Annotated in this window: 51 protein-coding genes, 2 tRNA genes and 1 riboswitch (2 of these 54 cut by a window edge); of the genes, 16 read left to right on the top strand and 37 right to left on the bottom strand. The window is 65.1% G+C overall.

Features of this window, described 5'->3' with window-relative positions; all coding sequences use genetic code 11:
* From TZ00_RS11250 to TZ00_RS11235, 4 genes are all read right to left on the bottom strand, one after another.
* Positions 1–570 carry the 5' portion of an FUSC family protein gene (locus TZ00_RS11250; RefSeq protein WP_238579663.1) on the bottom strand. 564 nt of this gene lie to the left of the window's left edge, so the window shows 570 of its 1134 coding nt (coding positions 1–570); the start codon lies at positions 568–570; its stop codon lies off the left edge, out of view.
* Between the two features lie 9 nt (positions 571–579).
* Positions 580–2406: a D-apionate lactonase family protein gene (locus TZ00_RS11245; RefSeq protein WP_052521498.1), complete on the bottom strand. Its 1827-nt coding sequence runs from the start codon at positions 2404–2406 to the stop codon at positions 580–582.
* A gap of 27 nt (positions 2407–2433) precedes the next feature.
* A complete protein-coding gene (locus TZ00_RS11240) occupies positions 2434–3186 on the bottom strand; it encodes an SDR family NAD(P)-dependent oxidoreductase (RefSeq protein WP_044441781.1) in 753 nt (250 codons plus the stop codon).
* A gap of 97 nt (positions 3187–3283) precedes the next feature.
* Positions 3284–3814 carry a GtrA family protein gene (locus TZ00_RS11235; protein WP_044441780.1) on the bottom strand — a complete coding sequence of 177 codons (531 nt, stop codon included), beginning with the start codon at positions 3812–3814 and terminating at the stop codon, positions 3284–3286.
* Between the two features lie 279 nt (positions 3815–4093).
* On the opposite strand from TZ00_RS11235, the gene TZ00_RS11230 reads away from it, so the two are divergent.
* The 5 genes from TZ00_RS11230 to ribH all read left to right on the top strand — a co-directional run bounded on the left by TZ00_RS11230 (position 4094) and on the right by ribH (position 8648).
* On the top strand, positions 4094–4867 hold the full coding sequence (locus TZ00_RS11230) for a polyprenol monophosphomannose synthase (protein ID WP_044441779.1): 774 nt from the start codon (positions 4094–4096) through the stop codon (positions 4865–4867).
* A 31-nt stretch (positions 4868–4898) separates the two neighbouring features.
* Positions 4899–5072, top strand: a riboswitch (FMN riboswitch).
* Between the two features lie 88 nt (positions 5073–5160).
* Positions 5161–6216 (top strand): bifunctional diaminohydroxyphosphoribosylaminopyrimidine deaminase/5-amino-6-(5-phosphoribosylamino)uracil reductase RibD, encoded by a 1056-nt coding sequence (gene ribD, locus TZ00_RS11225; RefSeq protein ID WP_044441778.1) that lies wholly within the window; start codon positions 5161–5163, stop codon positions 6214–6216.
* Position 6217: 1 nt separating this feature from the next.
* Positions 6218–6829 carry a riboflavin synthase gene (locus TZ00_RS11220; protein ID WP_044441777.1) on the top strand — a complete coding sequence of 204 codons (612 nt, stop codon included), beginning with the start codon at positions 6218–6220 and terminating at the stop codon, positions 6827–6829.
* Positions 6826–8172: a GTP cyclohydrolase II gene (gene ribA / locus TZ00_RS11215; RefSeq protein ID WP_044441776.1), complete on the top strand. Its 1347-nt coding sequence runs from the start codon at positions 6826–6828 to the stop codon at positions 8170–8172. The genes TZ00_RS11220 and ribA overlap by 4 nt, the downstream gene beginning before the upstream one ends.
* The gene (gene ribH / locus TZ00_RS11210) at positions 8169–8648 is read left to right on the top strand and encodes a 6,7-dimethyl-8-ribityllumazine synthase (RefSeq protein WP_044441775.1); all 480 of its coding nucleotides are present in this window, start codon (positions 8169–8171) and stop codon (positions 8646–8648) included. Before ribA ends, ribH begins: the two co-directional genes overlap by 4 nt.
* A gap of 22 nt (positions 8649–8670) precedes the next feature.
* On the opposite strand, the gene TZ00_RS11205 is transcribed toward ribH, so the two are convergent.
* Entirely contained in the window at positions 8671–9486 is an 816-nt protein-coding gene (locus TZ00_RS11205; RefSeq protein WP_044441774.1) for a ribokinase, read from the bottom strand.
* 275 nt (positions 9487–9761) lie between these two features.
* Between TZ00_RS11205 and TZ00_RS11200 the strand changes: the two genes are divergently transcribed.
* The 3 genes from TZ00_RS11200 to TZ00_RS11190 all read left to right on the top strand — a co-directional run bounded on the left by TZ00_RS11200 (position 9762) and on the right by TZ00_RS11190 (position 13379).
* The gene (locus TZ00_RS11200) at positions 9762–11162 is read left to right on the top strand and encodes an MFS transporter (RefSeq protein WP_044441773.1); all 1401 of its coding nucleotides are present in this window, start codon (positions 9762–9764) and stop codon (positions 11160–11162) included.
* Positions 11163–11244: 82 nt separating this feature from the next.
* Positions 11245–11439: a hypothetical protein gene (locus TZ00_RS11195; RefSeq protein WP_044441771.1), complete on the top strand. Its 195-nt coding sequence runs from the start codon at positions 11245–11247 to the stop codon at positions 11437–11439.
* Positions 11440–11546: 107 nt separating this feature from the next.
* Entirely contained in the window at positions 11547–13379 is a 1833-nt protein-coding gene (locus TZ00_RS11190; protein WP_044441770.1) for an ABC transporter ATP-binding protein, read from the top strand.
* Positions 13380–13687: 308 nt separating this feature from the next.
* Here the strand turns inward: TZ00_RS11190 and TZ00_RS11185 are convergent, their stop codons facing one another.
* From TZ00_RS11185 to topA, 11 genes are all read right to left on the bottom strand, one after another.
* Positions 13688–15154 (bottom strand): NAD-dependent succinate-semialdehyde dehydrogenase, encoded by a 1467-nt coding sequence (locus TZ00_RS11185; protein ID WP_044441768.1) that lies wholly within the window; start codon positions 15152–15154, stop codon positions 13688–13690.
* A 21-nt stretch (positions 15155–15175) separates the two neighbouring features.
* Positions 15176–17404, bottom strand: coding sequence for an MMPL family transporter (locus tag TZ00_RS11180; RefSeq protein WP_044441767.1), 2229 nt, complete (start codon positions 17402–17404; stop codon positions 15176–15178).
* Between the two features lie 2 nt (positions 17405–17406).
* Positions 17407–18000: an isochorismatase family protein gene (locus tag TZ00_RS11175; RefSeq protein ID WP_044441765.1), complete on the bottom strand. Its 594-nt coding sequence runs from the start codon at positions 17998–18000 to the stop codon at positions 17407–17409.
* 100 nt (positions 18001–18100) lie between these two features.
* Complete coding sequence (locus TZ00_RS11170; RefSeq protein ID WP_044441763.1) at positions 18101–19558, bottom strand: D-alanyl-D-alanine carboxypeptidase/D-alanyl-D-alanine-endopeptidase; 1458 nt, start codon at positions 19556–19558, stop codon at positions 18101–18103.
* Positions 19559–19601: 43 nt separating this feature from the next.
* Complete coding sequence (locus TZ00_RS11165) at positions 19602–20588, bottom strand: Gfo/Idh/MocA family protein (RefSeq protein ID WP_084606061.1); 987 nt, start codon at positions 20586–20588, stop codon at positions 19602–19604.
* A gap of 63 nt (positions 20589–20651) precedes the next feature.
* A tRNA-Thr gene (locus TZ00_RS11160) sits at positions 20652–20727 on the bottom strand.
* 75 nt (positions 20728–20802) lie between these two features.
* A complete protein-coding gene (locus TZ00_RS11155; protein WP_044441761.1) occupies positions 20803–21441 on the bottom strand; it encodes a TetR family transcriptional regulator in 639 nt (212 codons plus the stop codon).
* 2 nt (positions 21442–21443) lie between these two features.
* A complete protein-coding gene (locus TZ00_RS11150; RefSeq protein ID WP_044441759.1) occupies positions 21444–23021 on the bottom strand; it encodes an alpha/beta hydrolase in 1578 nt (525 codons plus the stop codon).
* On the bottom strand, positions 23018–24175 hold the full coding sequence (locus tag TZ00_RS11145) for a DNA polymerase III subunit delta' (protein WP_044441758.1): 1158 nt from the start codon (positions 24173–24175) through the stop codon (positions 23018–23020). The genes TZ00_RS11150 and TZ00_RS11145 overlap by 4 nt, the downstream gene beginning before the upstream one ends.
* Positions 24176–24209: 34 nt before the next feature.
* Complete coding sequence (gene tmk / locus TZ00_RS11140) at positions 24210–24863, bottom strand: dTMP kinase (RefSeq protein WP_044441757.1); 654 nt, start codon at positions 24861–24863, stop codon at positions 24210–24212.
* Positions 24860–27784, bottom strand: coding sequence for a type I DNA topoisomerase (gene topA, locus TZ00_RS11135; protein ID WP_044441756.1), 2925 nt, complete (start codon positions 27782–27784; stop codon positions 24860–24862). The genes tmk and topA overlap by 4 nt, the downstream gene beginning before the upstream one ends.
* A 224-nt stretch (positions 27785–28008) precedes the next feature.
* On the opposite strand from topA, the gene TZ00_RS11130 reads away from it, so the two are divergent.
* Positions 28009–28251: a hypothetical protein gene (locus tag TZ00_RS11130; protein ID WP_044441754.1), complete on the top strand. Its 243-nt coding sequence runs from the start codon at positions 28009–28011 to the stop codon at positions 28249–28251.
* An 11-nt stretch (positions 28252–28262) separates the two neighbouring features.
* On the opposite strand, the gene TZ00_RS18920 is transcribed toward TZ00_RS11130, so the two are convergent.
* The 5 genes from TZ00_RS18920 to TZ00_RS11105 form a co-directional block, all read right to left on the bottom strand.
* Positions 28263–29021, bottom strand: a complete 759-nt coding sequence (locus TZ00_RS18920) for a M15 family metallopeptidase (RefSeq protein WP_052521496.1) — start codon at positions 29019–29021, stop codon at positions 28263–28265.
* Entirely contained in the window at positions 29018–29407 is a 390-nt protein-coding gene (locus TZ00_RS11120) for a TadE family type IV pilus minor pilin (RefSeq protein ID WP_052521495.1), read from the bottom strand. The genes TZ00_RS18920 and TZ00_RS11120 overlap by 4 nt, the downstream gene beginning before the upstream one ends.
* A 13-nt stretch (positions 29408–29420) precedes the next feature.
* Positions 29421–29624 (bottom strand): DUF4244 domain-containing protein, encoded by a 204-nt coding sequence (locus tag TZ00_RS11115; protein WP_044441974.1) that lies wholly within the window; start codon positions 29622–29624, stop codon positions 29421–29423.
* Between the two features lie 116 nt (positions 29625–29740).
* Positions 29741–30673, bottom strand: coding sequence for a type II secretion system F family protein (locus tag TZ00_RS11110; RefSeq protein WP_044441753.1), 933 nt, complete (start codon positions 30671–30673; stop codon positions 29741–29743).
* On the bottom strand, positions 30673–31797 hold the full coding sequence (locus TZ00_RS11105) for a TadA family conjugal transfer-associated ATPase (RefSeq protein WP_078714067.1): 1125 nt from the start codon (positions 31795–31797) through the stop codon (positions 30673–30675). Before TZ00_RS11105 ends, TZ00_RS11110 begins: the two co-directional genes overlap by 1 nt.
* A gap of 398 nt (positions 31798–32195) precedes the next feature.
* Between TZ00_RS11105 and acs the strand changes: the two genes are divergently transcribed.
* A complete protein-coding gene (gene acs, locus TZ00_RS11100) occupies positions 32196–34151 on the top strand; it encodes an acetate--CoA ligase (RefSeq protein WP_044441751.1) in 1956 nt (651 codons plus the stop codon).
* Here the strand turns inward: acs and TZ00_RS11095 are convergent.
* Together TZ00_RS11095 and TZ00_RS20100 are read right to left on the bottom strand one after the other, a co-directional pair.
* Positions 34148–34618 (bottom strand): RidA family protein, encoded by a 471-nt coding sequence (locus TZ00_RS11095; protein ID WP_044441749.1) that lies wholly within the window; start codon positions 34616–34618, stop codon positions 34148–34150. The genes acs and TZ00_RS11095 overlap by 4 nt on opposite strands.
* Positions 34618–34788, bottom strand: coding sequence for a Sp36 family protein (locus TZ00_RS20100; RefSeq protein ID WP_166428666.1), 171 nt, complete (start codon positions 34786–34788; stop codon positions 34618–34620). The genes TZ00_RS11095 and TZ00_RS20100 overlap by 1 nt, the downstream gene beginning before the upstream one ends.
* Before the next feature lie 110 nt (positions 34789–34898).
* Here TZ00_RS20100 and TZ00_RS11085 point away from each other — a divergent pair, with 110 nt between their 5' ends.
* From TZ00_RS11085 to TZ00_RS11070, 4 genes are all read left to right on the top strand, one after another.
* Entirely contained in the window at positions 34899–37373 is a 2475-nt protein-coding gene (locus TZ00_RS11085; protein ID WP_161793766.1) for a transglycosylase domain-containing protein, read from the top strand.
* A 13-nt stretch (positions 37374–37386) separates the two neighbouring features.
* A complete protein-coding gene (locus TZ00_RS11080) occupies positions 37387–38325 on the top strand; it encodes a metallophosphoesterase (RefSeq protein WP_044441969.1) in 939 nt (312 codons plus the stop codon).
* Positions 38326–38382: 57 nt separating this feature from the next.
* Positions 38383–38459 (top strand) — tRNA-Pro (locus TZ00_RS11075).
* 111 nt (positions 38460–38570) lie between these two features.
* A complete protein-coding gene (locus TZ00_RS11070; RefSeq protein ID WP_044441737.1) occupies positions 38571–39287 on the top strand; it encodes an SGNH/GDSL hydrolase family protein in 717 nt (238 codons plus the stop codon).
* Here TZ00_RS11070 and TZ00_RS11065 read toward each other — a convergent pair.
* The 4 genes from TZ00_RS11065 to TZ00_RS11050 form a co-directional block, all read right to left on the bottom strand.
* Entirely contained in the window at positions 39284–39898 is a 615-nt protein-coding gene (locus TZ00_RS11065; protein WP_044441734.1) for a thymidine kinase, read from the bottom strand. The genes TZ00_RS11070 and TZ00_RS11065 overlap by 4 nt on opposite strands.
* Before the next feature lie 75 nt (positions 39899–39973).
* Positions 39974–41068, bottom strand: coding sequence for an Rv2578c family radical SAM protein (locus TZ00_RS11060; protein WP_044441731.1), 1095 nt, complete (start codon positions 41066–41068; stop codon positions 39974–39976).
* 58 nt (positions 41069–41126) lie between these two features.
* A complete protein-coding gene (locus tag TZ00_RS11055) occupies positions 41127–42068 on the bottom strand; it encodes a ThiF family adenylyltransferase (protein ID WP_044441729.1) in 942 nt (313 codons plus the stop codon).
* Positions 42065–42841 carry a hypothetical protein gene (locus TZ00_RS11050; RefSeq protein WP_044441727.1) on the bottom strand — a complete coding sequence of 259 codons (777 nt, stop codon included), beginning with the start codon at positions 42839–42841 and terminating at the stop codon, positions 42065–42067. The genes TZ00_RS11055 and TZ00_RS11050 overlap by 4 nt, the downstream gene beginning before the upstream one ends.
* A 355-nt stretch (positions 42842–43196) precedes the next feature.
* On the opposite strand from TZ00_RS11050, the gene TZ00_RS11045 reads away from it, so the two are divergent.
* Complete coding sequence (locus tag TZ00_RS11045) at positions 43197–43907, top strand: hypothetical protein (RefSeq protein ID WP_238579662.1); 711 nt, start codon at positions 43197–43199, stop codon at positions 43905–43907.
* 4 nt (positions 43908–43911) lie between these two features.
* Here the strand turns inward: TZ00_RS11045 and TZ00_RS11040 are convergent, their stop codons facing one another.
* The 8 genes from TZ00_RS11040 to TZ00_RS11005 form a co-directional block, all read right to left on the bottom strand.
* Entirely contained in the window at positions 43912–44553 is a 642-nt protein-coding gene (locus TZ00_RS11040; RefSeq protein WP_044441726.1) for a response regulator, read from the bottom strand.
* Positions 44550–46877, bottom strand: coding sequence for an EAL domain-containing protein (locus TZ00_RS18915; RefSeq protein WP_052521494.1), 2328 nt, complete (start codon positions 46875–46877; stop codon positions 44550–44552). Before TZ00_RS18915 ends, TZ00_RS11040 begins: the two co-directional genes overlap by 4 nt.
* A gap of 34 nt (positions 46878–46911) precedes the next feature.
* Entirely contained in the window at positions 46912–48402 is a 1491-nt protein-coding gene (locus TZ00_RS11030) for a malate:quinone oxidoreductase (RefSeq protein WP_044441724.1), read from the bottom strand.
* Entirely contained in the window at positions 48390–49541 is a 1152-nt protein-coding gene (locus TZ00_RS11025) for a hypothetical protein (RefSeq protein WP_044441723.1), read from the bottom strand. The genes TZ00_RS11030 and TZ00_RS11025 overlap by 13 nt, the downstream gene beginning before the upstream one ends.
* On the bottom strand, positions 49538–50638 hold the full coding sequence (locus TZ00_RS11020) for a sensor histidine kinase (protein ID WP_152631171.1): 1101 nt from the start codon (positions 50636–50638) through the stop codon (positions 49538–49540). The genes TZ00_RS11025 and TZ00_RS11020 overlap by 4 nt, the downstream gene beginning before the upstream one ends.
* Before the next feature lie 113 nt (positions 50639–50751).
* Positions 50752–51357 carry a response regulator transcription factor gene (locus tag TZ00_RS11015; protein ID WP_052521493.1) on the bottom strand — a complete coding sequence of 202 codons (606 nt, stop codon included), beginning with the start codon at positions 51355–51357 and terminating at the stop codon, positions 50752–50754.
* Positions 51358–51465: 108 nt separating this feature from the next.
* Positions 51466–52164 (bottom strand): SGNH/GDSL hydrolase family protein, encoded by a 699-nt coding sequence (locus TZ00_RS11010; RefSeq protein ID WP_044441721.1) that lies wholly within the window; start codon positions 52162–52164, stop codon positions 51466–51468.
* A 5-nt stretch (positions 52165–52169) separates the two neighbouring features.
* On the bottom strand, positions 52170–54512 hold the full coding sequence (locus TZ00_RS11005; protein WP_084606059.1) for a glycosyltransferase family 2 protein: 2343 nt from the start codon (positions 54510–54512) through the stop codon (positions 52170–52172).
* Between the two features lie 97 nt (positions 54513–54609).
* Between TZ00_RS11005 and TZ00_RS11000 the strand changes: the two genes are divergently transcribed.
* Positions 54610–56187: a carbohydrate-binding protein gene (locus TZ00_RS11000; protein ID WP_052521492.1), complete on the top strand. Its 1578-nt coding sequence runs from the start codon at positions 54610–54612 to the stop codon at positions 56185–56187.
* On the opposite strand, the gene TZ00_RS20130 is transcribed toward TZ00_RS11000, so the two are convergent.
* A complete protein-coding gene (locus TZ00_RS20130; protein WP_044441718.1) occupies positions 56184–56783 on the bottom strand; it encodes a DUF1707 SHOCT-like domain-containing protein in 600 nt (199 codons plus the stop codon). The genes TZ00_RS11000 and TZ00_RS20130 overlap by 4 nt on opposite strands.
* Positions 56784–56853: 70 nt before the next feature.
* Positions 56854–57671: the 3' portion of an aspartate-semialdehyde dehydrogenase gene (locus tag TZ00_RS10990; RefSeq protein ID WP_044441717.1), read on the bottom strand. The gene runs 250 nt beyond the window's last position; 818 of the gene's 1068 nt are visible here — the last part of the coding sequence; the start codon falls outside the window, past its right edge — the gene reads right to left on this strand; the stop codon is at positions 56854–56856.

Below are 57671 nucleotides of genomic sequence, written 5' to 3'. Positions count from 1 at the left end.
GTGCGCAGGCTGGAGACGCACTGGCGGAACGATCACGAGATTGATCACGACGGCGACCACAGCCCCCAACGCGGTCTCGACGATGCGACCGGCCGCATAGCCCGGTGTCTGGGCGCCGATCGCGAGAACGAGCATCGCGCTGATCGGCAGCTGCACGGTCGTCGACTGGCTCAGGCGAAGCGCCCAGCCCGTGAGAAGAGCGAGAATGATCGAGAGCAGAATGATCCACGTCGACGGGCCGAACGCCAACCCCACGAGGTAGGCGATGACCACCCCGACGATCACTCCGACCGTGCGCTCGAGGGCTTTGGCGAACGACTGGTTCACACTCGGCTGAACGACGATGATCGCCGCGATGGCTCCAAACACCGGCACCTGCGCCGGCAGGATTGCCAGGCAGACGATCCAGGCGAGGGATGCCGCGACCCCCGTCTTCACGATCTGCAGCAGGGGCGCCCTGTCGTCGGCCTGCAGCACCCGCGCGTAGCGCGCGGGCGCCAGACCCGCCTCGACCATACGACGGGCGAACGCGCCGCGCCTTGGGCTGTCGGCTGCCGGCGAATGCGTCACACGGCCAGCCTATTCCTCGGCCAACCGATCACTGACGTAGGCTCCGGGCGGCAGCTCGAATCGACGGACTTCGCCGGAACCGATCACGATGGGCACCTCGCTGCCAGGCAAGCGAACCTCGCGCGGCTCGGCGTGGAGGTTGCCGACGAGAACGATCGTGGAGGGCCGGCCCACGCCGCGCGCTGCGAACACGGTGAGTCCGGGCGCTCGCACCGATCGAACAGGCCGGCCCTCGAGTTCTGACAGCCAGGAGAGAACCTGGGTCGCCGATTCATGGGCGGGCGATCGTGGACCCCACTCCTCGAGGTACGACACCGAGAGAACCTTCGGGCCCGCCAGTGCCGCGACGCTCGCGAGCAACCAGGCGGCCAATGATGCGGCTTCGCTCCGGGCGTCGGTCGCGCCGGCTACCAGCGCGGCTGCGTAGCCCTCCCCGAGGTCATGCCCCGTAGGCGTCGGTGCAGGCATCGTGGCTACGGCGTTGAACCGGGCGCCCAGCGTGATCGGCCCGATATGCAGCGGCCGGCCGCCTGCGAGACGCCGGGCGTTCTCTGCCACCTCCCGCTGCATGGCGATCGATTCCACCAGTTGGTGACCGGACGTGTCATGCATAGAAGGGGTCATGCTGAACGTCATCGGTCCGCGCCACGAGTCGAACCGATCGATCGAGCGGTTGAGTTCGGTGAAGTGCGCTCTGGTTCCCGCGATCACCTGGATATCGAGCCCACGGTCGTCGAGCGCACCCAGGAGCGACCGTGCCGTCTCGGGGTCGGCAAGGTGGCCTTCTTCTCGGTCGAACAGAGCGATGCGCACGATCTCGAGTGCCGGATGCTCGGCGAGCGCATCGAGAACGGGCCCGGCCTCGTCGACACCGTCGGCGACCAGACGAACGTCGAGGGGGCGACCATCGGCATCCGCAATCGCCCTGGCGAGAGCCGACGGCCAGTTGCTCCACGAGGGATCGAGCTCGACGAGAAGGGCACGGGCCCAGAACGGCCGCCCGCCGCCGCCCGGAGACTCCTCCGAGCCCGCCGTCGACGCGGTCGTCGTAAGCGCAGGCACGACGACCTCTCGCATGATGTCGCCGACGACGAGCTCGACATCGTCAGGGGTAACAGGCATCATCGCCGACGCGGGGCTGCGCGACGCACAACGCAGCACGACCGACTGCTCGATGATGTCTCCCACCCGCACGGGCACAGGGAACGGAACCGAGAGCGGGGTGGAATAGGTCTTATACGACGCGTCGGTCCAGTTGCGCTGATCCTCCATTTCGAACACGTCGCCCACGAAGTCGAGTCGGCAGCTCGTGCTGCGGCCATCGCCAGCCACGACCCAGTCGAGACCACGGATGTCGACGGCCGGCTGATGCGGGGAGATCTGGCCGGGGAAGACGGTCGAGGTCACGGCGCCAGTCGTGTGGCGCACCTCAACGGCCGTGCCGGCCAGTTCGGGCGAATGCAGCACGACCAGACCCAGCCTGTTGCGAAGGAAGTCGCTCTCGGCTTCGGCTCGATAGGCGATGCTCAACTCGTCGCCGTCTGCCGCGATATCGAGGCGCCACGGCAACGCGGCCCGCTCATCTCGCGTTCGCCCCTCGATGACCAGGGAACCGGCATCCAGCTCAGCACCGTGAACACGGTCGACGATCGACGGCACGGTGCGCCAGTTCTCGTCACGCACCACGGAGCGCACACTGCGAAGCACGAGCAGGCCGAGGTGGCGGATGTTCTCGAGCCCGCCGGCGCGCAGCTCGATCGTCCAGGGGCCTCGGCGCACGAGAGACGTCGTCTGCTCGTCGGGGCGGAGCAGATCGCGAGGAGGAGCGCTGGACATCGTCGGCCGCGTCAGTGTGTTCGACGTCTACAGCGTCGTCATGCCGCCGTCGACGCGGAACAAAGCGCCCGTGGCAAAACTCGACTCGTCGCTGGCAAGGTAGATCATGATGCCCTCGACATCGGATGCCTGGCCCGCACGTCCCAGAGGAATGCGCGAGACGATCGCCGCGCGCGCCGACTCGTCACCGGAGATGGCTGTCACCAGCGGCGTCTCCGTGTAGCCGGGTACAACGGTGTTGACTCGGATGCCCTCGGACGCGTACGCGGCGGCGACTGTGCGGCCGAGGCCGTGAATGCCCGCCTTTGAGGCGCTGTAGGCAGTGAAATCCTGCCCTTCTCCGTTGAGGCCCGTCGGGCTTCCGGTGAGGATGATCGAGCCGCCGCGCCCGAGCATCGAGCGCACGGCGTGCTTGACCGTGAGAAACGTGCCGGTCAGGTTGATGTCGATCGTGCGCTTGAATACCTCGAGGTCGAGGTCTGCGATCTTGGCATCCTGCCCGAAGAGCTGCACTCCGGCGTTGGCCACGACCACATCGGGAGCGAAGCCGTCGGCATTGAGCTTGTCGAACGCCGCGGAGACGCTGTGCTCGTCGGAGATATCGAGTTGCATGGCGATCGCAGTGGGCCAGGCTGTGGCAGCGGATTCCGCGGCCGCGAGGTCACGGTCGGAGAAGATCACTCGAGCGCCCTCGCGGGCGAAACTGTCTGCGACGCTACGGCCGATTCCCGATGCGGCACCCGTGACGAGTGCGGTTTTTGCCTCAAGCCGTGCGGTCATGTGTGCCATCTCCTGTGAAAGCATCTGCGGTCGAACGGCTTCACTGTACACGCAAATTGGTCAACCGGTGCGCCGAAAGCGCGGAGATGCGACCGGGTCAGGAGGAGCGAGTTGCGGTCTCGGAGACAACGGCGACGGGAGCGGTGACCGAGACGGTGTCGAGCGAGCGCGAGGCATTGAAGACCCAGAACCGGTACAGGACGAAGCGGAATGCCGCGCCGAGCACCAGGCCGATGACGTTGCCCGAGATATTGTCGGCCAGCACGGTGCGGAACCCGAGCACGTAGTGCGAGAACCAGAGGCATCCGAGGCCGATCATCATGCCGACAACACTGACCGCAAAGAACTCGACGCTCTCGCGCACGATCTTCGTCTGCCGCTTCGAACGGAAAGTCCAGTAGCGGTTGCCGAGCCAGTTGACGACGATGGCGAGCAGTGTCGAGACCAGCATCGCGAAGATCGGCCCAAGGTGGATAACCGTGGGCGAAAACACCGTGGAACGCAGACCATTGAACACAGAGACCTGAACGACGAATCCGAGTCCGCCGACCATGCCGAACTGCACGAGTTCGAGCACGATCTTGCGGTAGCGCGAAGGCACGAAGCCGAGCAGGTCGATCGAAGCCATGGGTGTTCCAAACGCAAAAGGAGAATTGGGGTGGATCAACGGCGCTGTCGAATTCTCTTCGAGGTTAGCAACGGCGGCCCAGTCAATACTGTGAACCAGCCCAGGCTTGACCCTGCGTTCACACAGAGTCCATCTCCGCGACACCTGTTGGGCCATGCACCTCGCCGCACTCAACAGAACACCAGGCAACGCCCAGCTTTCTCGGCGGTACTGCCCCCTAGAGTGACCACTGCTCCAGCCGCGATCGGCTGCCGTACGGTTTTGTCAGAGAGGCACCCCATGTCATCCACCCTTGTCGTCATCCCGACGTACAACGAGCTGCGCGCCCTGCCCGAGGCGATCGATCGCACGCTACGCGCCGTGCCGACCACCCGCATCCTCGTCGTCGATGACAACAGTCCCGACGGCACCGGGCGCCTCGCCGACGAGATCGCCGCACGCGACGACCGCGTGAGCGTGATGCATCGCTCTGAGAAGAACGGTCTCGGAGCCGCGTACATCGCCGGGTTCCGCTGGGCCGAAGATCACGATGTCGACTTCATCATCGAGATGGACGCCGACGGTTCGCACCAACCCGAAGAACTGCCCTTGATGATCGCGCAACTCGAGCGTGGAGCAGACCTGTCGATCGGAGCCCGCTGGATTCCGGGCGGCAAGACCCGCAATTGGCCCCTGTACCGACGCCTCATCTCACGCGGAGGCACCGTGTACGCGCGCATTCTGCTTCGATCGAGACTGCACGACATCACCTCGGGGTTCCGCGGATTCCGAGTCGAGACCCTACGAAAGATCGACTTCGACAGCGTCGCCAGCCAGGGTTACTGCTTTCAGATCGAGATGGCCTGGCTCATCGAGAAGACCGGCGGAGACGTTCGAGAGTTCCCGATCACCTTCGTCGAGCGAGTCGAGGGCGCCTCGAAGATGAGCTCCGCGATCGTCATCGAGGCGCTCCTCAAAGTCACCTCGTGGGGCCTCACCGACCGCTTCGGCTCGTCACGTGGCGACATGGAATATTCGCGACGCCCCGGCGTTGGGGGTATAAGTAGTAAGTGACCTCGCCGCAAGGCAGGTCGAGCTTTTGCACTACGTGCTCCGGGGTCGGTGGAATTCCGAACCGGCGGTTATAGTCCGCGAGCCGCAGACGACGCGTTCTCACCTCGAGAACGAACACCCTGCGGTTGACCTGGTGAAACTCCAGGACCGACGGTAACGAGGCGAGATTCTTCGCCTCCAAAGTCCGGATGAGAGGATGCACGCGCACCTGCAGTTTCTCGCCCTCGCGCGGCTGCATCATGCGAACTCGTCGAATGACGGGCCCCGGAATGCGTCAACTAGACGGAGACCGGATGACCAGCCAGAGACACGAGGCCGACGCGATGCGTCGCGCCATCGAGTTCTCGCGGCGAGGACCCGCCAACGGCGCTAATCCGCGCGTCGGCTGTGTGATTCTGGATGCGTCGGGCCGCGTCATCGCCGAAGGCTGGCACCGCGGCCGGGGCACGGATCACGCCGAGGTCGCAGCGCTCAGCGCCCTCACGGATCGGTCTCTTGCCATCGGCGCCACGGCTGTCGTCACGCTCGAGCCGTGCAACCACACCGGCACCACCGGGCCGTGCAGCGAGGCGCTCATCGACGCCGGCGTCAGCCGCGTCGTCTACTCGGTCGCCGACCCGGGAGCGTCGTCGTCGGGCGGCGCAGAGCGGCTGAGGGAGGCCGGGATCGACGTCGAAGCAGGGCTTCTCGTCAACGAGGGCGAAGAGAACATTCGCCCGTGGCTCACTGCGATGCGCCGCGGCACTCCATTCGTGACGGTCAAGTGGGCATCCAGCCTCGACGGCCGCGTGGCGGCCGCTGACGGCACCAGCCGTTGGATCACCGGGCCGTCCGCTCGGGCCGACGTGCACCGCCGTCGTGCAGAGGCCGGAGCAATCGTCGCCGGCACGGGCACAGTCATTGCAGACGACCCCAGTCTGACGGCGCGGGACGCCGACGGCCGAGAGCTCCCGGAACAGCCGATTCCCGTGATCGTCGGCCGCCGATCCGTGCCGCGCGACTCGCGCGTCCTCGCGCATCCGGCCGGTGTTATCGAGTATCCGAGTCGCGACCTGCCAGGCCTGCTCGAGGTCCTCGCCACGCGCGACGTGCGCCACGTCTTCGTCGAAGGAGGACCGACCGTTGCGAGCGCATTTCTCGCCGCCGGGCTGGCCGACGAGGTACTCGTTTATGTCGCTCCCACCGTGCTGGGCGGGCCGCTGACCGCCATCACCGACATCGGCGTGAGCACCATCTCGGAGCAGGCCCGGATGCGCTTCGACCACGTCGAGCTGCTCGGCGACGACGTTCTGCTCGTCGCCAGACCCCTCACCATGAACCACATGCACACCACGAAAGAAGACGACTGACATGTTCACCGGAATCATCCAAGAGCGCGGAACCGTCATCGACGTCGTTTCTTCGCATGACGCGCTTCGGCTGACCGTTCGCGGCCCCCTGTCGGTGTCGGATGCCCGGCACGGCGACTCCATCTCGGTGAACGGGGTATGCCTCACCGTCGTGGATCGCTCGGAGGACACCTTCACCGCAGATGTGATGGCCCAGACGCTGGCGATGTCGACGATCGGCTCGCTGGTCTCAGGGGCCGAGGTCAACCTCGAGCGTGCCGCGCTGGTCGGCGACAGGCTCGGCGGCCACATCGTGCAGGGGCACATCGACGGCACGGCGACCGTCGTCTCGGTCTCTCCAGGAGAGGCGTGGAGCGTGCTGCGCTTCAGCCTTCCCGACGACCTCGCGCGCCTCGTCGTCGACAAGGGATCGATCGCCATCTCGGGAGTCTCCCTCACCGTGTCGTCGATCGGCCGCGGCGACGAAGGCGAGTGGTTCGAAGTCTCGCTCATTCCCGAAACACTGTCGGCGACGACCCTCGGAACGCTTGCGCCCGGCGATCGGGCGAACATCGAGACCGACATCCTCGCCAGACACGTGGAGCGGCTCCTGGCGTTCGGAGCACGCTCATGAGCGCAGCGCTCTCGGCCGTGGCCACACCCCTCTCTCCGATGCCAGACGTGCTCGACGCCCTGAGGTCGGGGCGCCCCGTAATCGTCGCCGATGCCGAGAATCGCGAAAACGAGGGCGACGCGATCCTCGCGGCCGAGCTCGCAAGCCCTGAGTGGATCGCCTGGATGGTACGGCACACCTCGGGCTTCCTGTGCGCGCCGATGACCCGGGAGACGAGCGACCGTCTCGGGCTGCCGGGCATGGTCGAGCGCAATGAGGACTCGTTGCGCACCGACTACACCGTGACCGTCGATGCGTCGTCGGGCATCACGACAGGAATCAGCGCATCCGACAGGGCCGAGACCTTCCGCCGCCTGGCCGATCCGGAATCGACTCCGCAGAGCTTCATCCGGCCCGGGCACGTTCTGCCGGTGCGCGCCGTCTCCGGCGGTGTGCGCGTGCGCCCGGGTCATACTGAAGCGACCGTCGACCTGCTCACGCTCGCAGGCCTCACGCCGGTGGGGGTCATCGGCGAGATCGTCGCCGACGACGGAGAGATGATGAGGCTCCCCGGTCTCCTCACCCTCGGCGCGGAGGCGGGGCTGCCGGTCACGACGATCGCCGCTCTCATCGAGTATCTCGACGGTGTGGATGCCGCGGCTCGGCTCGTCGGCACGGCGCCCGAAGCCATCGTGGCCGCCCCCGAGGCCTCCGCCAAACCTCTACGCGTCACTTTCGAAGTCGAGACGACAGTTCCCACCGTTCACGGCGATTTCCGTATCAGGGCCTATCACGACACCACCACGGGGTACGAGCATCTCGCCCTGATCTCGGGCGATCCGGCGGCAGAGTCCTCTGTCGTGCGGATCCATTCCGAATGCCTCACCGGAGAGGCGTTCGGTTCGCTGAAATGCGAATGCGGGCCTCAGCTTCAGGAGGCCCTGGATCAGGTGCACGCCACCGGAGGAGCGGTCATCTACCTCCGCGGCCACGAGGGTCGAGGTATCGGCCTGCTCAACAAGCTACGGGCGTACCGGCTTCAGGAAGACGGGCTCGACACGCTCGATGCGAACCTCGCGCTCGGTCTGCCGGCCGATGCACGAGACTACGGGGCGGCCGTTGCGATCCTTGAAGACCTCGGACTGCAATCGATTCGACTGCTGACGAACAATCCCGACAAAGTCAGCCAGCTCGAGCAGCATGGGGTGACCGTCTCGGAACGGGTACCCCTCATCGTCGGCGTCGACGCCGCGAACGCCGGATACCTCTCGGCAAAAGCCGCCCGAATGGGCCATGTCATCCCCGCATGGATTACCGAAACCCGCACGAACCCCACCACCCCCGACGAAAGGCCCTCATCATGAGCGGTGCAGGATCCCCCACTTTGAACATCGACGGCAGCGGCCTCAAGATCACGATCGTGGCCGGTATGTGGCACGAGACGATCACGAATGGCCTGCTGGCCGGCGCGCATCGCGTGCTCGACGCATCCGGAGCCGAGGTCACCGAGATCCGCGTGCCGGGCAGCTTCGAGCTGCCCGTCGTGGCGAAGGCGGCTCTCGAGGCCGGGGCCGACGCGGTCGTGGCGCTCGGCGTGATCATCCGCGGCGGCACGCCGCACTTCGAATACGTGTCGGATGCCGCGACCTCCGGCCTCACGCACGTCAGCATCCAGACGGGAAAGCCCGTCGGATTCGGCGTTCTCACCCTCGACGACGAGCAGCAGGGACTCGACCGAGCCGGGCTGCCCGATTCGAAGGAGGACAAGGGCGCAGAGGCGGCCGAAGCCGCGATCGCCACGGCTCGCGCGATCCAGACGATCATGCAGTTGCGCGCCTGAGACCGCTAGCCGACGCGGCCGATCAGTCGGCCTGGGCGCCGACCCAGGCGACGGCGCGACCCGCCGCGTCGCTCGCGGCCTGCATCGCGGCCCGCGCATCCAGACCCGCTGCCAGGCCGGCGGCGAGCGTGCCGCAGTAGCTGTCTCCTGCACCCGTGGTGTCGACGACGTTCTCGACACGCGCGGCCTCGACGTCGATCGAGCCCCAGCGCGAACCTGCAGAGCCGAGGGTCACCAGCAGCGACTGCGGCGACAGGCCGGAGCGCTCGAGCTGCTGCGCCTCATGCTCGTTGACCACCACGGGGTCTGCCAGCGCGAGAATGTCGGCGGGAAGCTCGGCGAACGGTGCGAGGTTCAGCACGACGCGAGCTCCGCGCGATCGGGCCATTCGAGCGGCCTCGGCGATCACGTCGAGGTCGGATTCCAGCGGCGCGAGCAGCACATCACCCGGCTGCATGCCCTCGAGCGGCCCTAGATCGGCTGTGCCGAGACGCGCGTTCGCCCCGGGCGACACGATGATGGTGTTCTCGGCCCGGGCATCCAGAGCGATCATCGCGTGACCCGTGGACGACCCGGGCGTCACCGTGACCCCGCTGGCATCTATGCCGCGAGCGCGGAGCCGGTCGATGTAGTCGTGGCCGCCAGAGTCGTCGCCGACACGTCCGATGAACAGCACGTCGGCACCGGCAGCGGCCGCCGCGACCGCCTGGTTGGCGCCCTTGCCGCCGAAGAAGGTGGCTACATCGCCGCCCATCAACGTCTCTCCGGGCAGTGGATGCCGCTCCACCTCGACCACCGAGTCGATGTTGAGCGAGCCGACGACGTAGACGCGGGGCATTGTCGATCCATCCTGGGCGGCCTCCGGTGGCGTGCCCGGCACAATCCTAGGCGAGCCGTAGGCCCACTCCGAGAGCGACCGATGGAGGTGCCGCGGCACGAGTCGGCACCCGTTGCTGAGAAACAACCTAAAATAGCCAGGGCTCAGAACCCGGGCCGATCTTGTTCCCACCGCACCGATGACGCCTCGCGAGGCCCGACGAACAACGCCGGTCTATCGAGCAGCGCACCTGTGTCCCCTCTCGTCGACACTCGACACACTCACCGAAAGCCCCCATGTCATCCGCAGCCCCGGCCGCAACCGCGCCCGCTCCCAAGACCAATCCGCGCTCGCGCGTCGTCCTCGCCAGCCTCATCGGCACGTCGATCGAGTTCTACGACTTCTACGTCTACGCGACAGCGGCCGTTCTGGTCTTCCCGAAGCTCTTCTTTCCTAATGCCGACGACACAACCGCGCTGCTGAGTTCCTTCGCCGCGTTCGGCGCCGCATTCGTCGCGCGCCCGATCGGCTCGATCATCTTCGGCCACTTCGGTGACAGGATCGGCCGCAAGGGCACCCTGGTCGCCTCACTGCTCACGATGGGAATCGCCACGGTTCTCATCGGATGTCTGCCGACCGCGAGCGTCGACGGCTGGATCGTGCTCGCCCCGACTTTCCTCGTCATTCTGCGTTTCTGCCAGGGTCTCGGCCTCGGCGGCGAGTGGAGCGGCGCTGCACTGCTGGCGACCGAGAACGCGCCGAAGGGCAAACGCGCCATCTACGGCACGTTCCCCCAGCTGGGTGCGCCCATCGGATTCATCGTCGCCAACGGTGTGTTCCTGTGGCTCTCGCTCGGTCTGAGTCCCGAGGACTTCGCAGCGTGGGGCTGGCGCATCCCGTTCCTCGGCAGCGCACTGCTCGTCGCGGTCGGCCTCTACGTGCGGTTCAAACTCATCGAGACGCCGGCCTTCCAGAAGGTCGTCGAGAAGGGCGAGGTCGCCAAGCTTCCACTGGCACGCGTGTTCAAGACCAGTTGGCGGCCGCTCATTCTCGGCACGTTCATCATGCTCGCCACCTACGTGCTGTTCTACCTGATGACCACCTTCACCCTCACGTTCGGCACCACGCCGTCGACGGTCGAGGCCGGCAAGGCTGCCGCTGAGAAGGCAGGCAAGCCGTTCTCAGCAGACGCGTTCGTCGCCGGACTCGGTTACCCGCGAAACGACTTCCTCGTGATGCTCATCATCGGCGTCGTGTTCTTCGGAGTCTTCACCCTGGTCGCCGGGCCACTCGCCGAGAAGTTCGGACGCCGCAAGACGCTCATCTGGGTGACCATCGGCATCATCGTGTTCGGCCTGCTCTTCGTGCCACTCTTCGGAGGCGGATTCGTGGGCGTGATGGCGCTGCTCATCATCGGCTTCACCCTCATGGGACTCACCTTCGGACCGATGGGTTCCGTGCTGCCCGAGCTCTTCCCGACCAACGTCCGCTACACCGGATCAGCGATCAGCTACAACGTCGCGAGCATCCTCGGTGCCGCTGTCGCGCCATTCATCGCTGTCTACCTATGGACCCTCGCAGGCGGCAGCACATGGCTTGTCGGTCTCTACCTCAGCGCCGCAGCCGTGATCACGCTCATCGCCCTCCTTCTCAGCAAGGAGACGAAAGACGTCGACTACGAGGCGAACGTCTCCTGACCCCGCAACCAAGCGCATCCGCGAGCCTGCGAACCACCGTCACTGTGCGGCAGTTCGCAGGCTCGCGGCGTATGGTTCGACCATGTCGACTCATCCGGGCACGCCGTGGCAGCACGCCGGCCCGTGGCGGGGCGCCGAGCCGCATCGCGCCGTTCTCACCTGGCTCCTCGCATCCGGCCTCGGCGGTCTGATGCTTGCTGCTCTTCTCCTCGCTCCCCCGGTCTCGACTCCGGCCCCGCTAATCGATGATTCGTCGGTCGTCGTCACCGTGCAGTGACCTTGCGCGCACCGAGCGCGGTGCACAATTACTGAAGAACACCGCGACCGATTCCGTCGATGTCGCGCGGATTCGTTTGCCCCGCTTCACGCATCAGAGAGTTTCGAATGAGCACGAGTACACAGCCACGACGCCGACTGGGCCGATCGCCGAAGCCTGACGACGGCCCCCGAGCCCGGTTCAGCCAGCTGCTGCCCTACCTCGCAGAACATCGGCCTATCCTCGCCGTGGTCATCGTGCTCAGTATCCTCGGTGCGGCGGCCAGCCTCGCCCAGCCCCTGCTGGTGAGCCAGGTCATCACCGTGGTTCAGGCGGGAGACCCTCTCGGCACCCTCGTCGCGGCTCTCGTCGCCCTCGTGGTCGTGTCGGGTCTCATCAGCGGATTCCAGCACTATCTGCTGCAGCGCACAGGCACGGCTGTCGTACTGTCGGCCCGCCGCCAACTGGTGCGCCGCATGCTGCGCCTTCCGATCCGCGAGTTCGACGTGCGCAGAACCGGCGACCTCGTGAGCCGCGTCGGCAGCGACACCACGCTTCTCTACGCCGTCATCACCCAGGGTCTCGTCGACGCCATCGGCGGCTCGCTCGTCTTCTTCGGCGCCCTGATCGCCATGCTCATCATCGATCCCGTGCTGCTCGGCCTCACCGTCGCTGTCATCGCCGTCTCCGTCGTCACGGTCGTCCTCATCTCGGGCCGCGTGCGCACCGCGAGCCGCAAGCAGCAGGAGAAGGTCGGCGACCTCGCGGCATCGGTCGAGCGCTCGCTCGGCGCGATCCGCACCGTGCGCGCATCCAATGCCACCGACCGCGAGATCGCGGCCATCGAAACGGATGCGCGGGGCGCGTTCGACATGGGAGTGCGAGTCGCGAAGATCTCGGCCCTGGTCGTGCCCATCGCCGGCATCGCCCTGCAGGTGTCGCTGCTGGTCGTGCTCGGCGTGGGCGGGTTCCGCGTCGCGGACGGCTCGATCACCATCGCCAACCTGATCTCGTTCATCCTCTTTCTCTTCATGATGATCATGCCGCTTGGCCAGGCGTTCGGGGCGCTCAACTCCGTGAACCAGGCGCTTGGCGCCCTCGGCCGCATCCAGGAGATCATCGACCTTCCCGTCGAGACGCAGTTCGACGCCGAGATCGCGCGCACCGCGGCGCCTCCCCTCGCATCCGACGGTGTCGCGCTCGAGTTCGACGACGTGCACTTCGCGTATGCCGGAGCACCTGTCGACGACGCGGACGTGCCCGCGGGCGGACCCATGGCATCCGGCGTTCTGCACGGCGTGAGCTTCGCGGCCCGCCAGGGTCAGCGCACGGCGCTGGTCGGCCCGTCGGGAGCCGGCAAGAGCACCATGCTGGCGCTCATCGAGCGCTTCTACGATCCGACCTCGGGAACCGTGCGCCTCGGCGGAATCGACCTCAAGGCGATCGACCGCGAGACGCTACGGTCGCAGATCGGCTACGTCGAGCAGGACGCGCCGGTGCTCGCCGGAACGATTCGGCAGAACCTGCTGCTCGCCTCCCCCGACGCGACCGATGAGCAGTGCATCGAGGTGCTGCACGCCGTGAACCTCGGCGAGGTGCTCGATCGCAACGACAAGGGCCTCGACGCCGCCGTGGGCGAAGACGGCGTGATGCTGTCGGGGGGAGAACGACAGCGGCTGGCCATCGCCCGGGCCCTGCTCGCGGCCCCGCCCATCCTGCTGCTCGACGAGTCGACGTCGAGCCTCGACGGGCTGAACGAGCAGATGCTGCGCGAGGCCATCGACGCCGTGGCGGAGAACCGCACGCTCATCGTGATCGCGCACCGGCTCTCGACCGTCGTCGACTCCGACCAGATCGTGGTGCTCGAGCACGGCCGCGTGGTCGGCGTGGGTACGCACTCGGAACTCGTCGTGTCGACACCGCTGTACAAAGACCTCGCGAAGCACCAGCTGCTGGTCTGAGCGGGTCTCGAGGAGCACGATGTGGTCGACGAGTCCGACGGCCTACTGAGGACAACTTCGTTCCACCTCGCGCCGAGGCGCGGAAATCCGGGGCTGAATCGCCCGGACTGTTCTGCCCTAGCAGCCTGTCCTCATTTAGCAACGGCTGCGTTCCGCACCTATCGTCACTGGATCAGCGCCCAGGGAGGAACGGGCGGAGAAGGGCACATCCGAGGCGAATATGGCGCCGATTGAACGGATCTCCGCCCATCCCGCCGATGGGAAATCCGCCCATCGGGGTTCCCTTCGACAAGCTCAGGGAACGGGCTCTAGCTGTTCGGGATGAGCGTGTACTTCGTCGACAGGTACTCGTGGATTCCCTCGAGTCCGCCCTCACGACCCAGACCCGACTGCTTCACACCGCCGAACGGTGCCGCCGCGTTTGAGACGACACCGACATTGAGGCCCATCATTCCGGTCTCGAGGCGCTCGATCATGCGCTGACCGCGAGCCAGGTCTGCGGTGAACACATAGCTCACGAGGCCGTACTGGGTGTCGTTGGCGAGCCGCACACCCTCGTCTTCGTCGGCGAACGTCACGATCGACACGACGGGCCCGAAGATCTCCTCGCGCAGGATGTCACTGCCCGCGACGACGCCGGACACGACGGTGGGTTCGTAGAAGCTGCCCGGGCCGTCGATACGCTTTCCTCCGGCGACCAGCTGAGCACCTCGCGACACGGCGTCCTGAACAAGGTCGTCGGCCTTGTCGACGGCCTTGTCGTTGATCAGCGGGCCGATGTCGATGCCCTGCTCAGTGCCGCGACCGATCGCCAGGCTCTTCACGCGCTCGGCGATGCGCCGGGCGAACTCGTCAGCCACCTTCTCGTGCACGATGAAGCGGTTGGCGGCCGTGCATGCCTGGCCGATGTTGCGGAATTTGGCGAGCATGGCGCCGTCGACGGCCTTGTCGAGGTCGGCGTCGTCGAACACAACGAACGGCGCATTGCCGCCCAGCTCCATCGAGGTGCGCAGAACGTTGGTGGCCGACTGGGCGATGAGTTTCTGGCCGACCCCTGTCGAGCCGGTGAAGCTGAGCTTGCGCAGGCGCGGGTCGGAGATGATCGGCTCTGAGACGGCGCCCGACGTCGACGTGGTGATCACGTTGAGCACGCCGGCGGGCAGGCCGGCGTCTTCGAGTAGCTTCGCGAAGAACAGAGTCGTGAGCGGCGTCAGCTCTGCCGGCTTGACGACCACGGTGCAGCCGGCCGCCAGAGCGGGAGCGATCTTGCGAGTGGCCATGGCGAGGGGGAAGTTCCACGGGGTGATCAGGAAGCACGGGCCGACCGGCCGCTGCGACACGACCATCGTTCCCGTTCCTTCGGGGTTCTGGCCGTAGCGACCAGAGATGCGCACGGCCTCCTCACTGAACCAGCGAAGAAACTCCCCTCCGTATGCGACCTCGCCGGCCGCCTCGGCCAGGGGCTTGCCCATCTCGAGCGTCATCAGCAGCGCGAACTCGGCCTTGCGTTCCTGCAGCAAGTCGAAGGCGCGGCGCAGAATCTCACCGCGCACACGGGGTGCCGTGCCCGCCCACTCGGCCTGAGCCGCGACAGCGGCATCCAGAGCTCGAATGCCGTCGGCCGGGCTGGCATCGGCGATCGTACGGATCGACCGACCCGTGGCCGGGTCGTCGACCTCGATGGTGCGGCCGCCCTCCGCGTCGATCCAATGCCCACCGATGTAGAGCTGATTCGGCACCGATTCGAGAAGCGTGGATTCCGACGACGATGTCATGATTCTCCGTACTGCTGAGCGCTAGCGAGATGTGGTTTCGACGCCCTCAGGCGCCTTCGCCAGCTTACTCGGCCACCACACGACTCGGCCCAGATCGTAGGCCAGCGCGGGCACAAGAAGCGACCGCACAAGAAGAGTGTCGAGCAGCACACCGAACGCCACAATGAATGCGATCTGGGCCAGGAAGAGCACCGGAATGACCCCGAGTGCCGAGAATGTCGCCGCCAGCACGATTCCTGCCGATGTGATGACCCCGCCGGTCACGGTCAGACCGCGCAGGATGCCCGCACGCGTGCCGTGCGCGATCGATTCCTCTCGCACGCGTGTCATCAAGAAGATGTTGTAGTCGATGCCGAGGGCCACGAGAAAGACGAAGCCGTAGAGCGGCACGGACGGATCGGCCCCGGGGAACTGGAAGAGGTGGTTGAAGACCAGCGCGGAGACGCCCAGCGCGGCAGCGAACGACACGACGACGCTGAGGATCAGCAGCACCGGAGCGAGGATCGACCGCAGGAGCAGCATCAGAATGAGCAGGATGACGACCAGCACGATCGGGATGATCGTGTTGCGATCGTGCAGGCCGGCCGTATCCGAATCGATGGCAGTGGCGGTCACTCCCCCGACCAGCGCACCTGATGAGCCGTCGGCCAGAGCAGAACGCAACGCGCGCACGGTGTCTTTGGCGGCATCCGAGTCGGCGGCATCCGAGAGCGTGGCCTGAAGGAGCACATCGCCGTCGACGACGGTGGGCTCGACCGCGACGAGCGTCTGCGCACCGCCCGGGGCGGAGAGCACGCCGTCGCTGTCGACGTTCGCCGACCCCGAAGGCGAGTTCGCGCTCGTCACCGTGAGCGAGGTCACGCCGTCGGTCGACAGAATCGTGGATGCGACGTCGCCGAGATCCGCCTCGGGCGCGACGATCAGCGCCGGGCTTCCCGAGCCGCCCGGAAAGTGCTCTCCCAGAGCGACCTGCCCGTCTCTCGCCTCGGACTGACCGAGGATCAGGTCGCTCTGCGGAACGCCGTTGGCCTGCAACTGCAGCACACCCGTGCCTGCAGCGAGAAGCACGACCGTGGTCACGATCCAGATCGCTCTGGGTCGCCACGCGATGAAAGACTCCAGCTTGGGCCAGAACCCCTTCGGCGCGCCATGGACGGTCTTGTGCGCGGCGAAACCGTGACGGGCGGGCTCGGCGTCGACGCGCACGGCCGCCCCATCCGGTGCCATGTACGTGGGCCGCAGCGGCCAGAACGACGCGCGGCCGCAGGCGAGCAGCAGCGCGGGCAGCAGGGTGAGCGACGCGAGCACGCTGAAGGCCACGCCGACCGCCGAGACAGGGCCGAGCGCCTTATTCGAGTTGAGATCGGAGAAGAGCAGGCAGAGAAGTCCCGCGATGACCGTTCCGCCCGAGGCGACGATCGGCTCGAGAGACACGCGCAGGGCCGCCCAGGTCGCCTCCCACCGCTTCTCGTGAGTGCGCAGAGCCTCTTTGTAGCGCGAGACGTAGAGCAGCGAGTAGTCGGTGGCCGCGCCGATGACGAGGATGAACAGAATGCCCTGCACCTGCCCGTTCAGCGTGAAGACTCCGGCCTTCGCGAGCCACCAGACGGTGAGAAGGCTCGTGGTCAGCGCGAAGAGCGACGTACCGAGCACTAGGAAGGGCAGCAGCGGCGAGCGGTAGACGATGAACAGAATCACAAAGACGGCGCCCAGGGCCGTCAGCAGCAGGATTCCGTCGATGCCCGCGAACGCGTCGCCGATGTCGGCCGTGAAACCGGCCGGCCCGGTGACGAACGCCGTGACGCCGTCGATCGATCCCTCGCGCAGCAGAAACGAGCGCATCGAATCGACGGTGTCGCGCACTTCACCGGAGGCGTCGATGGGCACGAACACCTCGACCGCCTGCTCGTCTTGCGACGGAATCGCCGGCGAGATGCCATCGGCTACGCCCACGACCGATGAGAGACCGTTGATCTGCTTCTGGATGTCGGCACGCTGCTCATCGGTGAGCTCGGCTCCGTCATCGGTGCGGAACACAACGATCGCGGGGATGGCATCGGAGTCGGTGAACTGCTTCTGCAGTGCGCTGACGCGGGTCGCGTCGGCGCTGGCTGGCAGATAGCTGGTCTGATCGTTACTCGACACCTCGTCGATGCGGCCGAAGTACGGGCCGCCGATCGATGCCGCGGTCAACCACACGAGAATCAGCGCGGCAGGGAGGAGGATTCTCAGCCACCGCGGGACGCGCACGTCTAGCCTTCGATCTGATCGGCGAGCACCAGCTCGGCACCCGCGCGCGCCATCTCGGCAAGCGCCTCGCGGCTCGACTCGGGGGCGACTCCAGCTACGAGATCGGTGATGACGCGCACGTCACGCCCGTGACCCAGGGCATCGAGGGCCGATGCGCGCACGCAATAGTCGGTCGCAAGTCCGGCGATATCGATCTGCGTGATGCCGTGCGTCTCGAGGAGCTCGACTACCGAACCGCCCTCCTCCGCCGTTCCCTCGAAGATCGAGTATGCGGGCTTGCCCTGCCCCTTGCGGATGTGGAAATCGATCGACCGGGTCGTGAGGTCGTCGTGGTACTCAGCTCCGAATGTACCGGCGACGCAGTGCACCGGCCAGGTGTCGACGAAGTCTGGAGCCTCATCGGTAGCGAAGTGGCCGCCGTTGTCATTGTCTGCGTCATGCCAGTCGCGGGAGGCGAAGACCAGATCGTAGGCGCCACGGTGCTCGGCAAGAAGAGCCGAGACGCCGGCGGCAACTGCTTCTCCGCCTTCGACGCCCAGGGCACCGCCCTCGGTGAAGTCGTTCTGCACGTCGATGATGAACAGCGCCCGACCCATGACGTCTCACTCTCTCTTGCTCGTCGACGCGATGCCGTCGAATCCTATGCCACCGGTCGAATTAGTCAGCCAGCTTACTAATCGATTCTAGAGCACGGAGTCACTGATTCGACAGGTTGTTTCCGCAACGATAGGCCGCGGTCGTAATCGTGTCGAGGGCCTGCTTCGAGCTATCCGAAACGTTGTCGAGGGCGAAGAAAGCGAAAGTCAGAACGGAGCCATCGGCAGCGTGGATGATGCCCGACAGGGTGTAGCCCGTGTCGATCCAGCCGGTCTTCGCGATCACCTGGCCCGCGGCATCCGAATTCGAGCCGGTGAAGCGACCGGCGAGCGTGCCGCTCTCGCCTGCCACGGGCAGGCCGTCGGCGATGATGCCGAGGTTTGCCTCACGAGCCGCGATCTTGGTGAACAGCGCGGTGAGGAAGTTCGGCGAGACACCGTTGTCGTCAGACAGCCCGGATCCGTCGACGATCACGAGGCCCGCGGTATCGAGACCGTAGCTCGCGAGAGCTGCCGGGGTGGATGCGCCGAGCGCCGAGAACGTGTTGCCCGAGCCCTGCGCGATTGCAGTGAGGCGTGCCAGCATCTCTGCCTCGGTGTTGTCGGAGCGAAGAAGGGCGTCCTGCACCATCGTCGACACCGGCGCCGACTGCACCGTGCCGAGGGTTGCCGCGCCAGCCGGAGCGATGCCCTGGCTGATCGGCACCCCCGACGCCCCGAGCGCGCTGGCAAACGCAGCGCCCGCTCGACCGATCGGGTCTTCGCTGCGGGCCGATTGACTGCTCGACGGGTCGGCGCGGTCGCCGTCGACCTGCAGCGCCGTCACCTCGGAGGACCAGCCGTCGAACAGCTCCTTGCGGTTCCACGACGGCTGCCACGCGTCGCCCGAGAACGCCGAGGAATCGAGAACGATCGACGTGACCGGCGCACCCCCGAGAGACGCGTTCACCTGCGCGGCGAGATCGAGCATGCTGGCGGCGCCGGGATAGATGTTGGAGGATCCGCTGGCCAGGGTGATGTCTCCGCCGCCCACCAGCACGACCTGGCCGGGCTGCGTGCCGGCGACGACGGTGGTGGTCGCACGATAGTCGGGGCCGAGCACGGCCAGTGCCGCCGCGCTGGTGAGCACCTTCATGACGCTCGCCGTGCGTGAGTATGTGCCGCCCGCGTGGTCATAGAGGATCTCGCCGGTGGTCGCGTTGCGCACGCTGCCAGAGAACGTGCCGAGGCGCGAGTCGGATGCCGCCTCGGCGATCGAACAGGTGCGCACAGGCTGAGCCGGAAGCGCGGCGGCCGGCACAGGACGCGCGGTCGGGGTCTTGGTCGGGACTGCAGTCGGGGTCGCCGCGGCCGAGGCGCTCGGGAGCGTAGAGAGTCGGGCGACATTCTCGGGGTTCGGCGTGCCGACCGCGGCTCCCGCCAGGAGTCCGCCGCCGCCGAGAACGAGAAGCGCGGCCGCTGCGGCGGTCGCGGCGAAAGCCCGCGGATGCGATCGGGCGCGCCGAACGATTCCGTTCAGCCGCGCGGACCGCAGCTTCGATACAGGCGTCTCGGACATCGCTCCATGCTAACCCGGGCCTGGAATTCGGCCCCGGGGACTTCTATTCGCCGGGGTAGGCGACACCGACCTGGCGACGCGCCTCATCGAGCACAGCCATGATCGCCACACTCTCGTCGATGGGGAGGAGGGCGCTTTCACGACGCCCGTCCCGCACGATGCGCTCGAGCTCCCACGCCTGAAACTGCATGCCTCGCGAGACGACCTTCTCGTCGTAGCGCTCGGCCACCCCGCCGTCTTTGCCCGCGTACACGGTGAAGCTCGCCTGGTTGTACCAGACGGAGTCGATCTCGATTCGCCCCTCGGTGCCCACGACGGTGGCGGTATTCGCCCCCCGGGTGTCGAGTGCGGTGTGCAGAACGGAGATCGCACCACCGGCGTGTTCGAGAATCAGTGCCACCTGCCGGTCGACACCCGTCGCCGTCTTGTCGCCCCTGGCGGTGACCGAGGTCGGTGCGCCGAACAGGTCGACGGCAAATGACACGGGGTAGACGCCGAGGTCGAGCAGCGCGCCGCCGCCCAGTTCAGGGTTGTTGATGCGGTGCTGGGGGTCGGAGGGCAGCAACTGGTCATGGTCGGCGATGAGCGTGCGCACGTCGCCGAGGGTTCCGGCGGCGATGATCTCGCGGATGCGCACCATCGACGGCAAGAACCTCGTCCACATGGCTTCGAGCACAACTACGCCGGCGCGACGTGCCGCTTCGGCTACCTCGGCAGCTTCGCCCGCGTTCAGAGTGAAGGGTTTCTCGACCAGCACGTGCTTGCCCGCCTCGATGGCGAGAAGAGCGTTCTCGGCGTGCATCGGATGCGGCGTGGCCACATAGACCGCATCGATGTCAGGATCGGCGACCAGAGCCTCGTACGTCGGATGCCGAGCGGCGATGTCGAAACGGGCGCCGAACGCGTCTGCGGACTCCTGACTGCGAGAACCGACGGCAGCGACCTGGATGCCCGTGGCTCGCAGATCGGTCACGAACATTTCGGCGATCCCGCCGGTGCCGAGGATTCCCCAGCGGAATGGAGTGGACACGATTCTCCTTCGAAGTCGAACACTCAACGAAAGAAAGCCCGGATCATCCGGGCTTTCTCGTGGTGGGGCCGCCTATCAGAATCGAACTGATGACCTATTCATTACGAGTGAATCGCTCTACCGACTGAGCTAAGGCGGCCTGGCCACCGCATTTCACAGCGAATGGCACAGCAACAAATCCTAGCCGATGTCGGCAGGCTTCGCTGACACTCCCTCAGAGCACCTGCCTCAACAGGGCGAAAGACTCGACGAGCTTCTCAGCGAGCGACTCGTCGTCGTCTCCGTCGGCCCACAGTGTGAAGGCGTGACGCATTGCTGCCATGGCGACCATCGCGGTGAGCCTCGCGCGCACGTCGAACGAGCCGGCCGCATCCGTCGATGCGGAAACGGCGCCTTGCGCCGTCAGGCGGCGCGCGATCGCCTCGGCCAGCGCAGCCTCGAAGCCACGCATGCCGGTGATCTTCAGGACCAACAGCTCTGGATAGTCGCGCAGCACCTGGCGGCGGAGCTGATGCAGCTCTCGATCACCGGTGCCGAGCAGCGCTACCTGCTGCATCAGCTCGAGGAGTACGTCGAAGATGTCGCGGGCGGGATCGCCCTGGACGAAGGCATCGATCAGTTCGGATTGCGCCTCGAAAGGATTCTCGCCCACCATCGCAGCCTCTTTCGAGGGAAAGTAGTTGAAGAAAGTGCGAGGCGAGACGTTGGCGACGCGGCTGATCTCGTCGACCGTGACCTGGTCGAGGCCGCGCTCTGCGGCCAGCTCGAGCACGGCGAACTGAATGGTGCGGCTCGTGGCGCGCCGCTTTCGTTCACGGAGGCCGACGCTCTCGTCTAGGACTACAGAAGTCATGGTCAACTCGTGCACCGCGGATCGGATGTCGGCACAGTGCCCTTGAGGAAGTATTCGTCGACGATCTGCTTGACGCAGCTCGACGAGCCGTATGCCGTGTGTCCCTCTCCGACGAAGGTGATCAGCTGGCCGCTTGACAGCTGGCTGGCAAGACTCTGCGCCCAGGCATAGGGGGTCGCCGGGTCGCCGGTGGTGCCGACGACGAGGATCGGCGCCGCGCCCTGTGCCGTCACGGCGTGCGGTGTGCGCGTGGTCTTGTCGGGCCAGACGTCGCACGAGATGTCGCCGTAGCTCCACCATGGGCCCACCGTCGGGGCGGCCGCAACGAGGTCGGCGTTCTGCTTCTGCACAACGACAGGGTCGTTCGTGTACGCGTAGTCGAGACAGTTGATCGCCATAAAGGCCTCGGTCGAGTTGTCGGCGTACTTGCCGTCGGAACCGCGGCCGTTATAGCCGTCTGCGAACTGCATGGCGTAGTCGGCGTTGCCCGCGAAGACGTCAGAGAACATGTCGCTCAGGTAGCTCCAGTTCTCTGCGTTGTAGAGCGGGTAGATGATGGCCGTGAGCATGCTCGACGACCCCAGTTCTCGCCCATCCGATGCCCTGATCGGACTGGCGTCTACCTGGGCGAGCAGCTCGCCGATCTTGGCCATGCCGTCGTCGACGCTGCCCTTGAAAGGGCACGACGACTTCGTGAGGCAGTCGGCGAGATATGCCTTGATCGCGTTCTCGAAACCGACCGCCTGACCGACACTCACATCGAAGTTACTCGAGGTCGGATCGAGGGCTCCGTCGAGCACGAGTCTGCCGACCTTCTGCGGATAGAGATCGGCGTAGGTCGACCCCAGGAACGTTCCATAGGAGTACCCGAGGTAATTGAGCTTGCTGTCGCCCAGCGTGGCGCGCAGCAGATCGAGATCGCGCGCGGCGCTGACCGTGTCGACATGCCCCAGCAGCTCCGGACTGTTCTTCTCGCACGAGGCAGCGAAGTTCTTCGACGATGCGGTGTAGGCGTCGAGCCACTCCTGCGATCCCCGCGCGCCGGGAAGCACGTCGTACAGGTACGAGTCCATCTCTTTATCGGTGAGACAGGTCACTGCAGACGACCGGCCGACGCCTCGCGGGTCGAAACCGACTACGTCGTACTGGGCCTGCAGCTTATCGCTGACCGCGAAATCGAGGCTGTCTTTGACGAAGTCGTAGCCAGAGCCGCCCGGCCCTCCCGGGTTGACGAGCAGGGAGCCGAGACGCTCGCCCGGTGCGCTCGCCGGGTGCTTGATAAGGGCCAACGATATGTCGGACGCCGAGGGGTTCTGCCAGTCGAGCGGAGCCTTGGCTTCGGCGCACTGGAGTCCGTCGCCGCAGTCGGTCCAGTTGAGAACTTGGTCGTAGAACGGACGAAGATCGGCATCGACGTCTTCTGCCGCCGGAGTCGACTGCGCCACCGGCTTGTCACTGCCGCCCGATGAGTCGCGCTCGACGAACCACGTCGTGCAGCCCGAGACGAGAACGGTGACCGCAAGAGCGGCGACTGCGAGAGAGGCGAACCGTCGCCTGCGGCGCGGAGTGGTGGCTGTCACGGAGTTGTCCTTCGTTGGCGGGTAGCGGTGATGAGGGCGGCCTCGAGTGCGAGCGCGGGCGCGACGTTGGCAGCGATTCGACGGCGAGCGACGGCGAGCGCGTCGAGCACCGCAAGCGTGTCTGCTGGGTCGCTGCCGGCCGCGATCTCGTCGAGTCGTGGTTGGATGGCGGAATTGATGGTGGGCAGCCCTGAACTCAGCTGCACGAGGAGAATATCTCGATAGAGCGACATGAGGTCGACGAGAATGCGATCGAGTCCGTCGCGAAGGCTCCGAGTCGCCCGGCGCTTCTGATCGTCTTCGAGGGTCTTGATCTGCGAGCGGAGGGCGGGCGGCACGGCCTGCCCCGCCTCGACGCCCATCGAGCGCAGCGTGCTCTCGCGCTCTTCGGCGTCGCGCTCGAGCGTGATCGCCTTGGCGTCGTCGCCGGCGATCTCCATGAGCCGCGCGGCCGCGACGACGGCCTGCGGCACGTTCTGGATGCCCAGGGCAAGGCTCAGGGTTTCGTCGCGTCGGGCTCGCGCCTCGTCGTTCGTGGCGAGGCGGTGGGCCATGCCGATATGGCTCTGCGCCTCGCGAGCCGCGCGCTCTGCGACCTGTGGATCGACGTTGTCTCGCCTTTCGATGAGTGCCGCGACCTCATCGACCCGAGGCACCCGCAGGCGAACCGAACGAACACGCGAGCGGATCGTCGGGATGAGATCGGCCTCGCTCGGCGCACAGAGAATCCACACCGTTCGCTCCGGCGGTTCCTCGAGTGCCTTCAGCAGCACGTTGCTGGTTCGCTCGACCATGCGGTCGGCATCTTCGATGACCATCACACGGTAGCGCCCGACCGACGGTGAGAACTGCGAACTCGAGACGAGCTTGCGCACCTCCTCGATCGAGATGATGACCCGCTCGGTGGTGAGAACTGCAAGATCGGGATGAGTGCGCGCCTCGACCTGGCGCGTGGTGGCCGGGTCGCCGTCTGCGCCGTGCCTGCTGAGCAGTGCCGCTGCGAACGCGTAGGCGAGGTTGGAACGCCCCGACCCGGGAGGACCGGTGATGAGCCAGGAGTGCGTCATCGAATCGCCCGAGTTCGCGGGGTCTGCCGCGGCTCGGAAGATGGCGATCGCATCGTCTTGGCCCGTCAAGTCGTTCCACACGGTCATAGAGACAACTTACCTGGAGCCGGCGACAGAGGCCTCAGGATGCGTCGGTTCCCGCCGACGCGTAGCCGAGAAGCGGCTCCACTGCGGCCCGGATCCGTGCGGCGAGCGACTCGGGCGACTGCGATGCGTCGAGAACGAGGAAGCGCTCGGGCTCGGCCCGCGCGAGTGCGAGGAATGCTGCTCGGACTCTGGCGTGGAACTCGCTCTTCTCGTTCTCGAGTCGATCGAACCGTGTACGTGATCCGTCGAGTCGCGTGCGTGCCTCGTCTTCGTCGAGGTCGAGCAGGATCGTGAGGTCGGGCAGGAGCCCCTCGGCGGCCCAGAGCGACAGACTCCTGATCTCGGCCGAGTCGAGCACACGACCGGCACCCTGATAGGCCACCGACGAGTCGAGGTACCTGTCTTGAATGACGACGTCACCGCGTTCGAGCGCCGGGCGCACCTTCGTGCTGATGTGATGCGCCCTGTCGGCCGCATAGAGAAGCGCTTCGGCCCGCGGACTGATGTGCCCGCGGCTGTGCAGCACGATCTCGCGCACCTCCGCGCCGAAGTCCGTTCCGCCAGGCTCTCGGGTGCGCACCACCGTTCGGTGCTTGCCGTCGAGCCACTGCTCGAGGAGCGCGGCCTGGGTGGATTTGCCCGAGCCGTCGCCGCCCTCGAGAGTGATGAAGAGTCCGGGTGCGGTCACGTCGTGGGCGCAGCCTTCGTCGCCGGGGACTTCTTCACGGGAGTCTTGCGCACGGCAGGCTTGGCGGCCGTCGCCGAGGCGTCAGTCGTCGCGGCGGCCTTGGTCGCGGTCGTCCTCTTGACGGGAGCCTTCTTTGCCACGGGCTTCTTCACGGCCGCCTTCTTGACCGGCGCCTTCTTTGCGGCGGTCTTGCGCGGGGCCGCGGGCCCCTTTGCACGCTTGTCTGCCAGCAGCTGCACCGCGCGCTCGAAGTCGACCTCCTCGACCGTCTCCCCCTTCGGAATGGTCGCGTTCGTCACACCGTCGGTGACATACGCGCCGAACCGCCCGTCTTTGATGCGAATGGGCTTGCCACTCTCGGGGTCGGCCTCGAACTCCTTGAGGGCCGACGATGCTCGCCGCGCCCCGTACTTGGGCTGCGCGAACAGTTCGAGTGCGCCCGGCAGGTCGATCTCGAAGATCAGGTCTTCGCTGGTGATCGACCGGGTGTCGGTGCCCTTCTTGAGGTACGGGCCGAATTTGCCGTTCTGCGCGGTGATCGGCTCGCCCGATTCAGGGTCGTCACCGACGACGCGAGGGAGGTCGAGCAGACGGAGGGCCGTCTCGATGTCGATCGTGGCCAGATCCATCGACTTGAACAGAGACGCGGTGCGTGGCTTGGGAGCCGTGCTCTTCTTCGCCGCTGCCTTGCGGGCGGGTGCCTTCTTGACCGCTCCGTCGGCGACGACGGCCGACGCCGACTCGGCCGCAGGAGCGGTCACCTCGGCGGGGGTCTCGGGCTCGGGGTCGACCTCGGTGACGTAGGGGCCGAATCGACCGTCTTTCGCGACGACGTTCTTACCTGTCTCGGGATTCACGCCGATGACGCGATCAACGACCACGGGAGCGTCGATAAGTTCTCGCGCTTTCGCTTCCGTCAGCTCGTCGGGCGCGAGATCCGCGGGAATGTTCACCCTGCGTGGCACGGCGTCTTCCGCCGCCCCGTCTTCGCGCACCTCGAGGTACGGACCGTACTTGCCGATGCGAAGCGTGATGTCCGGGGCGATGACCACCGAGTTGACAGTGCGCGCGTCGATGTCGCCGAGGTTGTCGATGACGTTACGCAGCCCCCGGTGCCCCTCGTTGCCGAAGTAGAACCCGTTCAGCCAGTCGACGCGGTCTTCTTCTCCCCCGGCGATGCGGTCGAGGTCGTTCTCGAGCGTCGCAGTGAAGTCGTAGTTGACCAGATCGCCGAAGTAGTCCTCGAGAAGCCGCACGACCGAGAACGCGATCCAGCTCGGCACGAGCGCCTGGCCTCGGGGCGACACATAGCCTCGGTCGATGATGGTCGAGATGATGGACGCATATGTCGACGGACGACCGATGCCGAGTTCGTCGAGCGTCTTCACCAGGCTCGCCTCTGTGTAACGGGGCGGCGGCGAGGTCTCATGACCCGCGGCGTCGACCGAGACCGCGCGCAGCAGCTGGCCCTCTTTCAAAGGCGGAAGCTTGGCCTCGGCGGGCTCAGTGGGGCCGTTGCGGTCTTCGTCCTGCCCCTCTTCGTAGGCGTGCAGGAAGCCGCGGAACGTGATGACGGTTCCACTGGCCGTGAATTCCGCGAGTGCCGGCTCGGTCATTCCCTCGACGATGGTCGGGCCGGCGGCGATAGTGACGGATGCCGTCACACCTTTCGCATCGGCCATCTGCGACGCGACGGTGCGCTTCCAGATCAGGTCGTAGAGCTTGAAGTCGTTGCCCCGCAGAGTGGATGCCAGCTGGGTCGGCGTGCGGAACGTCTCGCCTGCCGGACGGATCGCCTCGTGGGCCTCTTGCGCGTTCTTGCTCTTGCCTGCGTAGAGGCGCGGCTTGTCGGGGACGGTCTCTGCTCCGTACAGGGACTTGGCCTGCGACCGTGCCGCGTTGAGCGCCTGCTGCGACAGCGACGGTGAGTCGGTTCGCATATAGGTGATGTACCCGTTCTCGTAGAGAGACTGGGCGACGCTCATTGTCTGTCGGGCCGAGAAGCGAAGCTTGCGCGACGCCTCCTGCTGCAGCGTGGAGGTAGTGAACGGGGCTGCCGGTCGCCGGGTGTAGGGCTTCGAATCGACAGACGAGACCGCGATGTTCACGCCGGGAGCAGCGAGCGCCGCTGCGAGCGCCTTCGCGCCTGCCTCGTCGAGGGGCGTCGCCTTCGACTTGAGCTTGCCGTTCTCGTCGAAGTCGCGGCCAGAGGCCACGCGTTCTCCGTTGATCCGCGCAAGCCTCGATTCGAAACCCTCCGACTTCGAGAGCTGATCGAGTTCCGGGGAGAGCTGCGCTGTGAGGTCCCAGTAACCGGCGGCCGTGAATGCAAGCCGCTCGCGCTCACGCTCGACGACAAGCCTCGTCGCAGCTGACTGAACACGGCCGGCCGAGAGGCCGGGCCCGATCTTGCGCCAGAGAACCGGCGACACCTCGTAGCCGTAGAGCCGGTCGAGGATCCGCCGGGTCTCCTGCGCGTCGACGAGCGCACCGTCGATCTGACGGGTGTTGTCACGCGCCTTCTCGATGGCCTCGCGGGTGATCTCGTGGAACACCATGCGGTGCACCGGAACCTTGGGCTTCAGCACCTCGAGAAGGTGCCACGCGATGGCCTCGCCCTCGCGGTCTTCATCAGTTGCGAGGTAGAGCTCGCTGGCACCGGCCAGGGCTTTCTTCAGCTCTGCAACCGTCTTCTTCTTGGCATCGCTCACGACGTAGTAAGGCGCGAAGCCCTTCTCGACGTCGACCGAGAACTTGCCAAGAGACCCGGTCTTGAGCTCAGCGGGCAGGTTCTTGGGCTCGATGAGGTCGCGGATGTGACCGACAGACGCCTGCACCTCGAAACCGTCGCCGAGGTACTGGGCGATGGACTTGACCTTGGTCGGGGACTCGACGATCACGAGCTTTTTCGGGCCTGGCACTGTGCTCCTCAGCAAGAATAAAGAGAGTCGAACCACTCGCGAGAATCTCGGGTAAGCGTCTTCGACGGGGTTCGGAGGGCACTGAAGGCCCATCTGCCACACCATACACACCTCTTTACCCTGATTGCCTAATTGCGGAAGGGCCGAGGAAGCGACGCCGACCCCTTGCGCATATCGCACGGGTGAGGAAGATGGAAAGCGACCTCATAGGGGAGGATGCAAAAATGACATCGACAGAATTCGGAAGTTACACCGCGAAACTCACGGACGGTCCGCTCGAAGGACGCACCGTTCGAACGGAGTTCACCGAGGCGGGCGAGCCCCTCGCGCAGCTCGAGATTCCTGCGGGAACCGCAAAGCGTTACCTCTATCTGCGCGGCAGCGGCGTCGAATACAACGGCGAGGGCGACAACGCCGCACTGCCGTCGGCCGTCGACTATCGCTTCATCGAGTCTCGCCTGGGCTGAGAGCCGAGGCGTCACCGGGTGTAGTCCCAGTGCCACGGTTCGTCGGGATCGGTGAGCGGCTCGAATCCGAACTGCGCGGCATTGTCGGTGAGCCAGGCATGCGGGGGTGCGCCCCGCACAACGGGCGGATTCACGAAGTCGACGGCCACGGCCTGACCGTGATTCGACGTGCCGGGAATCGCTGCGCGCGGCCAACCGTACTCGTCGAAGACACGCTGCTGGGCAGCGAGGTCTCGATAGCCCTCGTCGACGGGAAGGTAGTTGCCGGTCTGCGAGTGATAGGCGTCAAGCATCTGCACCAGAGCGGCGGCCGCGTCGGCCCGCAGGTAGACAGGCGGATCGGAACGGACTCCCGGATACGAGATCACAATCAGGTCTTCGGTCGGGATCGCTCCATTTGCGGTCGACGTCTGGGGCGTCGATCGCGGCACCGCTGCTCGCGCGGTGACGGAGAACATTGTCGTGAAGATCTCACGTCCGACTGTGACCGTGGCCTCATCTCCCACCACCTCGCAGCCCAGCAGTGTTGCCCGGTTGAGGGTCGCGGCCTCAGCCGCGATGTCGCACGACTGGGCGGCCGACTGAATCGACGCCGACTCGGCGGCCGCGATCGCGGCCGAGTCTGCCGCCGCATTGGTTCTCGCCTTCGCCGGAATCACCGAGAAGAACGTCAGGGCGACGAGAGAGAAGGCCAGGGCCCCCGCGGCGACCGTCAGAGCCAGCATCCCTCCCGCGCCGTCGTCGCCGGTGAGCCGGTGCCGAATACTCATTGTCCGCCTCCCAACGCACACGTGGTCGAGCTCACCGGAATGGCGGGGAGCGCGAACGGGCCGGCCGACGCCGAGACGGTGACCGTCGCACAGACGAATCGGCCGTCGATGCTCGAGGAGAGAACCGCGCCGCCGCCGAGGAGCTTCACCACTGTCTCGGTCGCACCCGAGTCGTCACCGCGGCCGAGCAGTCGGGCCGCCGATGATGCCGCATCGGCGACCCGCATCTGCTGCACAATGAGCTGAAATCCTCCGAGTATGGCCGCGACGATGACGAGCGCGGCCGGCAGCACTGTGACGAACTCCATGGTGACGCTGCCGCGGTCGGCTCGAAGTGCGCGGAACGCGTGAGACATACCGACCACGCGAACAGGGATCTGCTGCATCGTGCTGGCCCGCCTATCCGGCGAAGCTCAGGGCCGTGCGTACGAGATCCATGAGGATCTGCTTCACCGCGTCGCCGCGCAGGAGCATCACGAGGAGGCCTGCCAGACTCACCGCAGCCATGGTGGCGACGACGTACTCTGCCGTCGCGGCTCCCTCATCGTCTCGGAGCGCGTGCCCGACAGTCTCGACTGACCCCGCCGTTCGCAGGCAGGTCATATTCAGGTCACTCATCATTGCTCACTCTCTTTCGGTTTCGGCACGAGTGGTGTGGGGACTCCAAGCCTCGTCGAGGAGGTGAATGCGTTCGACGGCCTGGCTCGATCTGTGCGGGCTCACGAGAGTTCGACCACGGTGGAGGAGAAGATGGCGATCATCATCGGCGCGACACCGAGCAGCATGAATGCCGGAAGCACGCATACACCGAGGGGAATCATCAGTGTTGTGCCGAGCGCTGCAGCACGCGACTGGGCGCGACTCGTCGCCTCACGACCAATCTGCCGGGCCTCGCTCTGCAGTAATTCGGCGGCCGGAACCCCCGCAGCACGTGACAGCTCGAGCACCCGGTCGATGCGTTGTGGATCGTCGGATTCACCGAGATCGTGCAGCCTAAGAGCCTCGATCGCGAGGTCGCGGGCGCGTGTCAATGAGCCGCCGCCCGCGAGACCGATGGCCACCAGTTGGGCAGTCAGTCCCGGTGACGATTCGGCTGGCCTCGCTCGCGCCACAAGCCTGGATGTCCACCGCGCTGCGGCCACGGTGAGCAGCGCGCCGGCGACGAGACAGCCGACCCCTAGAGGAGTGCCGAACAGCACGCCGATCGTGTCGAACCCCAACAGGGTTCCGAACACCAGCCCGAGCACCGGCATCACGCCGACGAACCGTGCGGTGGATCGGGGACCGGCCAGCGCCGCATCGACGTCTCGATGCAGTTGCCCGAGCTGGCGAAGAGTGTCAGCGGTCTCGCGCAGGCTCGACGCGAGCGGCGCCCCGCTCTCGTTCGCGACGAACCACGACGCGGCGACCGCTCGCCACGCCGAACCAGCCTGGGCGGCATCGGCCGATGACGCGACACTCATGATGGCCGCAGGAATCGAGCCGCCGGCCGTGACAGATCGCGCGACCGTGTCGACGATCTGGTCGTGCGATTCGCCCGCGTCACCCAGATAGCGCCACGCGTTCGTGGGTGCGACGCCGGCACCGAGCATCACCGCGAGCCGTTGCACCACCGAGGCGACCGCCTCGACGGCCAGAGCATCTGCTGCCATCACTCGACCGCCTCGACCCGCAGCCGACCGGCGGCATCGATGCCGAACCGGCCCACGGCATCCAGAACCCTGCGCGCACCGCGACGCTCGAGATGGAGCACGAGCCCTATGGCGCTCACGGCCTGTCTGGCCACGGTCTGCGGGCTCATCGCCGCCAGCGAGCCGAGCGCCTCGAGGCGCGCAGGCACATCGTCGAGCGAGTTCGCGTGCAGCGTTCCGGCGCCGCCATCATGCCCGGTGTTGAGGGCCGAGAGCAGTTCACGGATCTCGCCGCCCCGGCACTCGCCCAGCACGAGCCTGTCCGGCCGCATGCGCAATGCCTCACGCAACAGCCGATCGAGTCCGACCCCGCCTGCCCCCTCGAGGTTCGGCTGGCGTGTCTCGAGGGCAATGAAGTGCGGATGCTCGACGCGGAGTTCGGCGACGTCTTCGACCGCGATGATGCGATCGGATGGATCGGCGGCGGCCAGAAGTGCTGAGAGAAACGTGGTCTTTCCGCTACCACCGGCGCCCGTGATGAGCAGATTCGCCCGGCTTCGCACGGCCTGGTCGATGAGGGCGCGGGCGCCCTCCGCCTCGGCCCCCTCGCCGAACAACCCGGATGCCGCCAGAGAGTCGAGACGCGGACGATCGAGCGGCGGAATGCGGATGGAGAGCAGAGTTCCCCTCGGTGCGATTGGAGGAAGAGCGGCGTGCACCCGTATGCCGTCGTGCAGCCGCACATCGGCGCACGGCGTGGCCTCGTCTATGTGGCGTCCTCCGCGAGCGACGATCGCCACGGCGAGTTCCCTGAGCTTCGCCTCGCTGGGGCACGACCACCCCGTCTGCCGCACGAGCCCAGCTCCCCTGTCGATCCAGAGATCGCCAGGACCGTTGACGAAGACATCGGTCACGTCGGGATCGCCGACGTAGCCGGCCAGCGGCCCGAAGTCGGATGCGCCCGCGCGGCTGCGGGGCGCGGCCGTCGGCGCTCGTGCTCCGGCAGAGTCCGTGCCCGCGCCTGCGGTGGGGGACGGCGGCGCGGGCACGGGTGGAGGCGCGCTCAGCACGGGAGCTGCGACGAAGGGTTCGCGCCCGTGCGCTGCCTCGTCGGGCCTGTCGTCCGTGTACTGTCTGCTCGCCATGTCCACGAACGTAGAACCGTCAAGGGCACCGTTGCGCGTACAGTCCGAAGACTGTGGACTGCTCACCCGACGGCCGCGTGGGGAGGACAGGAACACGGCCTCAGACGTGCACAGAGAGAGCGGTTAAAAAGAAGGGGCGGCACCTAATGGGGGGAAAGGTGCCGCCGTAGCAACGCTGGATCGGGGGAATCCGTATATGCGTTGCATCTGGAAACGAGGTCCAGTGGGAACGAGTTTACTCGCCGGAAACATAACCGCAACTTCCCTCAGCTTTTTCTCAGCGGACCCCGACTTAGTCGCACTCCGCGAAGGCAACGTGACGCAACATCACCGTCTTTCCGCCCTATCCAAGGCTGGCTAAGATGGCCCCAGCCGTCGCAAAGGAGCGCACTGAGTTCATGAGCAATCGCATCGACAATCTTCTCCACGAAGCCCGCCGTTTTCCGCCTTCCGAGGAGTTCGCGGCGAACGCCGTCGCGGGAGCAGACCTTTACGAAGCGGCCGGCAACGACCGCCTGCAATTCTGGGCCGACCGGGCACGCGAACTGCTTCATTGGCATACCCCGTTCACCCGCACGCTTGACTGGACAAACCCTCCTTTCGCCAAGTGGTTCGACGACGGCACCCTCAACGTCGCCTACAACTGCCTCGACCGACATGTGCTCGCCGGCAATGGCGACCGCGTTGCGCTGCACTGGGAGGGCGAGCCGGGAGACTCTCGCAGCTACACCTACGCCGAACTCACCAGTGAGGTGAAGCGAGCGGCGAACCTGCTGACGAGCCTCGGCATCCGCCAGGGCGATCGTGTGGCAATCTACCTGCCCATGATTCCCGAAGCGGTCATCTCCATGCTCGCCGTCGCCCGCATCGGTGCCGTGCACTCCGTGGTGTTCGGCGGGTTCAGCGCCGAGAGCCTGCGCAGCCGCATCGACGATGCGAGCGCCAAGCTCGTCATCACCGCCGACGGCGGGTACCGCAAGGGGTCGGTATTCCCGCTGAAAAAGGCCGTGGATGCCGCGCTCGCGGCCGGCGGCGAAAGTACGGTCTCGCACGTGCTCGTCGTCAAACGCGGCGGCAACGATGTCGAATGGACAGAGGGCCGTGATCTCTGGTGGCACGACGAGATGGTGGCTGTCGACGACGAGCACGTGGCGAAGCCCTTCCCCGCCGAGAACCCGCTCTTCATCCTCTACACCTCAGGAACCACGGGAAACCCGAAGGGCATCCTGCACACCTCCGGCGGCTACCTCACCCAGACGGCGTTCACGCACAAGTCCGTTTTCGACCTGCACGCCGAGACGGATGTCTACTGGTGCACGGCCGACGTCGGATGGATCACCGGCCACAGCTACGTGGTCTACGGCCCGCTGGCGAACGGCGCGACGCAGGTGCTCTACGAAGGAACGCCAGACTCGCCTCACCCCGGACGCTGGTGGGAGATCATCCAGAAATACGGCGTGTCGATCTTCTACACCGCTCCCACCGCCATCCGATCGTTCATGAAGGCCGGCCGGCAGATACCCCAGCAGTTCGATCTGACGAGTCTTCGGCTGCTCGGATCGGTGGGCGAGCCGATCAACCCCGAGGCGTGGATCTGGTACCGCGATGTGATCGGCGGTGGCGAGACCCCGATCGTCGACACCTGGTGGCAGACCGAGACCGGCGCCATCATGGTCTCGGCCCTGCCCGGGGTGACCACCCTCAAACCGGGCTCCGCGCAGGTCGCGATCCCCGGCATCCAGATCGAGGTTCTCGACGACGACGGCCACGACGTCGGGCTCGACTCGGGCGGCCTGCTCGTGGTGAGCGAACCCTGGCCATCAATGCTGCGCGGAATCTGGGGCGATCCAGAGCGCTACAAAGAGACCTACTGGGACAAGTTCGGAGACAAGTACTTCGCCGGCGACGGCGCCCGAAGGGATCGCGACGGCGACCTCTGGCTGCTCGGTCGCGTCGACGACGTGATGAACGTGTCTGGACACCGGCTCTCGACGGCGGAGATCGAATCAGCGCTCGTGTCGCACCCGATGGTCGCCGAGGCTGCGGTAGTCGGGGCCGAAGACGAGGCGACCGGCCAAGCCGTGGTTGCTTTCGTCATCGTGCGCACGAGCCAGGCCGACGTGGCGACCGCCGAGGAGGCGTCTGCTCTGCTTCGGGCTCACGTAGCTGAGCAGATCGGCGCTATCGCCAAGCCCCGCACCGTTTTTCTCGTCGCCGAGCTGCCCAAGACGCGCTCAGGCAAGATCATGCGGCGCCTACTCAAAGACGTGGCCGAGGGCCGTGAGGTCGGAGACACCACGACCCTCGCAGACACGCAGGTGATGCAGATCATCACCGACAGGCTCGCTCCCTAGGCGAACTCGACGATCACCTCGATCTCGACGGGAGCGTCGAGCGGAAGCGCGGCGACGCCGACGGCCGAGCGCGCGTGGATTCCGCGATCGCCGAACAGGTCGACGAGAAACTCGGATGCGCCGTTGATCACGCCGGGTTGGCCCGTGAACGACGGGTCGGATGCGACGAAACCGGTCACCTTGACGACCCGCGTCACACGGTCGAGCGAGCCGATCACGTTCTCGACCGCGGCGAGCGCATTAAGAATGGATGTCTGTGCGAGCGACTTGGCGATCGACGGTGAGACAAGCTCGTGCCCGTCTCCTACCTTGCCGGTGTACTCGAGGCTGCCGTCGACGAACGGAAGCTGGCCCGCGGTGAACACGAGGTTGCCCGAGATCACGGCGGGAATGTAGGCCGCGACCGGGGGCACGACGGTGGGAATGATGACGCCGAGTTCGGCGAGGCGCGTGGCGATGACACTCATCAGGAGGCCTCCCCCGCCGCTTCGACAGGGCGCTTGAGGTAGGCGACGAGGCCGCCCTCGGGGCCCGTGACGATCTGCACGAGTTCCCAGCCCTTCGCGCCCCAGGTGTTCAGGATTCCCGTGGTGTTGTGGATCATGAGCGGTGTTGTGACGTACTCCCAAGTGGGCATCCGCGTTCCTTTCTGGGCATTTGCCAGCATCATCGATTACTCTCGAGCATATGTCTGCCCAGAAATCTAAGGTTAGCGGCGTCATCGGAGCGATCCTTGGACTCGTGGGGATGAGCGCCATTGCTGGCGTTCTCGTCACCGCCATGGTCGCCCCCGCGCTCGCAGTCACCGGAATCGCCACGAACAACTCGATCGGCATGTTCGAGAACCTGCCGTCGAACATCCGCCCCGACGTGCTTTCGCAGAAGTCCGAGATCTATGCAAAAGATGGCGCCGGAAACCCGGTGCTTCTCGCGTCGGTCTACGACCAGAACCGCGAAGAGGTCGGCTGGGATCAGATCTCGCCGTTCGTGAAAGACGCCGTGGTCTCTGTCGAAGACCCCCGCTTCTACACACACGGTGGTGTCGACATCATCTCGGCCGCGCGCGCAGCTGCTCAGAGTGCAGCAGGAGGCGACGGCCCCGGCGCATCGACGATCTCGATGCAGTACGTGCGCAACATCCTCATTCAGAAGACCGAGGAGATTCAAGACCCGGCCGAGCGCAAGAAGGCCTTCGACGATGCCACGAAGACCACCGTCGACCGCAAGCTCAAAGAGATGAAGATGGCCATCGGCCTCGAGAAGGAGTTCACGAAGGATCAGATTCTTCTGGGCTACCTCAACATCTCGAACTTCGGTGGAACCGTCTATGGCATCGAAGCAGCTGCCCAGTACTACTACGGAGTATCCGCCAAGGACGTGACGCTGGCACAGGCGACCAGCCTCGTCGCCATGGTCAACGAGCCAAACGGCCTTCGCATCGACCAGCCGGATTCTCCGGAAAAGATCGTCGACAACCAGGCCCGGCGCGACGTCAACATCCTTCCGGCGATGCTCAAAGAGCACAAGATCACCCAGGCCCAGTACGACGAGGCAAAAGCCACACCGGTCACACCCAATATCGTTCAGCCGTCGACCGGTTGCACGACCGCGAACGACAACATTGGGGCTGGCTTCTTCTGTGACTACGTCTCGTACATCGTCAAGAACGATCCCGTGTTCGGCGCGGATTCAGACACCCGCTGGCAGAAGTTCCGCACCGGCGGCTACAAGATCTACACCACGCTCGACATCGACCTGCAGACTGCGGCGATCACATCCATGTTCGAGCACGTTCCGAAGAGCGCCTCGGAGTTGGACATCGGATCATCGATGGTGACCGTTCAGCCTGGTACAGGACGCGTGCTCGCAATGGTTCAGAACAAGATCTTCAATCCGGCCGAAGGGGCTGGTCCCGAAGAGACGTCCATCAACTACAGCACCGATTTTGACTACGGCGGATCGACAGGGTTTGCCTCCGGATCCACCTACAAGGCCTTCACTCTGGCCCAATGGCTGAAGACGGGCCACTCAATCAACGAGCGTGTGAACGGAAGCGTGCAGACGTTCAATATGTCGACTTTCAAGAATCGCTGCCAGCCCGGCGGCTACTCCGGCACCTACAAGTCCGCCAACGACGGCGGGCCCACGGGATCGATGACCGTAGCCACTGCGACGCAGTGGTCTGTCAACAACGCCTACCTAGCCATGGCTCAGAAGCTCGACATGTGCGACATTACGGAGACAGCCGCTGCCTTCGGCATGCACCGCGCGGATGGCAAGCCCTGGGATCAGGTCATCTCTTCTGTGCTGGGTATCAACGAGGTCGCACCGTTGACGGTCGCAGCCGCATATGCGGGCATCGCGGCTGGGGGAAACTACTGCAAGCCCATCGCCATCGACCAGATCGTCGACTCCGCCGGAGCCGATGTTCCGATCCCCCCCGGAGAATGCAGCCAGGCTGTCGACCCCAACGTGGCAGCGACAATGGCCATTCCGATGCAGCAGGTTGTGGCGGGAGGTACCGCCACAGGCGCACGCATCGGCGATGGCGTGCCCATACTCGGAAAGACCGGAACGACGGACGGCGAAAAGCACGTGTGGTTTGCGGGCGCATCCACAAAACTCGCCACCGTTATCTGGGTAGGAAACGTAGTGGGCGATGTCTCCGTCCGTTACACAAGCGTGCCCGGCTACGGCGAGGTCGACAACATGCGCTGGCCGACCTGGACGCAGTACATGGCTGCGGCGAACCAGAAATATCCCGGCGACGCGTTCCCCAAGGCTGACGGATCGCTCACTCAGACTCCCCAGGCCACCGTCCCCAGCGTTCAAGGTAAGACCATTGCCGAGGCGCAGTCCCTCCTCGAGGCCGCGGGCTTCACGTTCCAAGACGGCGGAGCTACCGACAATGAGGCTCCCGCAGGCACGGCCGCCGGATCCGTCCCGGCCGGCGGAGAGACCGTGGCCAAGGGCTCCACGGTCACCGTCTATACGAGCAACGGCGCGCTGAAGAGCATCCCCGATGTGATCTCCGGTTCGAACAGCCTCGGCGACGCAGCGAACAAGCTGGGTCAGGCCGGCTGGAAGTTCGCGGGAACGAAGTACCAGGTGACAGGTGACGGCTGTAATGAGCAGAAACCGATCGGCACCGAGCCCGCGGTCGGCACCTTCGCGAACCCTGCCAGCCAGGGCGTGTACGTCATCGGCTGTAAGAAGAAGTAGCGCCCCGGTGGCACTGACCCGCCAGGCGACGGTCGCCGCGACAGCCCTCGGGCTGGCCGCGGCGGCCGGAGCTACGGCTTTCGCGTGGGGTTCCCTGGTCGAACGTCGGCTCTACACCCTCCGCCGGGTCTCTGCCCCCGTGCTGCCTGCCGGTGCGGCGGACATCCGGGTGTTGCACATCTCGGATCTGCACATGGCTCCGTGGCAGCACGACAAGCAGGAGTGGGTGAGACGGCTCGCATCGCTTGAGCCCGACCTAGTGGTCGACACCGGCGACAACCTCGGCCACATCGACTCCTATGAGGCGATCGCATACGCGCTCGAGCCGTTCCGCGGCATCCCCGGCGTCTTCGTCAACGGGTCGAACGACTACTTCGCGCCGACGTTCAAGAGTCCGCTGCGCTACTTCATGGGTCCGTCGAAGATGCATCGCGACCCGACTCGACTCGACACGAAGAGGCTCGAGAGCACCTTCGCCGACCTGGGCTGGCAGAATCTCAACAATCGCGCCACGAATCTGGTCGTGAACGGCACCCGCATCGAGTTCTTCGGCGTCGACGACCCCCACCGCCACTACGACCGGCTCGACCGCATTCCGGGGGCTCTCGACGAACTGCGCGAGAACGAAGACGACGACTACGCGGCCGATCTCACCATTGGAGTGTCGCACGCGCCGTACCAGCGTGTGCTCAACTCCTTCGTGACCCACGGCTCCGACGTGATCTTCGCCGGCCACACGCACGGAGGCCAGGTGTGTGTGCCCGGCTTCGGTGCGCTCATCACCAACTGCGACATCCCGAGAGACCAGGTCAAGGGCCTGAGCGTGTGGCGACACGGCTTGCGCGCGGCCTACCTCAACGTCTCCGCCGGTCTCGGCACCTCCATCTATGCGCCTTTCCGCTTCTCGTGCCTGCCGGAGGCAACGCTGCTCACTCTCACCTCCTCGCGCTGACCGGTGCACGCGGCACCCGCCGATATCGGCTAGGATGATTGAGGCCTTCGGGCTGATCGGGGTATGGCGCAGCTTGGTAGCGCGCGTCGTTCGGGACGACGAGGTCGCAGGTTCAAATCCTGTTACCCCGACCATCAAAAGGCTCCCTCTCACATGAGAGGGAGCCTTTTGTGTTGATGTGCTCGTAGATAACAGAGTAGTCACGCTCTGGGTCGACACTCGGCTTACTCCGCTAGGTTTCGAGAGTGAACACACTTGCTCGCCGCACTCCGCGACGGAACGGCATCGTGACTCTTCTGACCGCCGTGGCCTCGGTGACGGTCCTTCTGTTCGGAGGCATCTTCTCCGCTCCGCAGTCCGCGGCCGCCGAAGGGAACATCGCGGACAAGCGACCGCTGGTGGTCTTCATCGGCAACTCATTCACCGGCGGCTCGGCGATGGACTCCGGTGGCATCGCCCGCTTCCCTTCGCTTCTATCGGCCAAGCTCGAATTCCCGTACATGACGCTGACGGCCGACGGCGCCGGCTACGCATCCGCCGGAACCGAATCGCGCACCTTCGTCACTCTTGCTAAGCAGGTTCCCAAGAATGCTGCAGTGGTCGTTGTGCTGGGCAGCGACGACGACGCCGACAACACGGCGGCGGACATCCGGGCCGGAGCGGCTGAAACTTACGCGAACATCCACGACCAGGCCCCAGGCGCGGTCATTCTTGCAGTGGCGTCGCCGTGCGGCCAATCGCCTGCGCCAAAGGGCATCACTACAGCGCGAAACGCCGTGCGGGATGCCGCGCAGCAGGACGGCAATGCGTTCATCGACACGATCGCCGACAAGTGGTTGGTTGCCGGACCCACCGGCCAGGTGGGCGCAGACGGCGTGCACCCGACAAACATCGGGCACGCCGAGATGGCGAAATACCTCGCCCCGGTGCTCAACCGATTGCTGCCCACCCTTTCAGACTAAGAGGCACTGCCGAGCACACCGCCGCTTTCGTCGAGGTAGCAGACGCCGCAGAGCGACTCATAGGTGACGTGCTCACCGTCGATCGCGACCTGCGCACCATCGAAGACGAACACGTCGTCGATCTTGCGCGAGTTGAAGATCGCCTTACGCCCGCAGCGACAGATGGTCTTGAGCTCTTCGAGGCTGTGCGCGATCTCCATAAGCCGCGCGCTGCCCGGAAACGCCGACGTCTGGAAGTCGGTACGGATGCCGTAAGCGAGAACCGGCACATCGTCGAGAATCGCGATGCGTAGGGCATCGTCGACCTGCTCGGGCGAGAGGAACTGAGCCTCATCGATCAGAAGGCAGGAGATCGGCCCCGAACCACCCGCAATCGACCCGTCGCGGCGCTCGATGAAGTCTGCACGAAGGTTCGAGGAAGGAGTCACGAGAAAGTCGACCGCGCGTGTGACGCCCAGGCGGGACACGATGCGAGTATCTCCCTTGGTGTCGACCGAAGGCTTGGCGATCAGCACGTTCTGGTGGCGCTCCTCATAGTTGTAGGCGGCTTGAAGCATAGCCGTGCTTTTGCCGCTGTTCATCGCCCCGAACCGGAAGTAGAGTTTCGCCACGCATCCAAGGGTAGTTGCTCGCGCATCCGGCCAAACCCGATCGACGCAACGCCCGGCCGCCGTCGCCGACAGAGCTCAGAACAGGGTGGGCTGCCCCTGGTCGATCTCCTCGGGAATGATCGATCCCACCGATGGTGTCGACCCGGGAATCGGACGAGGACTGCTTCGCCCAATGGCCGAGCTGCGAATTCCGCCGGATGCGGCGTCTTCGATGCCGCGCTGAAGGCCATGAGCCCTGATGAGCGGCTGGATGCGCGCCGCCAACCACTTTCTATAGTCTTTCGGCGCATAGCTGTTGGCGCCGTAGTACATGCGCCCGTACTGCTCGACGAGTTCGGGGTGCGCGGACTGCAGCCACTCGAAGAACCACGTCTTGACACCAGGGCGCAGGTGCAGCGCTGTGTAGAGAACCGTGGTCGCACCCGCCGCCTTAATCTGACGCAAAGCCTCGTCGAGATGCACCTTCGTGTCTGTGAGGTAGGGCAGGATCGGCATAAGGAATACGCTGCAATCGAGACCGGCGTCGCGCACGGCTGTGACGGTCGCGAGGCGAGCCTTGGTTGATGGAGTGCCCGGTTCGATCGACTGCTGCAGTTCGTCGTCGTAGATTGCGATCGACATGGCCAGGTCGACAGGCACACGGGCACTCGCGTCGACCAGAAGCGGCAGGTCTCGCCGCAGAAGAGTGCCCTTCGTAAGGATCGAGAACGGTGTCTGCGATTGAGCGAGGGTCGCGATAACGCCCGGCATCAGTCGGTATCTGCCCTCGGCTCTCTGATACGGGTCGGTATTCGTGCCGAGAGCCACCGGAGCATGCTGCCACGACGGCCGCCGAAGCTCTTTCTCGAGAATGTCTGCGACATTGAGCTTGACGATGAGCTGAGCGTCGAAATCGGCGCCGGCGTCGAGGTCGAGGTACGTGTGCGTCGGCCGCGCGAAACAATAGACACAGGCGTGGCTGCAACCCCGATAGGGGTTGATGGTCCACCCGTGAGGAACAGCCTTGCTCTCGCCGGGAATCTTGTTGAGAGCCGATTTCGCGAGGATCTCATGAAACGTGACACCGGCGAACTCAGGAGTCTGCACCGAACGCACGAGATTGTTGAGTCTGGCCAGACCGGGCAGAGCCGATGGCTCCGTTACCGCTATCGCCTGACTACTCCACCGCATGCAGACATTCGAACACATATTCGAACACGAGTCAATCGGCGAAACTGCCGAATAGTTCTCAGGATGCCTCGCGGCGTGCGGCCATGTCGGCCGGCGTGTACGCCGCCAGCGGATTCCGGTTGAGCTTCTGCCGCACCGCAGCGACAGCGAGGTGGCGCAGATGGGTCGACTTCGATGCCCTGACGATACGAGCCTTGAGAGCATACGCATCGACATAGGCCATCCGGGGTGCCCATATGGGCTGCCTGCGCCTGCGCGACGAGACCCCGCGGGTGAGGTGCAGAAATGCCTGCACGGAGCCGATCGCCGACGCGATGTCAACGCCAACCGAAATGGAAGGCAACGATACGTCGCCTGTTTTGTCATCCTGCAGCGTGACGAGGCTGCGCAGATCGGTGTACGGCGGAATATAGGGAAGGCAGCGACTCAAGTCGATACTGCGGGCGCTGATCTGATCCAGGTTCTCCGAGGTGGACAAGCCCATGAACCGCTCGAAGGTCCAGGCGCTCCGAGGGGCGAAGGACATGACCTGGGCGGCGAATCCCACATTCATGACGAGAACGTCGGGGATTCCCTGCCGTCGAGCCTGCCGAGCGATCATGGTGCCGATCTCGGGACGAGTGAGTTCGGACTCGTCGAAAACGAGGTGAGCGCCATGCATGAATTCCGCCGTATTGTCGCGAGTCACACCCTCTCGCCAGACATCCACCCTCGCCGCCGGATTGATATCGAGCACCGCCTCACGGAAGACGTCGACCTTGGCGCGTCCGACCGTAGAAGCTTTCGCCCCCTCCACGCGGTTGACATTCTCTGCCTCGAAGACCTCCGGGTCGGCGACGCTGAACGAGCCGACTCCCATACGGGCGAGTTTCACTCCGAGTTGAAAGCCATCTCCGCCAACCCCTCCGATGGCGACCCGACTGGAAATCAGAGCGCCCTGCTCGGCCTCGCTCCAAAAGCCGTAGTTACGCGAGAACTCAGGCGACGAGATCGTCTTCACGCGTCGACCTCGAGTGGCGACGAAGCGCGACGGGAAACCCGACCAAAATACGCCATCCCGGGTTCGGCTGCCTGGAATGCGGCGATGAAGGAATCGTTGCGAGTATTGACACACACCGTCGAGGCAGGGATATCGATCTCCATTGGCACGTTGTAGTCGAGATAGTGGGCGATATAGCGTACGTCGCCGATGCGCTCGAGCGCGATGATTCCACGCAAGTGTCGTTCGAGCCACGGCTCGATGATGGCGAAAGTCCTCCCGAGTCCATGGGGAGGGATGTAGGCGAGCATCAGTGCGAACAGCTGCCACTGCACGAGATCCTGCAACGCAGCCTTCTCGTGGCGGGCGATCACGCGCGACACCTCGACGTCGTTGCCGCGCAAAGGAAGATCCCCGAACGCGTCGGGACAGAACTCCTCGACCGGCAGCGGGCGATCGCCCCTGACGATGAGCCGCGACACCCCGACGATGCGCACACCGACATCCGTCTGCTCGAAGACGGCGAACGTCACTGAGCGGGCATCATCCTGATCCCGGTCCGTACCATCCTCGTCGAGTTCGTCGGCGGCCAGCTGGGCGGTCTGGTCAACGTAGACGCGACGACGAAGTTGAAAGTGAGCGGCATACTCCGCCTCGAGACCTTCTGCAGCGCGTCCGTCGATCGCGAGGATGCCGGCGCTCAACCTCGACTCCGGACTCGCAGCGAACACCCGAGAATTCGTGACCACAGGAATGACCTCTTGGTTCGAAACGGTGCGATCAATGCGCGACATAGTCACCCGCGTCTAGAGAAATTCGACGCAATACACCCAAAGCCACAACACGCTCCAACATTCAGCACGACCACGCCGTGTATCGCCTCGGGCTCTCCCCGGGCTGCTCCCGTAAGGTGCAGAACGCTCTGGCTGATCTGAGCATATGAGGACTCCTCGTTATATGCAAACTGCGTAGAATATGATCTGAATCGAGGGAAGCAGGACCAACGTGGCCGACAAGCGTTTTGGGACATCTGGTGCTGCCATTCCGGATCGTCTATCGAAGTCACGGCAGGATCTTCTTGCGATCATTCAGTCACACATCGAGTTGACGGGCCTGACTCTGGGCATTGATGACGCCGTTCTCGAAACAATGCTTAAAAAGGCCGGGGTCACGAAATCGGAACTCAACCGAGCGTGGCCCAGTCGACAGGAACTGCTCGACGATGCGTTCCTGGCGATGGCCGCCAAAGCGAGAGACGACCGCGCAGACACGGAGACCCTGTTGTCTACGTGGCAGTATCTGAGTTCACGAACTGGTGATCTGCTCTCACCGAGCGGCCGTCGGCAGGTTCTCGTCGATGTCATCCGCACAGCAGCGGAGTACAACTTCGGTGCGGTCACTGCAACCGGAGCATGGCGCAGCTACGCGGGGCTCTCCGCGACAATCATGTCCTTCCCTGAGACCGACAGCAGGCAGCGCACCCTTGATGCTCTCTTGGCAAGCGAAATGTCTTTCGTCGAGACGATGGAGATGTTCTATCGCAACGTGATTCCCACGGTCGGATACCGATTGAAACCCCACTTCGGTGGCGACTGGCAGCCCTTTGTCGTCACAGCCGCGGCAGTGATCGAAGGCCTCGGCCTCATCCGCGCGTCAGTTCCCGCCCTGGTCGAACGCCCGCTCGACATTCCCTCCGGCGACACTCTGGAGCCATGGTCGCTGGCTTCTCTCGGCTTTGTGGGCGTTGTCGACGCCTTCATCGAGCCCGACCCCGACTACGACCCCCACGAGGCCATCGCCCGGTTGAGCGGCGGGGTCGACGTGACTCCCTCACCCGCCGAAGACTCTCAGGCCTACTGACCTTTCAGTCCGACAGATATCCGTCTTCGGCAGCACGCCTCAAGAGGTCGTCGCGTGTCGCGACGCTGCGGCCCTGCGACTCGTACATAGCTCTGATCTGCTTGAGCGCTCCGCGCACCCGTTCGAAACGGACCCCCTCGATGAGCGCGATATCGACAGTGCTCTGGCCAGTGGCATAGAGGCGGAGCACGCGTCGCTGCCAGGCGTCCGGGCCCTGCGACACCGAAGGACGTTCCTGGGTGGGCGGGCATGTTTTGCTCGATGCGGTGTCGCCGAGCACACCGCGGGCCGCGTCGAGCAGCGCTTCGGCAGGGCGAGACTTGGGCACAAACGCGTCGGCACCGGCCGCGAGTGTGTCGGCCTCCGCCTCCGGCCCCCCGTCGGTGCTCATGACGACGACGCGCGAACCCGCTTCTCTGCACGCGGCAATCCGCTGCCTCATCGTCAACGACGACTCGATTACACGAGCCATGAGCACAACATCGGGGGGAAACGACTCGTGAGCGACCAGGGCTTCCCACGAGCCCGATACGGCGACCACCGTGAAATCCGGGGCATTCATCTCTATCCACTGAGCAAGTCCATCGATGATGAGAACGTGGTCATCGAGAAGTGCGATCGTGTGGGTGCGGGCGGTCTCGGTCATGAGATAACAGCAGTCGTGCCGAAGTTGCGGATGCGATCCATCGTCTGCCTGAACGACTGCGGGCGACCGAAGTAGTATCCCTGAGCGCTTCTCACCCCGAGTTCGACCATCACGTCGACCATGTCGGGGCTCTCGATACCCTCGACGATCATCGTGTAGTCAAGATTGTCCCCGAACCCCTGGAGAGCTTTGATCACCTCCCGCTGCCTGACGTCACCGAGGTCGTCGATCAGGCTCTTATCGATCTTCAGGATGTCCATCGGGAATCTCACGAGGGCACCGACCGACGAGTCGTCGGAACCGTAGTCGTCGAGGGCGATAATGACACCGGCATCCTGCATGATCTCGGCCTCACGTCGAAGATCGTCGGTGACAGAGCGCAGCGACCTCTCGTTCAGCTCAATGCACATCGACACGTTCGGATGCGATCCGGCGACCTCTCTGATGAAGGGGCCAAGGTGATCCTCGCTGATCTGGCCCAGCTCGAGATTGACGGTCATGCACGCGATGCTCGGTTCGACCGCATAGAACTTCTCAGCGGCATCCATTGCTTTGACGATGATCTGTCTCGTCAACTCATCCATCAATCCGAGGCTCTTGGCCCGAGCGACGAGCGACGACGGTGAGATGGGGCCGAGTTCGGGATCGATGTACCGAACGAGCGCCTCGAAGGCCCAGATACGACCCTGGTCGATGCTGACGATGGGCTGGAACGCGAGCGTCAGCCTGTCTTCGGTGATCGCACGAGCGACGATGTCGTTGGTGCGTGTCGACCGGTGCGACGCGATGCTCACACTGCTGCCCTCTGCCGGACCGCCCTGACGCCTGGAACGTTTGACCTGCAGCATGCTGCGATCGGCGTCGACGACAAGAAGCTGCGCGTCGATCTCACGGTGCCCCGAGAAAGCGAGGCCTGCGCTCACGACGGGCCTGAACTCCTGGCCATCGAGAGTCAGGGGCATGCCGATCTCGCCGATGATGGTGTCCGCGAGTTCCTTGCTCTGCGCCACGGTCTGAAGCTCTGTGAGGATGACCACGAACTCATCGCCGCCGATGCGCGACACGAAGTCCCGCACTCCGACCGACTGTCGCAGCCGCGCGGCGACGACCTTGAGAAGCTCGTCTCCGGTGTGGTGACCACGGGAGTCGTTGAGCTTCTTGAAGTTGTCGAGATCAATGAAGAGAACCGCGATGCCCGAGTGGTACGACCTGTTCTCGTTCGCCTCGATGAGTGCGGACTGAAATGCCCCGTAGTTCGGGAGGCCCGTCAGCGGATCGCTATTGGCTCGGCGTTCAAGTTTGTCGACGTCGTTCTGGATGCGCACTGTCTCGCTCGCCATATGAGCGAGCGCGGTCAGGGCCTGCTGCTCCACGCCTCCCAGCGGGAGGGCTCCCAAACGGCGTGAAGCGACGATGTATTCGTCGACGCCCGATTCGAGGCGCACACGGGAACCGATCTCACCGTGCTCGGGCGGCCGCGTGCGCACCTCGGTTTCTCCCGCCTGCAGCACCATCTTGGCGCGCAGCTCGAGTGCCTTGCGCAGGCCACCTTCCGTGGCCCAGGGAAGATCGACCGCGGCGGATACGACACCACTGAGCCGCTGATGCACTCTCCGGAATCGTGTCCACTGGCCGATAACCAGGAACAGCGTTGCAGCAAGAAGAACGACGAGTGGGCTCAGTCGATCGCCGGAGTCTCGTTCCAACCACGGAATGACCGCCGTATCGAGAGCATTCATGATCGTCGCGACCACCGCCACGAGGAGCACGACTCCCGCTACCCGCATCGGGCTCAGCGCAGACAGCCCGAAGGTCCTGTCAATGCTCCATCGACCTCGGGCTCGGATGAATTCGATGAGCAGCGCTGAGGCGAAATACGCCCCGCTCGCCAGGATGTACGCGACCAACGGCCAGACGTCGGCACGGGCGAGGTCATTGTGCACGATGACGAACGCAAACCCGCCGACGGTGCTGATTCCCACGGCATAGAGAGCTACCGCCACACTCCGCAGCACGAATATCTGAGAGATCAGTAGGCCCACGGACCAGATGGCCACACTCAGAAGGTATTCGGATTGCGGGGGCGTGATGGAAAGAAGAGTCACTGTGACTCCCAGCATGGGCAACCCGCTGACCCTGCCGGAGGGGAATCTCAAGTAGGCGCACATGACGCACCCCAGAATCGTGATCAGCTCCAGCGTCCACGAGGTGGGTAGGCCGGCAATCATGCCGGAGATCGCGTACACGACAGCAGCGACCGCGAGCACGATAAAAGGAACGACGTAGATGCGGTCGAACATCGACAGCTTAAAGCGGTTGACCATCAGCCCGGGTCTCCTCGACGCCGCGCCCTGCCCCTCAGGAAGCGAGGTGCAGTGCCTGCGCAGTGCTCTTCAGCACCTTTCGGGCCGTCGCCGGCGAGTCGGTCAATCGAGTGCCGAACGACGGGATCATCGAGCGGATCTGAGGCACCCAGCGCACGTAATCGTCAGGAAAGCACCGCTCGAGAATGTCGAGCATGATAGGTACAGCAGTGGATGCCCCGGGTGATGCCCCGAGCAGGCCCGCTATCGATCCGTCAGCTGATGCGATGACCTCGGTGCCGAACTGCAGCACTCCCCCGCGCTTCGAGTCCTTCTTCATGACCTGCACCCGCTGGCCCGCCGTGATGAGGTACCAGTCGTCGGGGTTGGCCGTCGGCATGAACTCCTGCAGAGCCGCGAACTTCTTCTTCTTGCCCGCGAGGAGCTCGCCGACGAGATACTTCATCAGATCGATGTTGTCGCGGGCCACCGCGAGCATCGGGCCAAGATTGTGCGCGCGGATCGACCCGGGCAGGTCGAACCACGAGCCCTTCTTCAAGAACTTGGGACTGAACCCCGCGTACGGTCCGAAGAGCAACGACGCCTCGCCGTCGACGACGCGGGTGTCGAGGTGTGGCACACTCATCGGCGGTGCACCCACGGCGGCCTTGCCATAGACCTTCGCTCGATGCTCCGCCACCACGGCCGGGTTGTCGGTTCGATAGAACTGCCCGCTGATCGGGAAACCGCCGAAGCCGCGAATCTCCGGAATACCGGACTTTTGAAGAAGATGCAGCGCACCGCCGCCCGCGCCGACGAAGACGAAACGGGCGTTGACCGTCGTGGGAGTCGAGCCGACCAGCTCTTTGACTGAGACATTCCACGTGCCGTCTTTCTGACGGCGAAGATTCGACACGGAGTGCTCGGTCTTGAGGCTTGCACCGCGGCTGGTGAGGAAGTCGAAGAGATGCCGCGACAGGGCGCCGAAGTCGACATCGGTGCCGGCAGTGATGCGGGTCGCAGCCACCGCCTCATTCTTCTTTCGACCGCGCATCAGGGTCGGCGCCCACTCGTAGATGACTGCGGGGTCTTCGGAGTATTCGATGCCCTCGAAGAGCGGCTCGTCGCGCAGCACTTCGTAGCGCTTGCGCAGGTACTCGACGTTCTTCTCGCCCCGCACGAACGTCATATGCGGCGTGGAATTGATGAAGGTAGACGGCTCGGGAATATCGCCGTTCTCGACGAGGAACGACCAGAACTGCCGGCTCACCTGGAACTGCTCGTTGATGGCGATGGCCTTCGACGCCTCGACCGTGCCGTCGGGCTGCTCCGGCATGTAGTTGAGCTCGCACAGTGCGGCGTGGCCCGTTCCAGCGTTGTTCCACGGGTTGGAGCTCTCACCCGCTACATCGCCCAGCCGCTCGAAGATTCTGATCGTCCAGTCGGGCTGAAGGATCGAAAGAAAAGTGCCGAGTGTGGCGCTCATGATGCCGCCACCGATCAGAACAACGTCTACGGGTCTGCCTGCTGCGCTCACATCTCCCATGATAAGGCCGCCCGCTCGTCTGGTGAGTCGAAGCGGAAGGTCACGACCAGAGCGTCGTTGACGGTGCGCGCGTCGGCCTCATCGAAGACCAGTCGCACCATCCGAAGAAAGTGAGCCAACGAGGTCGGGGCCGACGCGCCCGCCGGACGTGTGAATTCGATCCGGCCCCAGGCATCCGCCCCCCGCCGCTCAAGGGTCAGGGATTGCGTCGCCGAGGTGCCGTACTGGTCGGCCATCGCCCCGATGAGCGCCCGCAGGGCCGAGATCTGGCGCTCGTCGAGATGGGCCGCCACCCCATCGTCATCGCTGTATCGATCGACCACATCTTCGAGCGTGCCGCGTGAGATTCGGTCGACGATCGCCCGCCGCAGTTCGGACGCTAGCTCGGTCGCGCGAACGGCATCCCCCGGCTGAAGTGCCTTCGATTCATCGAGCCGGGCGAGAAAGGGCAGCACGTCGCGACGCAATGAGCCGAGCTCTCCCATGGCATCCGTCTCGGCGAGCCGGATCAGCACCCCGCTCTGGTGCTGCACCCGCTCCGCCTGCGCCTCATCTCGTGCCTTCTCGAGGCTTGCAACGAGACTGCGCGCGTATGCCGCCGACGCGAGACCGATGGCGATGCTCGGGGTGGCAGCGATCAGAGCCAGGATGCTGAGGGTCGTCGCGGTCTCCGAGCTCAGGTTCTGCAGGAACGCCAGGGAGAACGTGAGGGCGACGGCCTGCAGAGTGAACCAAACGATCTCGGTTGAGCGTCGATAGGGTCCTGCCAGCAGAAGGGCCAGTCCTAGGCAGACTGCTCCCCAGTCGTCGCGGATGAGCGTGTTCGACCCGAACTGGCTGAGTGAATCGAGCACACTCGCCAGCATCACGCCGCCTAGGAATACCTGAAACCTCGCGAAGGAGACGACGCGACCGAACGGGTTCGCGGCACGGATGAAGTACACGTAGGAGGCGGCGAGCACGAGTTGGGCAAGGATGGCCACCACCGGCAGCGAGATCTGCTCGCGACCCGTCGGAGTGAGAGACAGCGCGATCGACAGGGCCACGCTGACCACGCCCATCGCGATGGCGAACATCCGCGCCGTCACCCGGGATACCGGGTCGAGCTCGGCGGCTGTCGGCCGCGACGACGACGTCATGCGAGGCCCTTCGGCACTGAAAGAAGCACCGATGTGCCCGCCCCAGGCGTCGACCAGACGGTGGCGGATCCGCCGACCCCGAACATCCGGTCATAGACGGAGAGCCGCAGGCCGAGCCTGTCTGCGGGCGTCGCAGAAACCGTGAACCCGCGGCCGGCATCGGTAATGGTCGCCGTGACCTCATCGCCGGACGCGACGATCGCGAGTTCGGCCAGTGACACGCCGGCGTGAACGACCACATTGACGAGGCACTGCTCGATGGCGGCCACGATCGCCTCCTCCGCCGTAGCGTCGAGAGCGTCGAGCTCGTCGACATCGCCTGACACGATCACACGAAGTCCTCGCGAGCCGACCCGAGCCAGCGTGCGCGTGAGCATGCTTTCACTCGTCGACTCGATCAGACCGGGAATCGCAGCACCTCCTGTGGCGCGAAGAAGTTCATCGCTGCGCGCGAGAAGGTCTAGGTCTCGACGGATCACGGCGAGATGGCTCTCGGGGATCGGTCCCGGCCCCAGCATCGCGATGGCGTGGAGATCGCCGAGGACGGTGTCATGAAGAAGGCTCGACGCGTGGCCGAGAAGGCGAGCTTCTTCGTTGATACTCTGCTGCTCTCTGGCGGCACGGTCGAGGGCGGGCGCCTCTTGCACGGCGTTTCTACGGGCTGCCCACAGAACGATCAAGAGGAGAAAGACGGCGATGAGCGAGCCGAGCGCGGTGAAGTCGACGACGATCTCACGGCCCCCGATCGCGGTGCCGAGCACCGACGCACTCGACATAGCCACATTGGAAAGCCCGCACACGACGAGACAGGATGCAAGCGATCGCCTGCCGACGCCGGATACCGTGGCTGCGACAACGGGAAGACTGAGCACAATGCTGTCGGACTTCTGACTCGCGGCCAGCAGCGGATCGACGCTCAGAGCATAGGCGAATCCAGCGCAGCAGACGATCAACAGGGCGACGACGGTCTCCAGCGAGCCGTGTCGTCGTTGGAGGACATATGCGCCCGCCCCCAGGACCGCGAGCGACAGGACCGGCACGATCGCCCGCCCGATTCCCACCTCGCCCGCATTGACGGGATCACGGACGGAAAGCACAAAGACTATCGCCGCCACGGCAGCGAGCAGGATCGACGACAACCAGACGCTCGCATCGCTGAGGGCGCGGCTTGTGAAGACGCCTTCGGCGTCTGTTCCGAGCGACAGGGAGGTCAGGACACGAGCCCGTCTTCCGCCGCACGGCGGATGAGATCCTGCTTGGATCGGGTGGGGCGTCCCGTGGCCGCATAGTGGTCGCGGATGCGCGACAGGTTGCTCTTGACCGCCTCGAAGGGGATGCCCAGTTGCAACCCGATGTCGACCGGAGTCAAACCGTCGGCATAGAGGCGAAGCGTCTCGAGCGCGGTATCGACGAAGGCGACCGTGCTCTGCTTCTGCGACCAAGCCGTGCGCACGGCGTCGACCACCGAATCTGCGGGCGAGGATTTCGACACGAATGCCGACGCACCTGCGGCCAGCGAACTCTCACGGATCTCGTCGGTGTCGAGCGCACTGACCACCACGACGAGCGCACCGGCGGCAAGGCACGTCCGCACCCGCGTCTCGATCGAGATCGGCTCCTGCAACTGCAGATCCATCACCACCACATCGGGCGGGAATGCGGAATGCCGGATCATCTCGAACCACCCCGTGACACTGATGACGACATCAAGATCTGGGGCGTTGCTGCGCATATACATGGTGAGGCCGTCGAGCAGAAGCTCGTGGTCATCGACAATTCCGACTCTGCATGATTGCACCGTCGACTGCACTTCCACGTTCTCCCCCTGAATAGGCTCTTGCGCACAAGCAAACTCCCCCCAGAGGCGCACGGTCACCTCACACTACTCGCTCCTGGACGCGTCCGCTGGGTGCATTTCTCATGCTTACAGCCCACGTCGATCCAGCTCTTCGGACATGCGCCTGGCTATCTCGGCGTAGCCCTCGTCGTTCGGGTGAAGTCCGTCGTCAGCCATCCACTCCGGGTGGCCCTCTATCCAATGCGAGGCACCCTCGATGCTCTCGGCTCCTATCGTGCGAGCCTCATCCGCTACCCAGCCGCTGATCGTTGCCAGGCTCTGCGGTCGCTCGTCGGTGTACCAGAACGGTTCGACCACGATGATGCGCGTCTCGGGCAGAGCCCTCCGCAACGCGGCGAAGTCGGCGACGATGGCCGCATGCACCTCGTCTGCCCTCGCGGGCATCGAGAAGTTGTCGTTGAGACCCATCGTCACGAAGAGAATGTCGGGTTCGGATGCGATGACAGCGTCGACGAGGTCACCCCCGGCCGGCAGCCGGTCACGATTGTTCACGAACCCCAGGCCGTTCACACTCGGGTTGACCTCGTTCCACCCTCGATCGGCCGCGATGATGCTCGACCATCGTTTGCCCCGCTCGCTCGCACCGGTGCCCAGAGTGTACGAGTCGCCGTAAAAGGCGGCCACCGGCGCTCCTGGGATGCCGGTGTCAGCCGGAGACTCGCTCTGGGCACTGGGCCCAAGGGATGCGCGCACTACCCCTCCTCCGATAACGACCGCGAGCACAACGAGCGCGACGATCAGAATCGCCGGTCGTCGTGAGGTCATGACGGTTATTCGGGGCGGTCGACCTTCTGGATTGCGTTGCCCGCGGTCATCCGGCTGCGAGGCGAACTGCTGCGGATACCGATCCTCCGGCGGCGATCCTTCGACTGGCGCAGATCGCGACCCAGCCGTCGGTCGCCGTGATACAGGATCGTCTGCCAATCGACCGGCGCATCCGGATCGACGAGCGAACGCTGAGGCTCTTTCTTCTTCTTGCGGTCGACGTAGAGGAAGTTCAGGAATCCGAGCCACACGTCGACAGCTGAGTTCCAGAGTCCGATGTAGGCGCGTATCGCTCCGGCGGCCATGATCGCGTTGAACGCAGCAAACAGAGCGTTGCCCCAGTTCTGCAGAACGATGTCCCGATAGAGAGTGAACAACGAGAACAACACAATCACATACGGGGTGATGACATAGAGGGCGGGTGCCGCCGTGCGGTTCTTGACCTTCGGCGTTCGCACGAACGGGATCTTCTCGCCCGTGATCATCTGCTGGAACGACTTGAAGACGCCCGCAAGGTTGACGGGAAGCAGAACGAGGTTGAAGCCGTAGATGCGGAAGATGTCGCTGAAGCGGTGCCCGGCCGAGCGCAGGTCGCTTCCCATGGCGATGAAGTACGGCAGCGCGGCGAGGAACACGAAGGGGCTCAGCAGTCGACTGTCATACGGGTATGCGAGCAGGAACAGCAGCCCGAAGCTCGCCCACGCGATCGATGCCATGTAGTTGGACCGCAGCAGAATCTCGCTGAGAAGCACCCGCTCGCGGTTGAAACGACGCTCCCTCAGCTGGTCCCAGAACTTCGGAAGAATGAGAAGTCCGCCATTCGCCCAGCGACGACGCTGCACGATGAGCGAACCGAAGTCGGGAGGGGTCGCGCTGTAGCTGAGGCGCTCGGGGTAGTTCACGAGTGTCCACCCGTGGGTTCCGAGGTCGATGCTCGACTCGGTGTCCTCGATGACCGTGCGGTCCTGAATGAACGTCTTCACCTCGAAGCCGGCGACGACCTCCACCTCGACGATGTCCTCCAACGCGCGCTTGCGGATGACAGCGTTGGCGCCCACCCAGAAGGTGGCGTTGTAGTACGTCATGCCCTGGTGCAGGATGTGCTGGAGGTCGGTCGTCGCACCGGCGACACGTTCGATGCGCGTGGGTGCACCGCGGAATGCCGAATACGGCGTCTGCGTCACGGCCACCCGAGCATTCTCGGGCTGCTCGAGGAGGTAGACGAGACGCACGCAGTAGTCGCGCAGCAGTAGTGAGTCTGCGTCGAGGGTCAGCAGGTAGGTCGTGTCAGGAATGACCAGAGCGGCCGAGGCCTCGTCTTCTGCCTCACGAAGGACCACACCATCGACGGTATCCTCCGTCGTCCAGGCGCGACCCATCAGACCGATGTACGAGTTGAGGTTCATGGCCTTGTTGGCCTCGTGCGACAGCGACGCGAACTTCTTGCGTTCGAAGTAGTCGAGTTGCGCGGTGAAGATGCGCGACAGTCGGAGCGCAAGCGTGATCAGGCGGTCCGCATCGGGGTACGAGTCCTGGTCGAGAGCACCGCCCAGCGCGACAATCGTCAGTCTCAGTTCGCGGGCGAGACCCATCACGATCTGATCGACGAAGAACTCGTCGACGTGATCGCCGACCTGCTCCGTATCGGCCATCGCCTCGAGCCACTCGGCCGCCGCGACATAGTCGTCGACGAGTTTCTCTACGTCGGCGCGCGCCACCGTGTCATCGGCAGCAAAACGCTCCATGAGGTCGTCGACCGAGGCGCGAAAGCGCTCACCCGGAATTCTCAGGGCCGCATCGATCTGAGCTGCGAGCGCCCGTGTCGCCTCGAGAGTCTCGGCCTTCTCAGGATCGGTGGGGTACGGCGGGTCGTCGAGGAGCAACACGATGCGTAGGTCGGGAAACTCCTGCAGCGCTGCGGACCACAGGGTGGCGCGCACGACGTTGGTCTCTTCGGCATAGCTCGGAACGAGCACGGTGATGCCGTCGGAATACTCGGCGAAGTGGCGATCAAGCTCACCGCGAGGAACGCGAACGTGGCTTCGGAACCGGTACAACGCACCCTGGCGAGCCAGCAGATACATCAAGGCGGAGAACGTGAGAATCGTGACGACGAGGAGATAGCTCACCGCCTCGAGCGTGAAGCGGAACCCCGCACCCGGATTGTTCACGAGCTCGCGGAACACCGTCGTGATCACATAGATGATCCAGAACCCGATGGTGGCGACGATGGCGAGACGGCCCATCGTGACCGTGCGCGAGCTCGGCTTTGGGTGAACGATCGATAGCGGTTCGCTGCGCCGCTCAGAACCCCACTGCCGGCGCCGGGTCTTCGTTTCGTCGACCATGACAAATCTCCCCAGAAAAGTACTCAATACCTGCAAAGTTGACAGTCTCTCACGATTTTGTGCGAAAGTGAGTACCGATCAACATTTAGGGGAACTCTTGTCTACACGTTTTCCCGGGCGCCGCCTGTCGATAGTGCGGCTGTCCGGCGTCTTTCTCCTCATCGCGGGACTCGTCTTCTCCGGCTTTCAAGGCTGGAGATGGTTTCAGGACGCGACGAGCGTGACAACGAAGGCTTGGATGGCCGGCTACGTCGATGTCACGGCAACGCCGAGCTTCGCGTTCGAGAACCCGGCCAACTCGGCCGGCGACAACGTCGTGCTGTCGTTCGTCGTCGCATCCAAAACCGACCCCTGCAGCCCCTCCTGGGGAACGTACTACTCGATGGACGAGGCCGACCAGGCCCTCGACCTCGACCGGCGCATTGCGCGCCGCACCCAGCAGGGCGGCGACGTGATCGTGTCGTTCGGCGGGCTCCTCAACGACGAGCTGTCAACCGGCTGCACCGACCCGGACAAGCTGAAGAAGGCCTACGAGTCGGTCATCGACCGCTACTCGCTGAGAACCATCGACCTCGACATCGAGGGCACCAACCTTACCGACACCGCCTCGGACGACCGTCGCGCGACCGCGATTGCGAGCATCCAGAAAGATCGGGCCGGGACGGGCTCACCGCTGGCCGTCTGGCTCACCCTGCCCGTCGCCCCGTCGGGGCTCACGACCGACGGCACCGACGAGGTGACTCGGATGCTCGATGCCGGCGTCGACCTGGCCGGCGTCAACCTGATGACCATGGACTACGGCGACAGTCGCGAGAAGGGGCAGTCGATGCTCGACGCCTCGACGTCCGCGGCGAACGCCGTGCACGGCCAACTGCGCACGCTCTACGACCGCCAGGGCATATCGCTCGGCCCGGTCGAGCTGTGGAACAAGATCGGCCTCACGCCCATGGTCGGCCAGAACGACGTTGCCGGCGAGATCTTCACGCTCGACGACGCCAAGGCCCTCAACGCCTTCGCTGTAGAGAACGGCGTCGGCCGCGTCTCGATGTGGTCGCTGAACCGCGACACCACCTGCGGCTCGAACTATCCCGACGTCACGCGGGTGAGCGACTCGTGCAGTGGTGTCAACCAGGGCGATCTCTCGTTCGCCGCGCTCCTCGGCGACACGCTGACAGGTTCTCCCGATGCGGCGGCCGGAGCCGTCACCACATCGATTCCGACCAACAGAGAAGACCTCACCGACGACCCGGCCACCAGCCCCTATCAGATCTGGGACGCCGACTCCGCCTACCCGAAAGACACGAAGGTCGTGTGGCACCGCCAGGTGTACACAGCAAAGTACTGGACCCAGGGCGATATCCCCGACAACCCGGTGCTGCAGGCATCCGAGACGCCGTGGGAGCTCGTGGGGCCGGTCCTTCCGGGCGAGACCCCGGTTCCGGTTCCGACGCTGCCTGCCGGCACCTACCCGGCATGGCAGGGCACGAGCACCTACACCAAGGGCGATCTCGTGATGTTCGACGGCACTGCGTACGAGGCCAAGTGGTGGACCCAGGGCGACAGCCCGCAGGCATCCGGAAGCAATCAGGATGCCTCGCCGTGGCGGGCCCTCACCGCTAACGAGGTGCGCACGATCCTCGGCATTCCCACGGTAGGGGCCGGCACCGGCGGCTAGCGCCTCCGTCTGCGGTCCGGCCTGCCGTTCGGGCCGTAGACGATGATGCCGGTGACCGGGATCAGCGCGAACCATATCCAGCTGTACCCCCAGCCGAAGCCGCTGCCGGTCACGAAGAACAGGGCGAGCGAGACGAACGGCACGATGGCCATCACCGTGGCCCCGATGCGGCTCGGCTCCTTTGCCTGCGGATCCTTCCAGCCTTCGGTTGCGCTCGGGGTCGGATATTGCGCAGAGGGCGCCGCGGGCTGCGGCGCGACTCGCTCGATCTCGGGCGCGCCATAGTCGGGGATGTCGTCGGTGGGGCGCGGTTCGGCGAAGACCGTCGGCGCGGATGCGGATGCGCTCGGAGACGCCGGGGTGGATCGGGCCGCCTCACCAACAGACGCAGGGAACGTGGTGGCCGGCAGATCTTCGAACAACGGCGCGAGGTCGCCTCGGGTCACGGCAGTGCGCGCGGCCTTGCTGCGCTCGGTGAATTCGGCCTCGGTCAGACGCCCCTCGGCCACGTGCTGGCGCAGCTCCGTGACTGCACGGTCACGTTCGGCCGTACTGAGTCGATAAGTGGGATTGCCCGAGTAGTCCGGAATGCTCATACCGCCATTGTGTCAATCCGCGCCTGCGCGCGCATCCACCGAACAGCGGATGCGCGCGGCGAGGCGAGACTTAGGCGGAGACGGCGACCGAACGCTCGGCCGCAATGTACTCGGCGATCTGCACGGCGTTGAGAGCGGCGCCCTTGCGGAGGTTGTCGTTGCTGATGAAGAGCGCCAGGCCGCGACCCGCCGGTGCTCCCTCGTCGGCCCGGATGCGACCGACGTAGCTGGGGTCATTGCCCGCGGCCTGCAGCGGCGTCGGAACGTCGGAGAGCTCGACGCCCGGGGCGCCCGACAAGAGCTCGGTTGCCCGTTCCGGGCTCAGAGCCTCGGCGAATTCGGCATTGATCGAGAGCGAGTGCCCCGTGAACACGGGAACTCTCACGCAGGTGCCGCTGACGAGAAGCTCGGGCAGCTCGAGGATCTTGCGGCTCTCGTTGCGGAGCTTCTTCTCTTCATCGGTCTCGTTGAGGCCGTCATCGACGATCGAACCGGCCAGCGGGATGACATCGAAGGCGATGGGCCGCACGTAGGTCTGCGGTTCGGGCATCGACACCGCGTCACCGCGGTGCACGAGCTGCAGAAGGTCGGGGTCTGCGACGGCCGCTCGCGCCTGCCCTGCGAGTTCTTCGGCACCCTTGAGGCCGCTGCCCGACACAGCCTGGTAGGTGGAGACGATGAGCCTGGTCAGGCCGGCCTCGGCGTGCAGCACCTTGAGTACCGGCATAGCGGCCATCGTGGTGCAGTTGGGGTTGGCGATGATTCCCTTGCGCGCCTCGGCGATCGCGTGAGGGTTGACCTCGCTGACCACGAGCGGCACGTCGGGATCCATGCGCCAGGCGCTCGAGTTGTCGATCACGAGCACGCCGGCCGCGGCGAATCGGGGGG

It is taken from the genome of Agreia bicolorata, from assembly GCF_000938265.1.
Taxonomy (GTDB): Bacteria; Actinomycetota; Actinomycetes; order Actinomycetales; family Microbacteriaceae; genus Agreia; species Agreia bicolorata.
Note: the sequence above shows the minus strand (reverse complement) of the source record. Positions and strands in the feature narration are given on the sequence as shown.

Coding starts and splice junctions, on each gene's coding strand:
- TZ00_RS11245 (WP_052521498.1), bottom strand. CDS start 2,406: ATGTCCAGCGCTCCTCCTCGCGATCTGCTCCGCCCCGACGAGCAGACG.
- TZ00_RS11240 (WP_044441781.1), bottom strand. CDS start 3,186: ATGACCGCACGGCTTGAGGCAAAAACCGCACTCGTCACGGGTGCCGCA.
- TZ00_RS11235 (WP_044441780.1), bottom strand. CDS start 3,814: ATGGCTTCGATCGACCTGCTCGGCTTCGTGCCTTCGCGCTACCGCAAG.
- TZ00_RS11230 (WP_044441779.1), top strand. CDS start 4,094: ATGTCATCCACCCTTGTCGTCATCCCGACGTACAACGAGCTGCGCGCC.
- ribD (WP_044441778.1), top strand. CDS start 5,161: ATGACCAGCCAGAGACACGAGGCCGACGCGATGCGTCGCGCCATCGAG.
- TZ00_RS11220 (WP_044441777.1), top strand. CDS start 6,218: ATGTTCACCGGAATCATCCAAGAGCGCGGAACCGTCATCGACGTCGTT.
- ribA (WP_044441776.1), top strand. CDS start 6,826: ATGAGCGCAGCGCTCTCGGCCGTGGCCACACCCCTCTCTCCGATGCCA.
- ribH (WP_044441775.1), top strand. CDS start 8,169: ATGAGCGGTGCAGGATCCCCCACTTTGAACATCGACGGCAGCGGCCTC.
- TZ00_RS11205 (WP_044441774.1), bottom strand. CDS start 9,486: ATGCCCCGCGTCTACGTCGTCGGCTCGCTCAACATCGACTCGGTGGTC.
- TZ00_RS11200 (WP_044441773.1), top strand. CDS start 9,762: ATGTCATCCGCAGCCCCGGCCGCAACCGCGCCCGCTCCCAAGACCAAT.
- TZ00_RS11195 (WP_044441771.1), top strand. CDS start 11,245: ATGTCGACTCATCCGGGCACGCCGTGGCAGCACGCCGGCCCGTGGCGG.
- TZ00_RS11190 (WP_044441770.1), top strand. CDS start 11,547: ATGAGCACGAGTACACAGCCACGACGCCGACTGGGCCGATCGCCGAAG.
- TZ00_RS11185 (WP_044441768.1), bottom strand. CDS start 15,154: ATGACATCGTCGTCGGAATCCACGCTTCTCGAATCGGTGCCGAATCAG.
- TZ00_RS11175 (WP_044441765.1), bottom strand. CDS start 18,000: ATGGGTCGGGCGCTGTTCATCATCGACGTGCAGAACGACTTCACCGAG.
- TZ00_RS11170 (WP_044441763.1), bottom strand. CDS start 19,558: ATGTCCGAGACGCCTGTATCGAAGCTGCGGTCCGCGCGGCTGAACGGA.
- TZ00_RS11155 (WP_044441761.1), bottom strand. CDS start 21,441: ATGACTTCTGTAGTCCTAGACGAGAGCGTCGGCCTCCGTGAACGAAAG.
- TZ00_RS11145 (WP_044441758.1), bottom strand. CDS start 24,175: ATGACCGTGTGGAACGACTTGACGGGCCAAGACGATGCGATCGCCATC.
- TZ00_RS11130 (WP_044441754.1), top strand. CDS start 28,009: ATGACATCGACAGAATTCGGAAGTTACACCGCGAAACTCACGGACGGT.
- TZ00_RS18920 (WP_052521496.1), bottom strand. CDS start 29,021: ATGAGTATTCGGCACCGGCTCACCGGCGACGACGGCGCGGGAGGGATG.
- TZ00_RS11120 (WP_052521495.1), bottom strand. CDS start 29,407: ATGCAGCAGATCCCTGTTCGCGTGGTCGGTATGTCTCACGCGTTCCGC.
- TZ00_RS11115 (WP_044441974.1), bottom strand. CDS start 29,624: ATGACCTGCCTGCGAACGGCGGGGTCAGTCGAGACTGTCGGGCACGCG.
- TZ00_RS11110 (WP_044441753.1), bottom strand. CDS start 30,673: ATGGCAGCAGATGCTCTGGCCGTCGAGGCGGTCGCCTCGGTGGTGCAA.
- TZ00_RS11105 (WP_078714067.1), bottom strand. CDS start 31,797: ATGGCGAGCAGACAGTACACGGACGACAGGCCCGACGAGGCAGCGCAC.
- acs (WP_044441751.1), top strand. CDS start 32,196: ATGAGCAATCGCATCGACAATCTTCTCCACGAAGCCCGCCGTTTTCCG.
- TZ00_RS11095 (WP_044441749.1), bottom strand. CDS start 34,618: ATGAGTGTCATCGCCACGCGCCTCGCCGAACTCGGCGTCATCATTCCC.
- TZ00_RS20100 (WP_166428666.1), bottom strand. CDS start 34,788: ATGCCCACTTGGGAGTACGTCACAACACCGCTCATGATCCACAACACC.
- TZ00_RS11085 (WP_161793766.1), top strand. CDS start 34,899: ATGAGCGCCATTGCTGGCGTTCTCGTCACCGCCATGGTCGCCCCCGCG.
- TZ00_RS11060 (WP_044441731.1), bottom strand. CDS start 41,068: ATGCGGTGGAGTAGTCAGGCGATAGCGGTAACGGAGCCATCGGCTCTG.
- TZ00_RS11050 (WP_044441727.1), bottom strand. CDS start 42,841: ATGTCGCGCATTGATCGCACCGTTTCGAACCAAGAGGTCATTCCTGTG.
- TZ00_RS11045 (WP_238579662.1), top strand. CDS start 43,197: ATGCTTAAAAAGGCCGGGGTCACGAAATCGGAACTCAACCGAGCGTGG.
- TZ00_RS11040 (WP_044441726.1), bottom strand. CDS start 44,553: ATGACCGAGACCGCCCGCACCCACACGATCGCACTTCTCGATGACCAC.
- TZ00_RS18915 (WP_052521494.1), bottom strand. CDS start 46,877: ATGGTCAACCGCTTTAAGCTGTCGATGTTCGACCGCATCTACGTCGTT.
- TZ00_RS11030 (WP_044441724.1), bottom strand. CDS start 48,402: ATGGGAGATGTGAGCGCAGCAGGCAGACCCGTAGACGTTGTTCTGATC.
- TZ00_RS11025 (WP_044441723.1), bottom strand. CDS start 49,541: ATGACGTCGTCGTCGCGGCCGACAGCCGCCGAGCTCGACCCGGTATCC.
- TZ00_RS11010 (WP_044441721.1), bottom strand. CDS start 52,164: ATGACCTCACGACGACCGGCGATTCTGATCGTCGCGCTCGTTGTGCTC.
- TZ00_RS11005 (WP_084606059.1), bottom strand. CDS start 54,512: ATGGTCGACGAAACGAAGACCCGGCGCCGGCAGTGGGGTTCTGAGCGG.
- TZ00_RS20130 (WP_044441718.1), bottom strand. CDS start 56,783: ATGAGCATTCCGGACTACTCGGGCAATCCCACTTATCGACTCAGTACG.